This window comes from Streptomyces sp. NPDC057249, assembly GCF_042669245.1.
Lineage (GTDB): Bacteria > Actinomycetota > Actinomycetes > Streptomycetales > Streptomycetaceae > Streptomyces.
In genome coordinates this window covers 57672-113921 of the sequence record NZ_JBHUXS010000018.1, presented here as the reverse complement: position 1 = coordinate 113921, position 56250 = coordinate 57672, and the positions used below count along the sequence as shown (strand labels likewise).

Sequence of the window (56250 nt, the reverse complement as noted above, 5' to 3'; positions counted from 1 at the left end):
CTCCCCGGCTCGTCCCGGAGCAGCGCCATCAGGGCCCGCGCCCCCGGGCTGAGCGCCCGCGCCTCGGGGAGCACCACGGCACTCTCGTAGTACGCCTCGCCGGCGCCCCCGGGCCGCACCGCGACGAGTCCGCGCGCCTCGGGCTTGCGGGAGAAGTGGTGCGGCACGAGCGCGATGCCCAGCTGCTCGTGCACCAGCTCCAGCAGGCTGTGTACGTCGGTCACCTCCAGGGCCACCGTGCGCCGCACCCCGGCCGCCGTGAACGCCGCGTCGGCCGCGCGGCGCGGACCGAAGTCCGGGTGGAAGTCGATGAACGGCTCACCCGCCAGCTCCGCCCAGTCCGCCCGGTCCGCCGCCGCCAGCCGGTGGCCCGGCGCGCAGAGCAGCACCATGGGCTCCCGGGCCAGCGGGACCAGCTCCCCGCGCCAGCCCGCCGGGTCCACCGTCGCGGCGAACGCGATGTCGAGCCGGCCGCCCGCCACCCCGTCCACCAGCCGCGCCGTGCCCTCCTGACGCAGCCGGATCTCCATGTGCGGGTGGGCGCGGTGGAAGGCGGCGAGCAGCCGGGGCAGCCGCAGCCCGGCCACGCACTGCTCCACGCCCACCGACAGGGTCCCGCGCAGCAGCCCCCGCACCGCGTCGACGGCCTCCTTCGCGGCCCGCACGCCGGCCAGGGTGCGCTCCGCCTCCACCAGCAGGGCGCGCCCCGCCTCGGTCAGCCGTACGCTGCGCGTGGTGCGGCTGAACAGCGGCGTCCGCAGCTCCTGCTCCAGCGCCCGGACGGAGGCGGAAAGACCGGACTGCGAGACGGCGACCCGCTCCGCCGCGCGGGTGAAATGCCGTTCCTCGGCAACGGCCACGAAATGTTCCAGCTGGCGCAACTCCATGATTGAGAACTCTAGGCCCTGAATCCAAGCGGAATCTCCTGTTGGACTACTGGATCGAAGTGAGCGAGCCTGGACGGGCGCCCGACCCCCGTCCGGGCGAAGCCGAACCGGAACGTCTCTCCCGTGGAGTCCCGCATGTACATCCCGTCCGCCGACCGCTACGCGAACATGCCCTACCGGCGCACCGGGCGCAGCGGCCTGAAGCTGCCCGCCCTCTCGCTCGGCCTGTGGCACAACTTCGGCGGGGACCGGACGCCGCAGACCCAGGGCGAGATCCTGCGCCGGGCCTTCGACCTCGGCATCACCCACTTCGACCTGGCCAACAACTACGGCCCGCCGCCCGGCTCCGCCGAGACCGCGATGGGCAAGGCGCTCGCCACGGACTTCGCCGCCCACCGGGACGAGATCATCGTCTCCACCAAGGCCGGCTACCTGATGTGGGACGGCCCGTACGGCGAGTGGGGCTCCCGCAAGAACCTGCTGGCCTCGCTGGACCAGAGCCTCACCCGGCTCGGCCTGGACTACGTCGACATCTTCTACTCGCACCGGCCGGACCCGGAGACCCCGCTCGAAGAGACCATGGGCGCGCTCGACGCGGCGGTGCGCCAGGGCAAGGCGCTCTACGTCGGCGTCTCCAACTACTCACCCGAGCAGACCCGCGAGGCCGCCCGCATCCTGAAGGAGCTCGGCACCCCGCTCCTCATCCACCAGCCCCGCTACTCGATGCTGGACCGCCGGCCCGAGGACGGGCTGCTCACCGCTCTGGACGAGCTGGGCGTCGGCTCCATCGCGTACTCACCGCTGGAACAGGGCATCCTCTCCGACCGCTACCTCGACGGCATCCCGGAGGGCTCCCGCGCCGCCGGCAGCAGCCCCTTCCTGTCGGCCGAGGCGGTCACCCCGGACCTGGTGTCCCGGCTGCGTGAACTCGACGAACTCGCCGCCGCGCGCGGCCAGTCGCTCGCCCAGCTGGCCCTGGCCTGGGTGCTGCGCGGCGGGCGCGTCACCTCCGCCGTGGTCGGCGCGAGCAGCGTCGCGCAGCTGGAGAGCAACGTCGAGACGGTCCGGAACCTGGACTTCACCGACAAGGAACTCGCCCGGATCGAGAAGCTGCTGAAGGGTGCCAAGCGCGGCTGACGGCCTGGGCCCTGTCGCCACATTCCCGTCTGCCGGGCGACGCCATGCACGCACTCTCGCCGCACCGGCCCCAGACCCCAGTACATCCAGTACAGGGGCCTGGGGCCGGCACGCCGAGAGCACCCGCCTGACGCCGCCCGGCCCGCCCTCCGGGCGGACGACGGGAATGTGACGACAGGGCCCGCCCCCGACGGCCCGCACCGGCCGCCGGGGGCGTCATTGGATTGGACCTGTGGCGTGCTCGGCACCCCTGGCCTGGGCGTTCATCGGCGCGTACCGTGTGGCCGCATGAAGATCCTCGTCAGCGCCGACATGGAAGGCGCCACCGGCGTGACCTGGCCGGCCGACGTGCTGCCCGGCACGCCGCAGTGGGAGCGGTGCCGCTCCCTGTTCACCTCCGACGTCAACGCCGCCGCCCTCGGCTTCTACGACGGGGGAGCGGACGAGGTGCTGATCAACGAGGCCCACTGGACCATGCGCAACCTGCTCCTGGAGAGACTGGACGACCGCGTCCAGATGCTCACCGGCAAGCACAAGTCGCTCAGCATGGTCGAGGGCATCCAGCACGGCGACGTCGACGCGGTCGCCTTCGTCGGCTACCACACCGGGGCCGGTACGGAGGGCGTCCTCGCCCACACCTACCTGGCCAACTCCATCACCGGGGTCTGGCTGAACGGCGTCCGGGCCAGCGAGGGCCTGCTCAACGCGCATGTCGCCGCCGAGTACGGCGTCCCCGTCGTCCTCGTCACCGGCGACGACCTGACCTGTGCGGACGCCGACGGGTACGCCCCCGACGCGGCGAAGGTGGCCGTCAAGGACTACGTGTCGCGGTACGCCGCCGTCTGCCGCACCCCCGCCCGTACCGCCGCCGACATCCGCGCCGCCGCCGCCCGGGCCGTCCCCCTGGCCGGGCGGTACACACCGGTCGAGGGCGGCCCGTTCACCGTGGAGCTGGAATTCGACGCCGAGCACCTGGCCGCGGCGGCCACCGTCGTACCCGGTGTGGCGCCGAGCGGCGAGAGGCGGGTCTCCTACACCAGCGCGACGATGTACGAAGGTATCCGCACGTTCAAGGCGGTGACGACGATCGTCTCGTCCGCCGTGGAGGAGCAGTATGGCTGAGGCGACCGCCCCCCAGGACTCCGTCGACGCCCTGGCGCTCGACGAATCGGTGACGTTCACCTCCGAACTGATCCGCATCGACACCACCAACCGGGGCGACGGCGACTGCCGCGAACGCCCCGCCGCCGAGTACGTCGCCGAGCGCCTGGCCGCCACCGGCCTGGAACCCGCGCTCCTGGAACGCACCCCCGGCCGCACCAACGTGGTCGCCCGCATTCCCGGCACCGACCCGTCCGCCCCCGCCCTCCTGGTCCACGGACACCTCGACGTGGTGCCGGCCGAGGCCGCCGACTGGACCGTGCACCCCTTCTCCGGCGAGGTCCGCGACGGAACCGTGTGGGGCCGCGGCGCCATCGACATGAAGAACATGGACGCGATGGTCCTGGCCGTCGTCCGGTTCTGGGCCCGGGCCGGCATCCGCCCGCGCCGCGACATCGTCATCGCGTACACCGCCGACGAGGAGGCCAGCGCCGCCGACGGGGCAGGTTTCCTCGCCGACCGGCACGCCGCCCTCTTCGACGGGTGCACGGAGGGCATCAGCGAGTCCGGCGCCTTCACCTTCCACGCCGGGCCGAACATGCCGCTGTACCCCATCGGCGCAGGCGAACGCGGCACCGGCTGGCTGAAGCTCACCGCCCACGGCAAGGCCGGCCACGGCTCCAAGGTCAACCGGGCCAACGCCGTCACCGCGCTCGCCGCCGCCGTCACCCGCATCGGCGAGCACGAGTGGCCGGTCCGGCTCACCCCGACGGTCCGCGCCGCGCTGACCGAACTCGCCGCACTCCACGGCATCCACCCGGACCTCGACGCCCCCGGCTTCGACGTGGACGAACTCCTCGGCAAGATCGGCCCGGCCGCGGCCCTCGTCGCCCCGACCGTCCGCAACAGCTCCAACCCGACGATGCTGGACGCCGGTTACAAGGTCAACGTCATCCCCGGCCACGCCACCGCCCACATCGACGGCCGGACCGTCCCCGGCGGCGACGAGGAGTTCCACGCCACCCTGGACCGGCTCACCGGGCCCTGTGTCGACTGGGAGTTCGCCCACCGCGAGGTCGCCCTCCAGGCCCCCGTCGACTCACCCACGTACGGCAGACTCCGGGCCGCCGTCGAGCGGTTCGACCCGGACGGGCACGTCGTGCCCTACTGCATGTCCGGTGGCACCGACGCCAAGCAGTTCTCCCGGCTCGGCATCACCGGCTACGGCTTCTCGCCGCTGAAGCTGCCCGTCGGCTTCGATTACCAGGCCCTCTTCCACGGCGTGGACGAACGCGTCCCCGTCGACGCGCTGCACTTCGGCGTCCGGGTCCTGGACCACTACCTGCGCACCGCCTGAACCACTCGGGGGAGACCGACCCATGCCCACCGCACAGCCCCACGGCAGCTGGCCCTCACCGATCGATGCCGCACTGGCCGCCTCCCACGACGGACGGCCCGAGTACACCGGCGCGGTCGGCGACGAGCTGTGGTGGACCGAACCGCGTCCCGCCGAAGCAGGCCGGCGCGCCCTGGTCCGCCGCACCGCCGACGGCACCACCACCGGACTGCCCGCCCCCTGGGACGTCCGCAGCCGAGTCATCGAGTACGGCGGACAGCCCTGGGCCGGCACCGAACGGGCGGAGGGCGGCCCGCTGGTCGTCTTCGTCCACTTCGCCGACCAGCGGCTGTACGCCTACGAGCCCGACGGCGACCGCGCACCGTGGCCGCTCACCCCGGTCTCCGCCGTCGGCGGCGGACTGCGCTGGGCCGACCCGCGCATCCACCCCGGCCGGGGCGCGGCCGGCGAGGTGTGGTGCGTCCTGGAGGAGTTCACCGGCGAGGCACCCACCGCGCTGCGCCGGGTCCTCGCCGCCGTGCCCCTCGACGGATCGGCGGCCGACGACCGGTCCGCCGTACGCGAGCTCAGCGACGGCCGGCACCGCTTCGTCACCGGCCCCGAGGTGTCGCCCGACGGGCGGCGCGCCGCCTGGATCGGCTGGGACCACCCGCGCATGCCCTGGGACGGCACCGAAGTGCTGGTCGCGGACATCGGCGACGACGGCACCTTCCGAGGCGCCCGGGCCGTCGCCGGCGGCCCCGAGGAATCCGTGCCCCAGGTCCAGTGGACCGCCGACGGGCGGCTGCTCCTGGCGAGCGACCGCAGCGGCTGGTGGAACCTGTGCCGGCTCGACCCGGACACCGGCGACACCACGGAACTCTGCCCGCGCGAGGAGGAGTTCGCCGGGCCGCTGTGGAAGATCGGGCTGGTCTGGTTCCGCCCCCTGGAGAACGGCCTGATCGCCGTCCTGCACGGCAAGGGCACCACCACCCTCGGCATACTCGACCCGGAGACCTGCGAACTGGTCGACATCGCCGGCCCGTGGACCGAGTGGGTACCGACGCTCACCGTGCGCGGCTCCCGTGTCACCGGCGTCGCCGCGAGCCCGCACAGCGGCTACGAGATCGTGGAGCTGGACACCGCCACCGGCCACACCCGGGTCATCGGCACCCCGCACGAGGACGCGGTCGACCCCGCGTACTACCCGGAACCCGTCCTGCGCACCTTCACCGGACCCGGCGGACGCGAGATCCACGCCCAGATCTACCCCCCGCGCAACCCGGAACACACGGGCGCCGAGGGCGAGTTGCCGCCCTACGTGGTGTGGGCCCACGGCGGCCCCACCGGGCACGCGGCGCTCGTCCTGGACTTGGAGATCGCCTACTTCACCTCACGTGGCATCGGTGTCGCCGAGGTCAACTACGGGGGCTCCGCCGGATACGGCCGCGCGTACCGCAACCGGCTGCGCGAGCAGTGGGGCGTCGTGGACGTCGAGGACTGCGCCGCCGTCGCCGGGACGCTGGCCGCCGAGGGCACCGCCGACCCGGACCGGCTCGCCGTCCGGGGCGGCAGCGCCGGGGGCTGGACCAGCGCCGCCTCGCTGACCGGCACCGACGTCTACGCCTGCGGCACCATCATCTACCCGATCCTGGACCTCGCCGGCTGGGGCACCGACGAGACCCACGACTTCGAGTCCCAGTACCTGGAGTCGCTGGTCGGCCCGCTGGCCGAGGTCCCCGAGCGCTACCGGGAACGCTCCCCGGTCGGCCGCACCGACCGGCTCACCGTGCCGTTCCTGCTGCTCCAGGGCGAGGACGACCCCATCTGCCCGCCCGTGCAGTGCGAGCGCTTCCTCGCCGCCGTCGAGGGGCGCGGCATCCCGCACGCCTACCGCACCTACCCGGGCGAGGGGCACGGCTTCCGCCGCGCCGGCACGATGATCGACGCGCTGGAGTCGGAACTCTCCTTGTACGCCCAGGTGTTCGGCTTCGACCGGGCCGATGTGGCCACCCTGGAGCTGAAGCGGTGACCCTCACTCCGCTGACCCGCCCCGCCCGGCTGCGCCCCGGGGCCCGGGTCGCCGTCGTCTCACCGAGCGGACCCGTCCCCGCCGACCGGCTGGAACCCGGCCTGGACATCCTGCGCGGCTGGGGCCTCGACGTCGTGCCGATGCCCCATGTGCTGGACGTCCACCGCGACGTGGACTACCTCGCCGGTACGGACGAGGACCGGGCCCGGGACCTCCAGGACGCCTGGTGCGACCCGGCCGTGGACGCGGTGATCTGCGCGCGCGGCGGGTACGGGGCGCACCGCATGGTGGACCTGGTGGACTGGGCGGCGGTGCGCGCGGCCGGGCCCAAGGTGTTCGCCGGCTACAGCGACGTCACCGTGCTCCACGAGGCGTTCGCGCTGCGGGCCGGGTTCGCCACCCTGCACGGGCCGATGGCGGGGACCGAGACCTTCCTCAAGGACCCCCGCACCCAGGAGTCCCTGCGGGCCACGCTCTTCGAGCCCGACACCCAGCTGACCCTGGGGCTGGAGGAGGCGCGGGCGCTGGTGCCGGGCCGGGCGCGCGGCATCACCTACGGCGGCTGCGTGAGCCTGCTCGCCGCGGACCTGGGCACCCCGCACGCGCGCCGTCCGGCCCGGGGCGGGCTGCTCGTCATCGAGGACACCACCGAGGACCCGTACAGCCTGGACCGCATCCTCACCCAGCTGCTGCGGTCCGGGGCGCTCGACGGGGTCGCCGGGGTGGCCTGCGGGTCCTGGGCGGGATGCGGTCCGTACGAGCGGGTGCGGGCCGTGCTCGCGGACCGGCTGGGTGGGCTCGGCGTCCCGGTCGTGGAGGAGTTGGGCTTCGGGCACGGGCCCACCGGGCTCACCGTCCCGCTCGGGGTGCCGGCCGTGCTGGACGCCCCGGCGGACGGCGGTCCGGCCACCCTCACGGTCGAGGTGCCCGCCCTGCTCTGACCTGCCGACGGCCCCGCCCCGTCACCCGAACGGCCGAACATCTCCGCCTTCGGGGACGGGCCGGAGCCATCCTGGAGCCCCGGGCGACGGCCGTACCAGGGCCGGGAAAGGGGCTGCTCATGAGCCCGAAGGACGTGTCGAGCAGCGGGAAGAGCGGCAGCGGGGCCTTCACCCCGGGCCGCGTCCTGGTCCTCGTGATCGCGGTCCTGTCGATCGTGTTCATCGCCGAGAACACCAAGGACGTCGAGGTCCGCCTCATCGTCCCGCTGGTGACGGCGCCGCTCTACGTATGGCTGGTCGTGATGTTCCTGGCGGGCATGGCGTGCGGCGCCTATGTCTTCCGCAGGCGGTCCAAGTAGAAGAGCGGCTACGGCCGTGCGGGCAGGGTGCACAGGCCCTGCCCGCACGGCCGTTCTACGCTGGGGCGATGTCCGACACCCGCCATCTCGCTGAGGGGCCGCGCACGGCGATCCGCCCCTTCACCCCGGGCGACGCCGACGAGTTCACCGCCCGGGCCCGCGAGAGCACCGCCCTGCACCGGCCGTGGCTGTTCCCGCCGACCACGCCCGAGACGTACGCCGCCTACGCGGGCGCGCTCATCGACGACCCGACGAGGGCCGGATTCCTCGTGTGCGAGCGGGCCCCGGCGGGCGGGGCCGGGGCGATCGCCGGGTTCATCAACATCAACAACATCGTCGCCGGAGCCTTCCGCTGCGGAGCCCTCGGCTACGGCGCCTTCGCCCACGCGGCCGGGCGCGGTCTCATGGGCGAAGGGCTGGACCTCGTCCTGGACCACGCCTTCGGGCCGCTCGCCCTGCACCGCCTGGAGGCCAACATCCAGCCGGACAACGAGGGGTCGATCGCGCTCGTACGCAGGGCGGGCTTCCGGCTCGAAGGCCATTCACCGGACTTCCTGTACATCGACGGCGCCTGGCGCGACCACGAACGCTGGGCGATCACCGCCGAGATGCGCTGACCCCTCGGCGCCCGCTACTTGACCAGCCGGCGGGCCGCGTCCGCGATGTGGTCGCGGGAGATCCCCGCCGCGTCGAGCAGCTCCGCCGTGGTGCCGGACCCCGGCAGGTCGCTGCCCGCGAGATGGGCGAACGCGGGGTGGCTGCCGGACGCCGCCAGCGCCGAGAGCACCGCCTCGCCGATACCGCCTTCCGGGTGGTGGTCCTCCACGACGACCATGGCCCCCGTCTCCCGGGCCGCGCGGTCCAGGGCCTCGGCGTCGAGCGGCTTGACGGAGTAGAGGTCGATGACCCGGGCCCGTACGCCGTCCTCCGCCAGCCGGTCGGCGGCGGCCAGGCACTCGTGCAGCGTGACCCCGGCGCTGACCAGGGTGACCTGGTCGTCGTCGCCGTGGCGCAGCGTCTTGGAGCCGCCCACGGGGAACGTCTCCTCGCTTCCGTACAGCACGGGATAGGCGCCGCGCGTGGTGCGCAGGTACGAGATCCCGTCGAGGTCCGCCATCGCCGCGGTCAGGGCCGCCGCCGAGGTCGCGTCACTCGGGTAGAGCACGGTCGAGCCGCGCACCGCACGCATCATCGCCAGGTCCTCGACCCCCATCTGGGAGGGCCCGTCCGCGCCGATCTCCACCCCGCTGTGCGTCCCGCAGAGTGCCATCGTGATGTCCGAGACGGCCGCCATGCGGATGAAGTCGTGCGCCCGGGTGAGGAACGCCGCGAACGTCGTCGCGTACGGGCGGAAGCCGCGCACGGCCATACCGACGGCCTCGGCGACCATCTGCTGCTCCGCGATGTACGTCTGGAAGAAGCGGTCCGGGTACGCCTTCTTGAAGTCCTCCGAGTGCGTGGAGTTGCCGACCTCGGCGTCCAGGGCGACGACCTCGGGCCGCGCCCCGAGCGCCACCAGTGCCTTGCCGAAGGCGACCCGGGTGGCGACCTCGTCGCCCTTCTCGAAGCGCGGCAGCTCCACGGCCCCGCCTTTGCCCTTCGCGGCGGGCGCGCCCTTCGGCGGCCGGGGGCCCGCCACCCGCAGGTCGCGGACGCCGCCCAGCTCCCCGACCGCGCGCTCGGCCAGGTCCTCGGGCAGCGGCTTGCCGTGCCAGCCCTCCTTGTCCGCGACCTCGCTCACCCCGCGCCCCTTGACGGTCTTCGCGACGATCACGGTGGGGGCGCTGCCGTCCGCCGCCGTCCTCAGCGCCTTGTCGACCTCGGCCAGGTCGTGGCCGTCGACCACGAGGGCCCGGCAGCCGAACGCCTCCACGCGGCGCGCGTAGGTGTCGGTGTCCCACTCCAGCTCGGTGGGGCCGGACTGGCCGAGGCGGTTGACGTCGATGATCGCGGTGAAGTTGCCCAGCTCGTGCTGGCCGGCCTTGTCCAGGGCCTCCCAGACGGACCCCTCGGCCATCTCGCTGTCCCCGCACAGCACCCACACCCGGTACGGCTGCTTCTCCAGGTCCCGCCCGGCGAGCGCGATGCCCACACCGTACGCGATGCCCTGGCCCAGCGAGCCGGTCGCCACGTCCACCCACGGCAGCTCGGGCGTGGGGTGGCCCTGGAGCCGGTGGCCGAAGCGGCGGTACGTCGTCATCAGCTCCTCGTCGGTGACGGCCCCGGCGGCCTTGAACATGGCGTAGAGGAGCGGCGAGGCGTGGCCCTTGGAGAAGACCAGGTGGTCGCCGGCCGGATTCTCGGGCGCGTCCCAGTCGTACCGCAGATGCCGGGTCATGAGGACCGCCATCAGATCGGCCGCCGACAGGCTGGACGTGGGGTGCCCGGACCCCGCCGAGGTGCTGGCGCGCACCGAGTCCACCCGCAGCTGCTGGGCGAGCTCGAACACCTCGGTGAGATCGCTGTCGGGGCCGAGCGTGCTGGTCTGTTCGCTGGTCATGGGCCGGACCTTTCGCGTGAGGGCGGGACGACGGAACGGGTTCCCGAATCCGCGCGGTCCATCACCTTCCGGGGGCAGGTTGCCCTCCATCGGCCGCCCGGCCCGGCGTCACCGCCGCTTGTAGTTGATCTTCATCGTGTCCATGTCCGTCGCCGTGGACCGCAGCTCCCCGTGCCCGTACCCCGCCTCGCGCAGCGTCGTCCGCGCCCGGTCCTCGGCGATCACGCCGGCCATCTCCTCGCCGTCCTCGGCGTCCGAGACGACCACGTAGCGGAAGCTGAAGTGCTTGAGGACCCGGTCGTAGGTGAGCGACCCCTCCTCGGTGAACTGCATCGCGGCGAGACCGTGCTCCTCGACCTCGGCCAGCAGCCGCTCGCGCGCCGCGTCCGTCAGATCCTGGAACGTGCCGCGCACGATCACCCGGTAGGTGTGCTGCGTACTCATCTGTCGCGCTGTCCCTCTCGCCTGCCGTGTCCGGTGTCCGCAGCGAGCGTACGGGGGCCGGGAGCGGGACGGAAACGGAATTGCGGGCGCCGACCGGGCCGGCTCCGGCCGGTAAGACACCCCTTGTCCGGGCGGCGACCGGCGTGTTGCATGGTCATCGGGGGCGCCCGGACCTGTGGCGGCCCGCGCGAGGGAGCGAGGTTGCCTTGGCCACCACCGTACGACGTGCCGTCCTGACCCTGCCCGCGGCGGCGACCGGGCCGGAGAACCCGCTGCCCGCACTGCGGCCACTGGACGAGACCCACGTCATCGACGACCGGGACCGGGCCGGGCTCCCGCGCGACATGGCCCGTCAGCTCGGCCACGCGCCCCTGGCCACCGTCCTGCCCGTCCGCCTCCTCGACGGGTACGGGCGCGAGCGCACCCCCACGGACCTCGACGCGATCGTCATCGAGAACGACCACCTGCGCGTCACCGTGCTGCCCGGCCTCGGCGGCCGCGTCCACTCCCTCGTCCACAAGCCGTCCGGCCGCGACCTCGTCTACGCCAACCCGGTCCTCCAGCCCGCCGACTTCGCGCTCAACGGCGCCTGGTTCTCCGGCGGCATCGAGTGGAACATCGGCGCCACCGGACACACGACGCTCTCCTGCGCCCCGGTGCACGCGGCGCTCGTCCCGGCGCCCGACGGCGGCGAGATGGTCCGGCTCTGGGAGTGGGAGCGGCTGCGCGACCTGCCGTTCCAGGTGGACCTGTGGCTCCCCGCCGACTCCGCGTTCCTGCACGTCGGCGTGCGGATACGGAACCCGCACGAGCAGCCCGCCCCCGTCTACTGGTGGTCCAACACCGCCGTTCCCGAGGACCCGGGCACCCGGGTCATCGCCCCGGCCGACGAGGCGTGGCACTTCGGGTACGAGCGCGCCCTGACCCGAATCCCGGTCCCGGAGAGCGGCGGCACCGACCGCACCTACCCGCTGCGCGGTGAGTACCCCGCCGACTACTTCTACGAGGTGCCCGACGGCACCCGCCGCTGGATCGCCGCCCTGGACGAGCGGGGCCGCGGACTCGTCCAGACCTCCACCGATCTGCTCCGGGGCCGCAAACTGTTCCTCTGGGGCAGCGGGCGCGGCGGGCGGCGCTGGCAGGAATGGCTCACCGAGCCCGGCACCGGCGGCTACGCGGAGATCCAGGCCGGACTGGCCCGCACCCAGCTCGAACACGTCCCGCTGGAACCGGGCGGCGAGTTCAGCTGGCTGGAGTCGTACGGGCCACTGGCCGCCGACCCGGCCGTCGTGCACGGCGACGACTGGGCGGCGGCCCGCGCCGAGACCGAGCGGCGGCTCGCGGACGCCCTGCCGCGCGCCGACGTGGACGCCGCGTACACCGCCTGGCGCGCCCACGCCGACACCGAACCGGGCGAACGCCTCGCCACCGGGTCCGGCTGGGGCGCCCTGGAGGTGCGGCGCGGCCGGTACGAGCTGCCCGGCACACCGTTCACCGCGGACACGCTGGGGGAGGAGCAGGCCCCCTGGCTCGAACTGCTGGACCAGGGCGCGTTCTCCGGCCCCGAGGGAACGGTCCCCGGGCCCACCCTGGTCTCCTGGCACTGGCGGGACATGCTGGAGACCGCCCCCGCCGAACCCCGCACCGAATACCACCTCGGCATCGCGCAGTGGCACGCCGACGACCGCGCCCAGGCCGTCCGGAGCTGGGAACGCGGTCTGGCCGCGGCCGCCTCCCGCTGGCCCCTGCTGCGCTGCCTGGCCGTCGCCGCCCTGGTGAGCGGTCAGCGCGAACTGGCCGCCGAGTACTACGCGGAGGCGTTCGACGGGCTCCGCGCGGAGCGCCGCGACGGCGACGAGGCGTGGACCGCGGCCACCGCCGCGCTGGGCCGGGAGGCCATCGAGGCGCTGCTCACGGCGGGGCGCGCCGAGGCCGCCCGCACGGTGTGGACGGGGCTGCCCCCGGAGGTCCGGGCGCGCGGCCGGTTCCGGCTGCTGGAAGCCCGGTTGCTCATCGACGAGGGCCGGCCCGACGCCGCGAAGGCCGTGTTCGACGCGGGCTTCGAGGTGGCCGACCTGCGCGAGGGCGCTGAGATCCTTGAGGAGGTGTGGCACCGGCTCACGGACGAACCGCTGCCCCACGCGTACGACTACCGGATGCGCCCGCGGGCCTGACAGGAACGAGTACCGCATGATCGTCTGGATCAACGGCGCCTTCGGCAGCGGGAAGACCACCCTGGTAGCCGAGTTGCACCGCCGGCTGCCGGACTCCCTGGTCTTCGACCCGGAGTACGTCGGCTTCCTGCTGCGCGAGATCGTGGAGGTGCCGGGCGGCGACTTCCAGAACATTCCGCTGTGGCGCAGGCAGGTGGCCTCGCTGGCCCAGGGGCTGGCCGAGGAGTACGGCCGGCCGGTCCTGGCCCCGATGACGGTGATCCGCAGGCCGTACGCCGACGAGATCTTCGGGGCCCTGGAGAAGGCGGGCGTCCCGGTCCACCACTTCTTCCTCCACGTCTCCCCGCCCGTACTCGAACAGCGGCTGCACGACCGCGTGTTGATGCCGGACGACCCGGAGCGCGACGAGGCGGCGCGGCGCTGGGCGAAGGACCGGATCGCCGAGTGCGTGGCGGCGGTGGGAAGTCTGCGGGAGGACACCGTGGTGCTGGACGGCGAACTGCCCACCGGCGAACTCGCCGCACTGGTGCTGGAGCGGACCGGTCTCCGCTAGACCGGCAGGTTGCGGTCGACGTACTCGAAGACCGAGCCGTCCGGGTGCACCGCGATCAGGTTGCGGCCGACCGGGGTCGGGACCGGGCCGGCGATGACGCGGGCGCCGACCCGGGTCAGGGTCGCGTGGGCCTCGTCCACGTCCTTCACGGCGATGGTCGCGGTGACCTTGCGCAGGATCTCCAGCTCCGACGCGGGGCCGCTCATCAGCAGGAAGCAGCTGATCGCGGCGACCGACACCCCGCCGCGCTCGAAGCGGAGGGCCCGAGCGCCGGTCAGCTGCTCGTAGAAGGCCACCGCGGCCTCCAGGTCGTCGACGCAGATACGCAGCGTGGTTCCCAGGATTTCCATGGCGGCCAGGTTAGTTGGCCGTCCGCCGCCATGTGATCCCTTCGGCCCCGGTCGCGCTCAGCCGCGGCACAGCACCTCGCCGTGCGGCACCATGAACCAGCCGTCGTCCTGCGCGCCCCACTCGCGCCACGCCTCGGCGATCTCCGCCAGCTCCTCCGCCGTGGCGTGCCCGCCGTCCACCGCGAGCCTCGCGTACGCCGATCCGACGGTACGGTCGGCCCACAGCCCGCTCCACCAGGCCCGGTTCTCCGGCGTCGCGTAGCACCACGAGCCCGCCGTGGGCGTGATGTCGGTGAATCCGGCCTGCCGCGCCCAGGACAGCAGCCGGCGTCCGGCGTCCGGCTCGCCGCCGTTGGCGCGGGCCACCCTGCCGTACAGGTTCGCCCAGCGGTCCATGCCCGGCGACCCGGGGAACCAGGTCATCGCCGCGTAGTCGCTGTCGCGCGCCGCGACGACGCCTCCCGGACGGCACACCCGGCGCATCTCGCGCAGTGCCTGGACCGGGTCGCCGACGTGCTGGAGGACCTGATGGGCGTGGACCACGTCGAAGGAGTCGTCGGGGTAGTCCAGGGCGTGGACGTCCGCCACGGCGAACTCCACGTTGTCCAGGCCGCGTTCGGCGGCGGCCTCGGCCGCTTGGGCCAGGATCTCGTCGGTGGTGTCGACGGCCGTCACCCGGCCCGGCGCCACCAGTGCGGCCAGGTCCGCGGTGATGGTGCCCGGGCCGCAGCCGACGTCCAGCACGTCCAGTCCCGGGCGCAGTTCCCCGAGGAGGTAGGCCGCGGAGTTGGCGGCGGTGCGCCACCGGTGCGAGCGCAGCACCGACTCGTGGTGGCCGTGGGTGTAGACGGCGGTCTCCTTCGGCATGGCCGTGTCCTCTCTCGAAACGCGAACCGCGGAAGCGCTGATCGACAGGACCACCGTAGAGCCTGTCGCCGAATAATGAGATGGGTATCTTGCGATGTGGACGGCGGCCGGATGCGCGAAAGGGCGGCCGACCTCGCGTCGACCGCCCCTCCCCGGGCCCCCGGCCCGGTCTCGCTACGCCGGTCGCGGGCAGTACACCGTGAGCGCCTCCGGCAGCTTGTCGATCATCAACTCCTTCTCGCTGTGCGCCACTTCACCGTCGTACGCGTACGGCGTCCCCGGCTTCAGGCCGGAGACCCGCACCCGCTGCCGGCGCACCGCCGCATGCATGGGGGAGCGGGTCAGCGGGCCCGCGACCGCCGCCGCGAGCAGCCTCAGGCCGGGCGTCCGGCCGCCGTGCACCACGCGGACGTCCAGCAGCCCGTCGGCCAGGTTGTGCCGCCGCCCGGGCGCCGGGCCCACCCGCTGGAACAGCCCGTTGCCGACGAACAGCAGCCACAACGGGCGGCACCGGCCCTGGAGTTCGGCCTCCAGCGGGCGCTCGCCGCGCAGTACGTGCAGGGCCGCGAGCACCCCCGCAGGCCAGCCGCCGATCCGGGGCGACCAGCGCTCCCGCATCCGCACCAGCTCCGGATACACACCCAGACTGAAGGCGTTCAGGAAGTAGCCGTCGCCGCCGTCCGGCCCCGGCCGGAACCGGCCCAGGTCCGCCCGCACCGCGCTGCCGGCGGCGAGCGCGGAGCAGGCGTCGGCGACGGTCTCGATACCCAGGTCGTACGCGAAGTGATTGAGGGTCCCACCGGGGAACACCGCGAGCGGCACCTCGTGCTCCACCGCCACGGAGGCCGCCAGGTTGACCGTGCCGTCCCCGCCGCACACCCCCAGCGCCGTGCACCGGTCCGCCGCCTGCGCCAGCTCCGAGGCGAGCCGGCCGGGCGGGCACTCCACGATCTCCGCCTCCGGCAGCGCGTTCCGGATCAGCGAGGCCGTCGCGGTCGCCGTCCCCGACTCCTGGTTGGCGACCACCACCAGGCCCCGGCCCTCGGGCAGGGCGGGCGCGTCGGCCGGCGGTCTGCCCGGCGCGGGCAGCTGTCCCCTGGTCGGTATCACCCCGCGCAGGGCGAACGCCGCCCCCACGCCCAGCGCCGCCCCCGCCAGCACATCGCTCGGGTAGTGCACCCCGGTGTACACGCGGGACGCCGCCACGGACAGCGCGACGGGCGCCACGACCGCGCCCCAGCCCCGCGACTCCAACGCCACCCCGGTGGCGAACGCCGCCGCCGAAGCGGCGTGCCCGGACGGGAACGACGTGGTCACCGGCTGCCGCTTCAGCTGCCGTATCACCGGCACGGCGTCCAGGAGCGGCCGCTGCCTGCGGACCGCGCCCTTGCCCACCGTGTTGATCGCCGCCGACGCCACCGCGAGCGAGGCGATCCCGCGCAGCGCGGCCCGCCGGGCCCGGGCACTGCCCCCGAAGGCGGCCATGCCGGCCGCGGCCCCGAACCACAGGAGCCCGTGATTGGCGCTGCGGCTCAGACGGGGCAGCACCGGACCCGCGGCCGGCCAGTGCCGTTGGGCCAGGTTCTGGAACACGGCGAGATCGCGCCGGTGGAACCGGTCGCGCAGCCCGGCGATCCGGGACGGGACGGAAGCATTGCTCGCTGACGACATGCGACAGCGGATACCCCGCATCGCCGCCCCGAACCAGCAGCCACGCCGACGGTAGCCTGTGATCGTCATACCGGTCACCGGCCTGGACGCCGGACAGGAGAGGGGGGTGCACGGCCATGGGGCGACTCGTCCCCGCGGTGACCAGGGCACTCGACGTGCTCGAACTCTTCCTCCAGGGCGACGGCACACTGTCCGCCCCCGAGGTGACCCGCAAGCTCCAGCTGCCCCGCACCACCGTCCACGAACTGCTCACCACGCTCGCCGCCCGGTCCTACCTGGTCACGGACCCCGACCGGCCCGGACGGTACCGGCTGGGCGTGCGCACCTACCAGCTCGGCAGCCGGTACGCCGAACAGCTCGACCTCGCCGCCGAGGGCCGCCAGGTCGCCCGGCGCGTCGCCGAGCGGTGCGGCGAGTCCGTGCACGTGGCGATCCTGGACGGCACCGATGCCGTCTGCGTGGCCCAGGCCGACTCCACCCACGCCGTCCGCACGGTGTCGGCGGCCGGCCACCGGCTGCCCGCCCACTGCACGTCCGCCGGCAAGATGCTCCTCGCCTCACTGCCCGCCCCGGAGCTCGACGCCAGGCTCGACGGCCTGGAACCGGCCGCCCTGACCCCGCACACCCTCACCGGCGAGCGCGAGCTGCGGGCCGCCCTCGACGCCGTCCGGCAACGGGGCGTGGCGACGGAGCACCAGGAGTCCGACCCGGGCGTCAGCTGTGTCGCCGCCCCGGTGCGCGACCGGTCGGGGCGGGTCGTCGCCGCGCTCTCCGTCTCGGTCCCGATGATCCGCTGGACCGAGGAACGCGAGCGGGAACTCGCCGCCCTCGCCCGCGAAGGCGCCGACGAGCTGTCCGGCCGCCTCGGGCACGACCGCGGCACGGCCCGGACCGCAGAGCCACCGGGCGCCCCGCCCGGTTCCCTCGTATAAAGGTCCGGAGGGCGGACGGCGAAGGAGGCCCGATGGGCCGGGAGCGGACCGGGCGGCACGAGCACGGCACGGACACGGTCCGGGAGGACCGGGGCCCCGTACGCTACGGGCCGCCCGCCCCCTGGCCGGGACTGCCCGTGCTGCCGGAACTCGCCGAGGTACTGGCCTCCGCCGCCGGCCGCGCCGCCCCCGAACCCGCCGGCGGATCGGCAGCCCTGCGCGAGGCCGCCTGCGCCTACTGGGACCGGCGCGGCCTGCGCGGCGGCCCCGAGCGCGTGGCGGCGGCACCCGGCACCGCGCCGCTCCTCCTCGCCCTGATCGCCGCGCACGGGGGCGACGTGCTGCTGCCGCGCCCCTGCCCCGCCTCCTGGATTCCGCAGGCCAGGCTGCTCGGCCGGCCCGCCTACCAGGTGCCCACGCCCGCCGAGTGCGGCGGGGTGCCCGACCCGTACGCCCTCCTCGAAACCGTGCGGCGGGTGCGCGCCGAGGGCGGCCGGCCCCGGCTGCTGCTGCTCTCGGTGGCCGACGACCCCACCGCCACGGTCGCCCCGCCGGAACTCGTGCGCGAGGCGTGCGAGGCCGCCGTGGCCGAGGGGCTCCACATCGTCAGCGACGAGACCTGGCGCGACACCGTGCACCGCCCGCACGACACGGTCCTGGTCAGCCCGGCCGAGATGTGCCCCGACGACGTGACGGTGGTCTCCGGTCTGTACGGCGCGCTCACCCCGGCCGCCTGGCCGGTCGCCGTCGCCCGGTTCCCCGGCACCGACCGCTCCGCCGCCCGCCACGCCCGTACGCTCGACGTCCTCACCGCGCTCGGCGCCTCCGTCGCCGGACCGGTCGCGGCGGCCGCCGCCCACGCACTGCGCGAACCGGAGGCCGTGACCGCACGCGCCCGGCGCTCCGCCGCCCTGCACGCCCGGCTCGCCACCGAGGCGCACCGCGCCGTCCTCGGCTGGGGCGCCCTCGCCCGGCCCCCGCAGGCCGGCCGCCACCTCTACGCGGACCTGGGCCCGCTCCGCTCCCGGCTCGCCGCCCGGGGCGTCACCGACTCGCTCGAACTGGAGGAGTTCCTGTCCGCCCGGCTCGGCACCCCCGCCCCCGGCGGCCACCGCTTCGGCGACGAACTCGGCGCGCTGCGGGTCCGCCTGGGCACCGGCGTGCTCCTCGGCACGGACCCGGAGCGGCAGGCCGAAGCGCTCACCGCCCCGGACCCGCTCGAATTGCCGCACATCGCGGCAGCGCTGAGCATTTTCCGAGCAGCCCTCGACGCACCGCGCTGACCCACCGCGCCGGCGCACTCCTGGACGGGAGCCCCGATGACGGACCAGACCGAGAGCCCGGTCGCACCCCCCGCGGTCTGCGGCGACGTCGTCACCCCGCGCCCGCTCGGCGAGGTGCGCACCTGGCCCCGCAGCTTCGCCGACCGGCTCACCGCCCCGCTCCCCGGAGTCCGGGGCATGACCCGGCTGGCCCGCGAGCACGCCATCCGGCCCAACGCGGAGGGCCTGCGCCACATCCACCGGCTGCCGTACGCCCCCGAACCCCTGCCGCCCGTCCCGGCGGGCGCCTCGTGCGTCACCTGGGCCGGGCACGCCAGCTGGATCATCCGCACCGGCGGCCTCACCGTCCTCGCCGACCCCGTCTGGTCCCGCCGCATCCTCGGCACCCCGGCCCGGATCACACCCGTCGGGGTCCGCTGGGCGGACCTGCCGCCCGTGGACGCGGTCGTCATCAGCCACAACCACTACGACCACCTGGACGCCCCCACCCTGCGCCGGCTGCCCCGGCACACCCCGCTGTTCGTCCCGGCCGGACTCGGCCAGTGGTGCCGCCGCCGGGGCTTCGCCAACGTCACCGAGCTCGACTGGTGGGAGTCCGCCGAGCTGGACGGCGTCCGCTTCGACTTCGTACCCGCGCACCACTGGTCCCGGCGCACCCTCACCGACACCTGCCGCTCGCTGTGGGGCGGCTGGGTCGTCCAGGACACCACCGGCGCGGGGGACGGCAGCCGGATCTACTTCGCCGGCGACACCGGATACGGCCACTGGTTCGCCGAGATCGGCCGCCGCCACCCCGGCATCGACCTCGCCCTGCTGCCGATCGGCGCGTACGAGCCCCGCTGGTGGCTCGGCGACGTCCACACGGACCCGGAGGAGGCCGTGCAGGCGTACGAAGACCTCGGCGCCCACGCCATGGCCCCGATGCACTGGGCGACCTTCCTGCTGTCCGCCGAACCGGTCCTCGAACCGCTCACCCGGCTGCGCACCGCCTGGCAGCGCGCCGGACACCCCCGCGACCGGCTCTGGGACCTGCCCATCGGCGGCTCCCGCCTGCTGGCGCCCGGGCCGCCCGGCATCACCGCGCCCACCACGTCCGCGTCCGGCGCCACACCGCGGGCGCCCCGCTGATCACCAGCGTCAGACCCACCGCCGCGACCACCCCCTGCCACGGCTCCGGGAAGAGCGAACCGCCCAGGATGCCGATCAGCTGGTACGTCGCCGCCCACGCCAGACACGCCGGCACATCGCCCCGGGCGAACCGCCGCAGCTCCATCCGGCCCAGCAGGCAGGCCAGCATCACCGGTATCCGCCCGGCCGGCACCAGCCGGGACAGCACCAGGACCGTCGCCCCGTGCTCGTCCAGCTTCCGCTGCGCCTGCTCCAGGCGTTCCGGCGCCGCCCGGTCCCGAATGGTCCGGAGCCACCGCGACCCGTTCTTCGACCGCACCCCCCGCTGCCCCAGCCAGTACAGGCACATGTCCCCCAGGAACGCCGCCGACGACGCCACCGCGAACACCACCAGCAGCGAGAACGGCGACGACTGGTGGAACGCCACCACGGCCGCCGAACTCACCAGCGCGCCCGTCGGCACCACCGGCACCAGCGCGCCGAGCGCCACCAGCAGGAACAGCGACGGATAGCCGACCGCCTGCTGCGTCGACTCGGCGGGCAGCTGCGCCGCCTGGCGCAGGAACTCGATCACGCGCAGCCCTCCGGCCGCACCCGCTCGCCGTGCGCCAGCCGGTGCACCGCCACCTCCGGCGCCACCAGGGCCGCCTTGCGCACGAACTCCTCGCCCGGCGCGTGGAACTCGTGCGGCCGGACCCCGTCCATCCCGATCGGCCAGTACGTGCCGTAGTGCACCGGCACCGCCGCGAGCGGCCGCAGCCGGGTCAGCGCCTGGGCCGCCCGTCCCGCGTCCAGGTGCCCGTGGCCCAGGTAGGGCCCCCAGCCGCCGACCGGCAGCAGCGCCACGTCCACCGGGCCGACCGCCTGCGCCATGTCCTCGAAGAGCCCGGTGTCCCCGGCGAAGTACGTGCGCGCCGCACCCTCCACCACGTAACCGAGCGCCGGCGAGCGGTGCGGGCCCAGCGGCAGGCGCCGGCCGTCGTGCAGCGCCGGGACGGCCCGGACCCGCACCCCGCCCGCCCGCACCTCGTCGCCCGCGACCACCTCGGTGATCCGCAGACCGCGCGCCCGGCGCAGCACCCGCAGCCCCGGCACCGACCGCACCGAACCGCGCGGCACGACCACCCGCGCGCCCGGGGCGACGCGCGCCAGCGACGGCAGGTGGAGGTGGTCGGAGTGCAGATGCGAGATGAGGACCACGTCGGCCACGGCCGCGTCCGGACCCGGCAGCTCGCCGCGGCGTCGCCGCAGATGCGCGAAGCGCCGTACGAACAGCGGATCGGTCAGGAAGCGGACCCCGGAGTCCTCGATCGTGCACGTGGCATGACCCCACCAGGTGATCTCCACCGGCACGTGACGCCTCCTCCTGCTCACCGGACCCTTCGGACCCCTCCACACCTGCCCGGACGAGCCTACGGCCAGTCGTGCCCGGGCGGCCCGCGCACCCCGGCGCACCCGTGGATCACCGGCCGGGCCCCGTGCCCCCGTGCGCCCCCTCACCGCCCCGGAACGCTCCCGCGGCCCTCGCGCACGGACCCATAGGGTCGGGGAACGACGAGCACGGGGAGAAGACGGGCCATGGGGGACGTACGCGTGGCGGCCATCGCCAGCCTGACGCCGCTGGAGGAGCTGGACAGCGATCCGTTCCTCGTGGACACCCGGGGCCAGCACGCCATGTGCGCCCGCTGGGCCGCCGACCAGGGCTACGTGGTCACCCGGCAGCTGCGCCTCTACGGTCTGCGCCCCGACCACCCGGCGCTCTGGTCCGACATCGAGAGCGGCGAGGTCGAACTGTTCGTCGCCCCCAGCGACCGGGTCCTCGCCCGCGCCCTGGCCTCGGTGCCGGAGTTCACCGCCGAGTGCGAGAGGCGCGGCGTACGCCTGGAGATCGCCGGGCTCGCCGAGCCGTCCTACACCGCCGACGGCAAGGCCGGTGTGCACCGCCGCCTCTCGATGCCGACCGCCGGATACGACGGCTGCTGACCGGCCGCCGGGCCGTCCGGCCCGCTGTGAAAGGCTGGGACAGGGCCCGGAACGGCAGGGCCCGGACGTGAGGTGACGACGGCGTGAGCGACAGACGATGGCGGCGGACCGGCGCCGCGCTGATGCGCGTGATCGCGGTCTGGGCCGTCTCGACGCTCACCATGCTCGCGCTCGCCGGCATCCTCCCCGACTTCCGGCTCCAGTCCCCCGACGGCGACAGCACCACCAAGACCGCCTTCACCGCGGCCTGGGGCGCGGGCGCCTTCGGACTGCTCTCCGCGCTGGTCTGGCCGGTTCTGGTACGGGCCCTGCTCATCGTCCCCGCCCTCGTCCTCGGCGCCCTCGTCTTCTTCCTCAACGGCTCACTGCTGCTCATCGCGCTGTGGCTCATCCCGGACGGCCGCGGCGCCGCGGCCCCGGAGACGGCGGTCGCCGTCGCGGCCGTGATGTCCGCCGTCGCCTCCGCGACCTCCACCGCTCTCGCCGTGCGCGACGACAACGCCTACCGCCGCCGCCTCTCCCGGCTGGCCGACCGCCGCCGCCGGCGCAGCGGCACGGACGGCGACGCGGGCGGGGGCCCGCCCGGCACCGTTTTCATCCAGCTCGACGGGGTCGGCCACGACGCCCTCGTCGCGGCGGCCGCGGGGGGTGTCATGCCGACCGTCGCCCACTGGCTCGCCGAACCCGGAGGCCACCGGCTCATGCCCTGGCGCACCGACTGGTCCAGCCAGACCGGTGCCAGCCAACTCGGCATCCTGCACGGCACCAACCACGACGTGCCCGCCTTCCGCTGGTACGAGAAGGAGACCGGCCTCGTCATGGTCTCCAGCAAGCCGGCCAGCGCACTGGAGCTCCAGCGCCGCGCCGTCGCCCGCACCCGGGACGGCGGGCTGCTCACCCTCGACGGCGCCAGCCGGGGCAACCTCTTCAGCGGCGGCGCCGCCCAGCTCGCGCTCGTCCTCTCGATGGCCGCCAGACTCGGCAAGGGCCGCCGGTCACGGGCCGGGTACTTCGCCTACTTCTCCGACCCGGCCAACGCCGTCCGCACCGCCGGCTCCTTCGCCGCCGAGGTCTGCCGGGAGATCGCCCAGTCGACCCGCTCCCGCCTCCGCAAGGAGACGCCCCGCATCAAGCGCGGCGGCCTGTACCCCTTCATCCGCGCCTTCGCGACGGTCGTGGAACGGGACGTGGTGGTCGCCGCCGTCATCGGCGACATGTTCGCCGGCCGGACCGCCGTCTACGCCGACCTGGTCGCCTACGACGAGGTGGCGCACCACTCCGGACCGCGCAGCCGGGACGCGGAGAAGGTGCTCGCCCGCCTCGACCGGGCGCTCGCCCTGATCGCCGAGGTCGCCCGGCAGGCGCCCCGCACGTACCGGATCGTGCTCCTGTCCGACCACGGCCAGAGCCCTGGGCACACCTTCGCCGGGGTGTACGGGCTGACCCTCAAGGACCTGGTGCGGGCGGGCAGCGGACTGCCCGTGCCCCGGCGCGCACAGCGCACCCGCAGCGCCTCCGAGGCGCGCGACGCGGTCCGCATCGCCCTGCGCCGACCGGTCGCCGAGGGCCAGGAGGAGCAGGTCGCGGTTCCCTTCGACCCGATAGTCCTGGCCTCCGGCAACCTCGGCCTGATCTCCTTCCCGGACATCGAGGGCCGGGCGTCCCAGGAGCAGCTGGAGCGCCGCCACCCCGCGCTGCTCTCCACCCTCGCCAACCACCCGGGCATCGGCTTCCTGCTGGTCCGCAGCGAGCGCCACGGCTCCGTGGTGCTGGCCCGCGACGGGGTGCGGGTGCCCGTCGCGGAGCTGGCCGACGGACAGGGGCCGCTGGCGGTGTACGGCCCCGGCGCCGCGGACGCGATCCGGCGGACGGACACCTTCCCGCACGTCGCGGACGTGATGGTCAACTCCATGTACGACCCCGCCACCGGCACCGTGCACGCCTTCGAGGAGCAGATCGGCTCGCACGGCGGCCTGGGCGGCGACCAGTCCCGGCCGTTCCTGCTGTGGCCCCGCACCATGACGGACCCGCTGGACGCCGTCACCGGCGAGGACGGGGAGCGCCCGGCCGAACTCGTCGGGGCCGAGGCCGTGCACCGGGTCCTCAGGCGCTGGCTCCAGGAGGCGTCGGGGCCCCAGGTGCCGGTGCGGCCGGACGGGCGCCCGGACGAACGGGCCGGCCGCGCCTGATCAGGCCGACTGCCGGCGCACCAGCGTCGGGTGGAAGATCACCGAGGGCGGCGGGTCCACCGGCTTGCCGATCTGCTTGAGCAGCAGCCGGGCCATCTCCGCCGACATCTCCTCCACCGGCTGCCGGACCGTCGTCAGCGGCGGATCACAGGCCAGCGCGGCACTGCTGTCGTCGAACCCGACGAGCGCGACGTCGTCCGGGACCTCCTTCCCGGCCCGCAGCAGCACCGGCACCGCCCCGAGCGCCATCAGGTCCGACGCGATGAACACCGCGTCCAGATCCGGACGCTCCGCCAGCAGCCGCCGCATCGCCGCCGCGCCCCCGGCGTGGGTGAAGTCGCCCTCGGCGGTCACCACGTCCCCGATGCCGTGCGCCGCGAGCGCGTCCAGGAACCCGGAGAGCCGCGCCTGACCGGCCGGCATGTCCTGCGGGCCGGACACCGTGCCGATGCGGCGGCGGCCCAGCGCGGCGAGATGGTCGGCGGCCAGCCGCGCCCCGGCCCGCTGGTCCGCCTCGACATAGGTGAGCGGCGTCGGCCTGCGCGGCTGCCCGGCCAGCACGGCGGGCAGCCGGGTCCCGTGCAGCAGCCCGGGCAGCGGGTCTTCCGCGTGCGACGAGATGAGCACCACCCCGTCGACGTGTCCGTGGCGCAGGTACGAGAGCAACTGGTCCCGCGACTCCTGGTCGTCGGCCAGCATCAGGACCAGCTGGATGCCGGCCGGGCGCAGCACCTCCAGGAGACCGGCGACCACGCGCCCGAAGTACGGGTCGGAGAACATCCGGCCGACGAACGGCTCGGGCACGGTGCGCCGCTCCCGCTCCGAGACGACCAGCGCGATCGAGTCGGTCCGCCGGGTCACCAGCGAGCGGGCCGCGCGGTTGGGGACGTAGCCGGTGGCGTCCACCGCCGCCTCCACGGTCCGCCGCAGCGCCGGGTCCACGGTGGTCGCCCCGTTGATCACCCGGGACACCGTCGCCCGTGACACACCGGCCACTCCGGCGACGTCCTCCAAGGTCACGGGGCGGGCGGGCGGCGGTACGTCGGCAGGCATGCAGTCTTTATACCGGGTGGTACGACCGGCGGGGCAACGGCCCTGGACGCCTTGGGACTACGTTGACCCGGCCGTCAGCCGGAAGCGCCGGGCAGGGTGGGCAGCCGGGCGATCTCGGCCCGGCGGGCGGAGACCAGGGCGGCGGCGAGCCGCTTGGCGTCCGGCCGGGTGCCGGCCCCGGTCTCCGAGCGCGACACCTGGGCGGTCTGGCGCAAATGGCCCCCGATCCGGTCCACCAGGAACCGGTCGAAGGCCGCGCCCTTCAGCGCGCGGGCGCGCCGGAGGTCGTCGGCCGTCACCATGCCCGGCATGTGGTGGCCCTCGTGCACATTGGTGCCCGGGAGCCCCATCTCGGTCAGCAGCGGCCGCAGCCGGGCCAGTTCCCGGTTCTGCGAGGTCCGCAGCCCGGCCGCCCAGCGCCGTACGTCGGCGTCGCCGGAGCGGTCGGCGGCGAGTGAGAGGAGCGCCACGGCCGACTCGTTCATCGGGGTCATGAGCTGAGCCCAGGCGGCGTCCGTCGGATCGGCGGGGGCGCCGGTGGCGGGCGGGGGAGTGCTTTCCGGCTCGGCCGCCGGGGAGCCGCAGCCGGTCGGGAGGAGGAGCAGCAGGGTGAGCGCCGCCGCACTGCGGGCCGCTTTCATCAGGGGCTCCCTCGGGGGAGAGCCGTCCGGGGCGCGGGGCCCCGGACGGCGGGTGGGGGCGGGGTGTGCGTCAGGGGGTGCCGTCGGCCCCGCACTTGATGATGGCGTTGATGCAGTCGCGCACGCGCTGAGCCAGTTCGGCCTCGGGCCACACGTTGAAGAAGTCGCCGTGCATCGTGTAGCCGGGACCGGACGCCAGGCGGAACCTGGACGGGTCACCGTTCACCGGATACCGCAGCACCTGGCGGAGCTTGGGCACCGGCACCGGGTGGGTGGCCGGGCACTCGCCGTTGACCGGGTACGACATGTGGCTCTTGTGGTCGGGCGAGTCGAGGTCCTTGCCGTTCCAGCACTGCGGGAAGTCGAGGTACGACTCCAGCATCGCGTCGGCCGGGCAGTTGACGAAGTCGTGCGACGGGTTGACCTCGCCGTGGTGCAGACAGGACCAGCGCGAGATGGTGTTGTCGTTCGGCCCGGTCGCCCTGGCGTTGCCCGCGACGATCCGCAGACCCCGGGGGAAGGGCCTGATCTGCCGGATGACGTCGTCCCGGACGCCCTCGCCCAGGTAGTAGAACGTGGTGCCGGTGGGCTCCACCGCCCTGTCCCCGTCGTACAGGGTTGGCACCCAGTACGACGACAGGTCGATGTCGGGTGAGCAGGTGCTCCTGGCCTTCTCCAGCGAGGCCAGGTCGGAGTGGCCGTTCGTGGAGTCGTTGCCGAAGAAGCTGTGCATGTGCGAGGCGCCGGGCAGGCCCGGGAAGACGATCGGGTCGTCGGGCGCCCGGTGGGTGTACGGGCACTCGGCGAGGAACTCGGCCACCCGGACCACGTCGGCGGCTGCCTTGGGTGCGGGCGCCGCCGGGCCGGCGGACGCGCTGCCGGTGGCGGTCTGAAGGAGGGTCAGGGCGAGCGCGGCGGCGGCGAGCGCCGCCGCGCGGTACCGCCGGGGCGACGGGGTTCTGCGGCGGCTGTCCTCGCCGTTGCTGCGTTGACGGAAGAAGAGCACGGCACTCCTGTTCGGGGAAGTGGTGGGGGGATGTGCCCTGATCATGGGCGGTCTGATCAGGCGAGAGAGCGCTCTCTGTCAGGGGAACGTAAAGGCGTGTTCGGGGCATGTCAATGCGGTCAACCGACCTTTGGTTTCGGCCCTCTCTGTGCCGACTCGGGTTGCCGGGAGTGGGAGAGCGCTCTCTTGACGAATAGGGCAGCGGAACACCGAGGGGGATGCGGTGGAGAGCGCTCTCCACTCTCCTCCGGCACGGGCGTTGTCAGTGGTGGGCGGCAGGATGGAGGGCATGACGAACTCAGCAGTCGTGCTCGCCGACCATGCCTCCTACGCCGCCGCCGTCGAGGAGGCCGCGCAGGCCGCCGCCGCGTACTACGCCACGGGCGAGAGCACGCTCGACGACGACGCCTACGACCGCCTGACGCGCGGCATCGCCGCGTACGAGCGGGAGCATCCGCAGGAGGTGCTGCCCGCCTCGCCGACCGGCAAGGTGGCGGGCGGTGCGGCCGTCGGGGACGTGCCGCACACCGTGCCGATGCTCTCCCTCGACAACGTCTTCTCGGCCGAGCAGTTCGCCACCTGGACCGCGTTGCTGGAGCGCCGGATCGGACGGCCCGTCACCGCGTGGAGCGTCGAGCCGAAGCTGGACGGGCTGGCGGTCGCCGCGCGGTACCGCGAGGGTCGTCTGGAACGGCTGATCACCCGCGGCGACGGGACCGCCGGTGAGGATGTCTCCCACGCCATCGGGACCGTCCTCGGACTCCCCGCGCGGCTCGCGGAGCCGGTCACGATCGAGATACGCGGCGAAATCCTGATGACCACCGAGCAGTTCGAGCAGGCCAACGCGGTCCGCACCGAGCACGGCGGCGCCCCCTTCGCCAACGCGCGCAACGGCGCCGCGGGCACCCTGCGCGCCAAGGACCGCGCGTACACGGTGGAGATGACGTTCTTCGCGTACGGCGCCCTGCCGCTGCCCGACTCCGGCGACCTGGCCGCCGAGCTCGCCGAACTGCCGCACAGCCGGGTGCTCGCCCGGGTCGCCGAGCTGGGCGTGCACACCGCCGCGGACACGGAGGCCGCTCCCCGCACCGCCGCCACCGTCGAGGAGGTCCAGGCCCGCATCGATGAGGTCGCCGCGCTGCGCGCCGCGCTGCCGTTCGGCATCGACGGCATCGTCATCAAGGCGGACCCGGCCGCCGATCAGCGCGACGCCGGTTCCGGCACCCGGGCCCCGCGCTGGGCCATCGCCTACAAACTGCCCGCCGTCGAGAAGGTCACCCGCCTCCTCGGCGTCGAGTGGAACGTGGGCCGCACCGGCATCATCGCGCCGCGCGCCGTGTTGGAGCCCGTCGAGATCGACGGCTCGACCGTCGGCTACGCCACCCTGCACAACCCGGCCGACATCACCCGCCGGGACCTGCGCATCGGCGACCACGTGATGGTCTACAAGGCGGGCGACATCATCCCCCGCATCGAGGCGCCCGTCGCCCATCTGCGGACCGGTGACGAACAGCCCGTCGTCTTCCCCGAGGCGTGCCCCCAGTGCGGCTCGGAGATCGACAGCAGCGAGCAGCGCTGGCGCTGTGTGCGGGGCCGCGACTGCCGCGTCGTCGCCTCCGTCTCCTACGCCGCCGGGCGGGACCAGCTCGACATCGAAGGGCTGGGCACGACCCGGGTCGTCCAGCTGGTCGACGCCGCTCTCGTCACCGACTTCGCCGATCTGTTCATGCTGGAGCGCGAACAGCTGCTCACGCTCGACCGGATGGGGGAGACCAGCACCGACAATCTGCTGGCCGCGATCGACGCGGCCCGCTCGCAGCCGCTCTCCCGGGTGTTCTGCGCCCTCGGCGTGCGCGGCACCGGGCGCTCCATGTCCCGCCGGATCGCCCGCTACTTCGCGGAGATGGACCGCATCCGGGCCGCCGACGAGGAGGAGTTGCAGCGGGTCGACGGCATAGGCAAGGAGAAGGCGGCCGGCGTCGTCGCGGAGCTGGCCGGGCTCGCCCCGCTCATCGACAAGCTGGTCGCCGCCGGTCTCACCATGACCGAACCGGGCGCGACCCCGCCGCCCGCACCGGGTGAGGAGGCCGACGAGCAGACGGCCGCGAGCACCGAGGGCGCTCCGCTGGCCGGCATGACCGTGGTGGTCACCGGGGCCATGACGGGCGCCCTGGAGAAGCTGTCGCGCAACCAGATGAACGAGCTGGTCGAGCGGGCCGGCGGAAAGTCCTCCTCCAGCGTCTCCAAGCGCACGACGCTGCTCGTGGCCGGCGAGAAGGCGGGCTCCAAGCGGGCCAAGGCGGAGGACCTCGGGGTGCGGATCGCGACGCCGGAGGAGTTCGCGGAGCTGCTGGCGGAGTTCCTGCCGGTTGACGCGTAGGCGTCACGCACGCTGGGTGCGGGGCCTGGCCCGGTCCTTCGATTTTGCGTGGGAGTGGCTTTCTTTGCCTCCCTATTGCATAGTGAGGGCTCGGCCATGCCTCGCGATCAGCGGGTCACTGGGTGTGTGTACGGCCGCGGCTGCGAGCCGGGGGTGAGGGGCGATGCGTTCTTTGCGCGACGGACGGCGGCACGACCGCTCCGTCCACCGGCACGACCGGGGCGCCACCCGGGGCCTCGCCCTCGATCTCGGCAGCTCCCGCACCCGGGCCTGGGTCCCCGGACAGGGCGTCCTCGCGGACACCGTCCACGGGACCGGCGAGTACGGCCCGGGCCGGCCCGTCCGGCGCGGCCGCATCGTGGACCCGGACTCCTGCGGCCGGATGCTGGCCCGCATCGCCGACCGGGCCCTGGGCGAACGCCGTGAGGACGCGGTCATCGTCCTCAGCCACCCCGTGCTCGCCGGCCCGGGGCACCGGGCCGCCGCCCGCGACCTGCTCCGCGCCCTCGGCCCCTCGGACGTCATCGTCCTGGACAGCGCCCGAGCCGCCGCGGCCTGCGCCGGGCCCGGGGACGGCGGCCCGCTCCTCGTCCTCGACATCGGCGCCGAGCTGACCGAGGCGACCCTGCTCGTGGACGGCCTGGTGCGCGACGCACGGCTCGCCGAGACCGGGCTCAGCGACCTGGCCCCGGGCGAACCGCCCACCGCCGCCGTCCGCGCCGTCCTGGACATGGTCATGGCCATGTGGCGGCAGGACCCGCACGGCGCGCTGCTCGGCGCCCTGCGCAGGGGCCCCTTGCTCACCGGCGGCGGTGCGCTGCGCCCCGACGTCACCAACCGGATAGCGGTCCGCCTCGGCGTCCCGGTCCGGCGCACGGACGACCCGGCGACCACGGTCGTGCGCGGGGCCGGGCTGGTTCTCAGCTCCGTCCTCCGCCACGCCACGGCGCCCGCCCTGCCCGGCCGCCCCCGGTGACCCCGCTCCCGGGGCCGCCCCCGGGGAACGCGCACCCGGGGCGCCCGTCCGCCGCGCGGCACTGCCTGGTCGCGCTGCTCCTCGCCGTGCTCGCCCTCGTCGGCGGCGCACCCGCCGCGGCCGGAGCGGGTCTCCCCGTACGCGCGACGGCGGCCCTGTCCACGACGCCCGCGACGGCCGCCCCCGCCCCGCCCGTACGGGAGGCGACCGCCGAGCGGTCCACCGGCCCGGCCGCGGCCGGGCCGACGCCCCCGACCGCCCCGGCCGCCTCGTCCGTCCCGCCGCCGGCCACCGTGGACCGGGGCCGGGACACCACCCCGTGGGCCGCCGCCGAGCACCCCCGTACCGCACACCAGCTGCCCCCGCCGGGCCCCGGCGGGCTCGTCCCGTGCCCCGTGCGGGCCCCGCTTCCGCGTACCGCCCCCTGGTCCGTCCGTACCGCCCCCGCCTCCGCCGTCCAGCGCCCGCGCGTGGCGCTGCCCGGCGTGCGCGGGCCTCCGAGTGCCGGTGTCCACCGGCCCGGGGACCGCTTTCCGGTCCCGCGACCCATCAACGCCGTGACGTTCCCGCCGTCCTGACCGGGCTGGGGGCGTGCCCGGCGCCCCCTCGGAGGAAACCCGCAATGACGCGCGCCACCACGGTGCGGGCGGTACTGGCTGCGGCCGTGCTGCTCGTCTCCGTGTTCATCACGCTGACCATGTCCCCCAGACTCGGCCTCGATCTCCAGGGCGGCACCCGCATGGTGCTCCAGGCCGAGGACTCGGAAACCGCGAAGGCCGACCGCGAGAGCACCGACCGCACCCTGGAGGTGCTGCGCCGGCGCATCGACTCGCTCGGGGTGACGGAGCCGACCCTCACCCGGTCCGGTGAGGACCGGATCATCGTGGAGCTCCCGGACGTCCAGGACCCGCGCAAGGCCGCCGACGTCATCGGCAAGACCGCCCAGCTCACCTTCCACGCCGTCCAGGGCCCGGGCACGACCGCCGAGGACGGCAAGGGGCGGACCCTGCCCGACGAGCAGGGCCGCGAACTGGCCCTCGGCCCCGTCGCCCTGTCCGGCGCCGGGGTCAAGGAGGCGTCCGCGTCCTTCGACGCCCAGCAGGGCGCCGGCTGGACCGTGTCGCTCGACTTCCACAAGGACGCCGGCCGGGAGTGGACCCGGCTGACCGGGGAGGCGGCCTGCCACCCGGTGCAGGACGAGCGGCGCCGGGTCGCCATCGTGCTCGACAAGCGGGTGATCTCCTCCCCGCAGGTGTCGCCGACGGTCTCCTGCGGCACGGGCCTGCCGTCCGGCTCCACCCAGATCACCGGCTCGTTCAGCGCGGACGAGGCCCGCGAACTCGCGCTGCTGATCGAGGGCGGCGCGCTGCCCGTGCCGGTCGAGATCGTGGAGCAGCGGACGGTCGGCCCGACGCTCGGCGCCGCCGCCATCGACGCCAGCGCGCGGGCCGCCCTGATCGGCGCGGCGGCCACCGCCCTGTTCGTCATCGTGGTCTACCGCCTCTTCGGAGCCCTCGCCGCCGTGGCGCTCGCGGCGTACGGAGTGATCTCGTACGCCGCCCTCGTCGCCCTCGGCGTCACGCTGACCCTGCCGGGACTCGCCGGGTTCGTGCTGGCCATCGGCATGGCCGTCGACGCCAACGTGCTGGTCTTCGAACGGGCCAGGGAGGAGTACGCCGGACGGCCCGGGAAGAGCCTGCGCGCCTCGCTCGCCGCCGGGTTCAAGGGTGCCTGGACCGCCGTCGCCGACTCCAACGTGACGACGCTCATCGCGGCCGGGCTGCTGTTCTTCCTCGGCTCCGGACCGGTCAAGGGATTCGGCGTCACGCTCGCCATCGGCGTCCTGGCGTCGATGTTCTCCGCGCTGGTCATCGCCCGCGCCCTCACCGAGATCGCCGCCCGCTCGCGGTTCGTCGCGGACTACCGGGGCGTCAACGGCATCGCCATCCCGGGCCGGGTGCGGACCTGGCTCACCCGGCGCGACCCGCAGCTCATGCGCTTCCCGCGCCGCTGGCTGACGGTCTCCGCCGTCCTGATCGCGGTGGCCGTGGCGGGCATCGTGGTGCGCGGGGTGAACTTCGGCGTCGAGTTCACCGGCGGCCGCCTCGTCGAGTACTCCACCAGCCGCCCCGTGGACGTCGAGACCGCGCGCACCGCCCTCGCGGGCGCCGGGTTCGGGGACGCGGAGGTCACCACGGCCGGCGCGGGCGACATCTCGGTACGCGCCGGGGAGCTCGACAACGACGGCGAACACGCGGTACGGGCGGCCCTGGCCGCCGAGGGCGGCGAGGCCACCAAAGTCCGCGACGAGCTGATCGGCCCCAGCCTCGGCGACGAACTGCGGCGCAACGCCCTGATCGCCCTGGCCATCGCCGTGCTCGTGCAGCTGGCCTATCTGGCGGTCCGGTTCCGCTGGACGTTCGCCGTCGCCTCGGTCGGGGCGCTCGTGCATGACGTGATCATCCTGGTCGGGGTGTTCGCCTGGCTGGGGCGCACCGTCGACGGCATCTTCCTGGCGGCGCTCCTCACCGTCATCGGGTACTCCGTCAACGACTCCGTCGTGGTCTTCGACCGGGTGCGGGAACTGTGGGCGAAGGCCCGCCGCAAACCCCTCGCCGACGTGGCCAACCAGGCGGTCCTGCAGACCGTGCCCCGGACGGTGAACACCGGGATGGGCGCCCTGTTCATCCTCACCGCCCTCGCCGTCCTCGGCGGAGACTCGCTGGAGGACTTCGCCCTCGCCCTGCTGATCGGCGTCGTCGTCGGTACGTACTCCTCGGTGATGACCGCCGTACCGGCCGCGCTGCTGCTGGAACGCACCAGCAAGGTGCCGCCGCCCGCCCGCACCAGGGCCCCGCGCGCCCGGCAGGGCGCCGGACGCCGCGACCCGCACGACAACGGGGCGCGGGTGTAGCCGCCGCCGGGCCCGTGCCGCCCCGTCCGGCGGACACGGGCCCGGCCCGCCCTCAGGGGGCGAGCGAGCGCAGATACGCGGCGGTGTCCGCGTCGGCCGGCAACAGCGTCTCGACGGCCAGCTCCGCCACCGTCACGTCCATCGGCGTGTTGAACGTGGCGATCGAGGCGATGAAGGACAGCACGTGCCCGTCGTGCTCGATGACCAGCGGCAGGGCGAACGGCACCGACGAAGAGGGCGGCTGCCAGTCCTCGTGCCCGTCCGGGCCCGCCGGCAGCGGGTACCCCGCGACCTCCTCGTACAGCTCGCGCAGCTCCGGCGAACGGACCAGCGCGATCTGGCGCTCCATCTGCGCGAGCAGGTCCGCCCGCCACTCGCGCAGGTTCCGGATGCGCGGGGCCAGGCCCTCCGGGTGCAGGGTGAGCCGCATCGCGTTCAGCGGCGGCGCCAGGAGGTGTTCCGGCACGCCGTCGAGCAGCCGGGTCATCCCCTGATTGGCCGCCACCACGGTGTACGTCCCGTCCACGACGAACGCCGGATACGGCTCGTAGCCCCGCAGCAGCCGGTCGAGGCCGTCCCGCAGCGCCCCCATCGCCGGGTCGTCGAGCGCGGTCTCCGCGTAGTGCGGGGCGTAACCCGCCATCACCAGCAGGGCGTTGCGTTCCCGGACCGGTACGTCCAGGTGTTCCGCGAGCCGCAGCACCATCTCCTCGCTGGGCCGCGAGCGCCCCGTTTCGATGAACGAGATGTGCCGGGCCGAGGAGCCGGCCCGCAGCGCGAGCTCCAGCTGACTGACCCGGCGCCGCTCCCGCCAGCTGCGCAGCAGCGGCCCTACCCCCGTGTCGAGCGCGACAGTTGTCATACGGAGACCGTAACGTTCCCGGCACCGCCGACCGGAATCGACCACCCGTGAGGGAGCCGCCCCATGCCCGCCGCACCCCTGCCGCAGAACGAGATCGAGGACCGGCTGCGCGAGCTGCCCGGCTGGACGCTGGAGGGGGACCGGATCGCCCGCACCTACCGGCTGCCCTCGCACTTCGCCGCCGCCGCCCTCGCGATGCACGTCGCCGCGATCCAGGACGAGCTGAACCACCACAGCGACCTGAAGCTCGGCTACCACACCGTCGCCCTCGCCGTGAACTCGCACGACGCGGGCGGCAAGGTCACCGAGAAGGACCTCGGCCTCGCCGCCAGGGTCGCGGCGGTGGCGCCGGGCCACGGGGCGGAGTAGGGCGGCCGGTCCCACGGCCGGGCGGCGCCCTCAGGCAGCGGCGCCGAACCCGGGGTGCGTGGCGAGCCAGCGCGCGTAGCTCTCGCTGCGTTCCACCGCCTGGGCGTACGCCGCCCGGGTGTGCCCGCTCACCGCTCCGGCCGCCGCCGAGGCGGCGGCCGAGCGCGGGTGCCGGCCCAGCAGGTGGCGCCAGCTGAGCGGAGCCCCGGCGACCGGACGCGTCACCACCCCCGGCGTCGGCGGGAACGTCGCCCGGCACAGCCCCACCGCGCGCCCGACCTGGACGAGGTGGACGACGGACGAGGTGTCCGTCTCGTACACCGACACCGGGCGGAACCCCGCCCGCGCGCACGCCGCCACGAAGCAGTCGGCGAAGCAGCCGTCGCCCGGCACGTCCGCCCAGCACTCGCCCGCCAGCTCGGACAGCTCCAACTCGCCCCGGGACGCCAGCGGATGGCTCTCGGGCAGCATCACGAAGACCGGGTCGATCCCGACGACCTGCCACTCCAGGCGGTCCTGCTCCGGCGGGGCGCTCTCGCCGCAGGTCCCGATCAGCGCGAAGTCGAGCCGGCCGTCCACCAGTTGCGCGGCGATCTCGGCCACCGACCAGGAGGTGTACGTGGACACCGGCGTCTTGGGATGCGCGGCGGCCAGCCGGTCCACCAGACCCCCGAGGAGCGGGCCGTGCGTGCCGCCCAGCCGGAACCGCTCCATGGACCCCGTCGCGTTGGCGAACCGGACCGCTTCCTCCTGGAGTTCACTGACGGCGGGCAGGACGACCCGGGCACGCTCCAGGACCAGTTCGCCCAGCGGCGTCGCCCGCGCGCCCGTGTGGTCGCGGTCGAACAGCGGGCCGCCGAGCGCCTTCTCGATCCGCCGCAGCTGTGCGCTGAGGGCGGGCTGTGCCAGGCCCAGCGCGGTGGCGGCCTTGGTCAGGCTGCCGGTGTCGGCGATGGCACGTACGGTTCGCAGATGGCGCAACTCCAGCTCCATCACCGCACGTTATGGCTCCCGTGGCCGCACGGCAATACGTCGGTGGTTCAGACCTCTGGTTCGGGCCCGCAGACCGCGAGCATGGCCTAGAGTCGCCCCCGATGCTGGATTACAACCACGAGGCCGCGGTCTACGACGAGACGCGCGGCGGGCTGCCGCGCGCCGAGGCGGCGGCCACCGCCGTGCTCGGCCTGCTGCCGGACACGGCACGCTCCCTGCTGGACGTCGGCTGCGGCACGGGCCTGGTCACCGGACGGATCGCGGCCGGCCGGCCCGGGCTGCGGGTGACCGGCTCCGACGCCGCGCACGGCATGGCCGCCGTGGCCCGGCAGCGCGTCGGCGCCGTCGTGCTCGCGGACGCCCGCCGGCTGCCCGTGCCCGACGCGGCGGTGGACGCGGTCACGGCCGTCTGGCTGCTGCACCTGCTGCGCGAAGCGGGCGCGGTCCGGGCGGTGGTGGCGGAGGCCGCGCGGGTGCTGCGGCCGGGCGGGGTGTTCGTCACCACCGTCGACAAGGACGCCGCGCACGACGTGGGCAGCGACATCGACGAGGTGTTCGCCCCCTATCTGGCGCCGACCCCGGCCGACGGTACGGACCTGGTCGTCGCCCATGCGGCGGAGGGCGGCCTCGAAGTGCTGGGGGAGGCGTTCTTCACCGGACACGGGCAGGGCCGCTCACCGGTGGGCGCGGCACGCGGGGTCCGGCGGCGCTACTACACCTCCCGCCTCGCCCTGCCGGGGGACGCCGCCGAACGGCTCGTCCGGGAGCTGGCGGCCCTGCCCGACCAGGACCGCGAGCGAGCCGACCCGCAGTACCGGCTGCTGGCGTTCCGGCGTCGGTAGCCCACCCGGGCGACTTGCCGGAACAGCAAGGATGTTTGCCTCGGCGGCAGGCCATGGTGAACCTGGTGGCATGAGCAACCACTCCAGCCACGGCCACCACCACGACGGCCACCAGGGCCTGCACCACGAGCCCTCCGCGCACGGGCACCACCACGGCGGCGCCGAACCCGACTGGGACGTCATGGCCCCGCTCCTGGAGCGCAACGCCGAGCTCAGCAGCGCGCAGTACACCGAGGCGGCCCGCTGGATCGCCGCCCTGCCCACCGCCCCGGAGGTCCGCCGGGTCCTCGACGTCGGTGCCGGCCCCGGGGTGGTCGCCTGCCTGCTCGCCGAGGTCTTCCCGGACGCCGAGGTCGTCGCCGTCGACGGCACCCCCGCCCTCCTCGACCGCACCCGGGACCGGGCCCGGCGGCTCGGGCTGGACGGCCGCGTCACCACGCTGCACGCCACCCTCCCCGAAGAGCTCTCCGCCCTCGGCGAGGCCGACCTGATCTGGGCCGGCAACACCCTGCACCACATGGGCGACCAGCGCGCCGTGCTCGCCGGCTTCGGCGGGCTGCTGCGCCCCGGCGGCACCGTCGCCCTGGTCGAGGGCGGCCTCCAGCCCCGGCAGCTCCCGCGCGACCTGGGCTTCGGCAGGCCCGGCATCGAGGCCCGGATGGAGGCCGCCGAGGCGGAGCTCTTCCAGGAGATGCGCGCGGAGCTGCCCGACGCCCGGCGCGAGGTCGAGGACTGGGCGGCCCTGTTCGACGCCGCGGGACTCACCCCGCAGGGCACCCGCAGCTTCCTGCTCGACCTGCCCGCGCCCCTCGGCGACGCCGCCCGGGAACAGGTCGTCGCCGACTTCACCCGCCGCCGCGACGGGCTGCGCGACCACCTCGACGCCGACGACAACGCCGTGCTCGACCGGCTTCTCGACCCCGACGACCCGGCGTCCCTGCACCGCCGCCCGGACGTCTTCCTGCTCCTGGCCCGCACCCTCCACCTGGGCCGACGCGACGCCTGAGCCCGCCCCCCCCGCAACGACGGGACCGCCGCCCCCGGCTCGCGTACGAGCGGGGACGGCGGTCCCGACGGGCTTCGGCGATCAGGCGCCGGCGTTGAACTCGCCCGGGTTCGGGCCGAGCCGCTTGCCCTCGTCCAGCGCCGCGAACGCGGCCAGGTCGTCGGCGTCCAGCTCGAAGTCGAACACGTCGATGTTCTCCGCGATCCGCGACGGCGTCACGGACTTCGGGATCACCACGTTGCCCGTCTGGAGGTGCCAGCGGAGCACCGCCTGGGCGGGCGTGCGGTTGTGCTTGCGGGCGACCGCGAGGACCGTCGGGACCTCCAGGAGGCCCTTGCCGGAACCGAGCGGCGACCATGCCTCGGTGAGGATGCCGTGCTTGGCGTGCACGGCGCGCGACTCGGCCTGCTGGAGCTGCGGGTGCAGCTCGATCTGGTTGAGCACCGGCACCACGGAGGTCTCACCGAGCAGCCGCTCCAGGTGCTCCGGGAGGAAGTTCGACACGCCGATGGCCTTCGCGCGGCCTTCGGCGTAGATCTTCTCGAAGGCGCGGTAGGTGTCGACGTACGCGTCCTTGGCCGGCACCGGCCAGTGGATCAGATACAGGTCGACGTAGTCGAGACCCAGCTTCTCCAGGGAGGCGTCGAACGCGCGCAGCGTCGAGTCGTAGCCCTGCTCGCTGTTCCACAGCTTGGTCGTCACGAACAGCTCGTCGCGGGCGACACCGGAGGCGGCGATGGCCTTGCCCGTACCCGTCTCGTTCTGGTAGATCGCGGCGGTGTCGATGCTGCGGTACCCGGACTCGATGGCGGTGGCGACCGCCTTCGCCGCCTCGTCGTCCGGCACCTGCCAGACTCCGAACCCGAGCTGGGGCATCTCGACGCCGTTGTTGAGGGTGAGGGAGGGGACCTGGCTCACGAGCTGAGAATCCTAACGTTGAGGGGTGGGACTCCCAGGGTCAACGATCAAGGACGCCCGCGCATTCCCGGAAGCGGCGATCCGTTCCCCGCTCAGCGGTACAGCGCGTCCACCTCGGCCTCGTACGCCGCCTCGATCGCCTTGCGCTTCAGCTTCAGCGACGGGGTGAGCAGTCCGTGCTGCTCGCTGAACTGGTGCGCCAGGATGCGGAACGTACGGATGGACTCCGCCTGCGAGACCGCGGTGTTCGCCGCCACCACCGCCCGGCGGACCTCCATCTCCAGATCCGGGTCGCGCACCAGCTCGCCCGGCGACAGCGTCTGCCGCCCCTGCATCGTCAGCCAGTGCGCCACGGCCTCCTGGTCGACGGTGACCAGCGCCGCCACATACGGCCGGTCGTTGCCGACGACGATGCACTGCGCCACCAGCGGATGCGCCCGCACCCGCTCCTCCAGGGCGGCCGGCGACACGCTCTTGCCGCCGGACGTCACCAGGATCTCCTTCTTCCGCCCGGTGATCGTCAGATAGCCGTCCTCGTCCAGCGCCCCCAGGTCACCGGTGGCCAGCCAGCCGTCGTTGAGCACCGCGTCGGTCGCCTTCGGGTCGCCGAGGTACCCGCCGAAGACATGGTCCCCGTGCACCCACACCTCCCCGTCCTCCGCGATGTGCACCGTGCTGCCGGGGATCGGCTGTCCGACCGTGCCGTACCGGGTGCGCTCCGGCGGATTGGCGGTGGCCGCCGCCGTCGTCTCGGTCAGCCCGTACCCCTCGTACACCGTCACCCCGGCGCCCGCGAAGAACAGACCGAGGCCGCGCTCCATGCCCGAGCCGCCCGACATGGCGTGCCGGATGCGGCCGCCCATCGCCTCGCGGACCTTCTTGTACACGACCTTGTCGAAGAACTGGTGCTGCATCCGCAGCCCGGCCGAGGGCCCCGGGCCGGTGCCGAAGGCCCGGGCCTCCATCGCCTCCGCGTACTTCACCGCGATGTCGACGGCCTTCTCGAACGGCCCCGCCCTGCCCTCCGCCTCCGCCTTGCGCCGGGCCGCGTCGAAGACCTTCTCGAAGATGTACGGCACCGCCAGGATGAACGTCGGCCGGAACGAGACCAGGTCCGGCATCAGAGCCTTCGCCGACAGCTCCGGCTGGTGCCCCAGCTTGACCCGGCCCCGGATCGCGGTGACCTCCACCATCCGCCCGAAGACGTGCGCCAGCGGAAGGAAGAGGAGCGTCACCGCCTCGTCACCCGGTCTGGAGTGGAAGACCGACTCCCAGCGCGAGGCCATGGTGTCCGCCTCGAACATGAAGTTGGCGTGCGTGAGGACGCAGCCCTTGGGGCGGCCCGTGGTGCCCGAGGTGTAGATGACGGTCGCCACCGACTCCGGGGTCACCGCCCGCCGGTGCCGGTGCACCACCTCGTCCTCCACCTGCGCACCCGCCTCGACCAGCTCCGTCACCGCGCCGGAGTCCAGCTGCCACAGCCGCTTCAGCCGGGGCAGCCGGTCGATGACGGAGGCCACCGTCATCGCGTGGTCCTCGTGCTCCACCATCACCGCCGACACCTCGGCGTCGTGCAGCATCCACAGCACCTGCTCGGCGGAGGACGTCGGGTAGACCGGCACCGACTGGGCGCCCACCGCCCACAGTGCGAAGTCGAACAGGGTCCACTCGTAGCGCGTCCGCGACATCAGGGCGACCCGGTCGCCGAACCGCACCCCGTGCGCGATCAGCCCCTTGGCCAGCGCCAGCACCTCGTCGCGGAACGCGGCCGACGTCACGTCGCGCCAGTTGCCGTCCGCGTCTTTCCGGCCGAGCGCGACCCGGTGCGGGTCCTCGTCGGCATGGTCGAACACCACATCGGCGAGGCCGCCCACGAGGGGCGCGGCCGCCATGGGTGGGACAGTGAACTCGCGCAATGACCTGCTCCTTGTGGTGCTCCGCACAGCGCCGCGACGCTACCCCAAGGGGCGTCCGGGCGGGAGAGTCCGGAACGGTCCGTACCGCGTGGCATCCGCACTGGTCAGGGGCCGAAATCCGGCCAGATGGGCAAGGCTCGGGCGCGCTTGGGACCGCGGGGTAAGCGGCTCGCGCGGGAATCTCCACCGAATCTGTACGCCGCGATCACTGCCGGTGTGGGGGGCTGTGTCCCGGTATGACCGGTCCGGTGTGGCCGGCCCGCCCGGCACCGGGCCGTCGCGTCCCGTGCATTCTCCCCGGGCCCGCACCCCGTCATGCCTGCTCACGCCGATCGTGACGGCGGTAACAGCCCGACGCGCGCATTTCCCGATCACGGCCCCCCGCGCGCAGGATGGGTCCGGGCACGACACGACCCGAACGGAAGCACACGTGAAGCACCTGAGCCGCCTCCTGCCGAAGCCGCCGTCCTGGCTGCCGGCCGACCCGTACATAGCGGCGCTGATCGGCACGGTCGTCCTCGCGGCACTGCTGCCGGCCTCGGGCACGGCCGCCGAGGTGGCCGGCGGGGCCTCCACGGGCGCGGTCGCGCTCCTCTTCTTCCTGTACGGGGCGCGCCTGTCCACGGCCGAGGCGCTGGACGGGCTGCGCCACTGGCGGCTCCACCTCACCGTGCTGGGCTGCACCTTCGTCGTCTTCCCGCTGCTGGGCCTGGCGAGCGCGGGTCTGGTGCCGTACGTCCTGTCGCCGCAGCTGCAGAGCGGCTTCCTCTTCCTGTGCCTCGTCCCCTCGACCATCCAGTCCTCGATCGCCTTCACCTCGATCGCCCGGGGCAACGTGCCCGCCGCGATCTGTGCGGGCTCCTTCTCCTCGATCGCCGGGATCTTCCTCACCCCGCTCCTCGCCGCCGCGCTGCTCGGCGGCAGCGGCGGCGGGTTCTCCGGCGACGCCCTGCTGAAGATCGGCGTCCAGCTGCTGCTGCCGTTCGCCGCCGGTCAGCTGCTGCGCCGCCGCATCGGGGGGTTCGTCGCCCGGCACCGCAGGGTCCTCGGCCTGGTCGACCGGGGCTCCATCCTGCTCGTCGTCTACACCGCGTTCAGCGAGGGCATGGTCGCCGGCATCTGGCACCAGGTGACCCCGGCCCGGCTCGGCGCGCTCCTGGCCGCCGAGGCGGTCCTGCTCGCGCTGATGCTCACGGTGAGCTGGTACGGCGCGAAGCGCCTCGGCTTCGGCCGGGCCGACCGCATCGCGATCCAGTTCGCCGGGTCCAAGAAGAGCCTCGCCTCCGGGCTGCCCATGGCCAGCGTCCTCTTCGGCGCACAGGCGAGCCTGGCGGTGCTGCCGCTGATGCTCTTCCACCAGATGCAGTTGATGGTCTGCGCGGTGATCGCCAGGCGGCGCGCCCGCGACGGCCGGGAGACGGTGGCGCCGGAAGCCGTGCCGGCGAGTTAGCCGGCGTCCAGCGCGATGCGGTGCTCGCCCGCGTACACGTTCATCGAGGGACCCCGCAGGAAGCCGACCAGGGTCAGGCCGGTCTCGGCCGCCAGGTCCACGGCGAGGGACGAGGGCGCCGACACGGCCGCCAGCACCGGTATGCCGGCCATCACCGCCTTCTGCGCCAGCTCGAACGAGGCCCGCCCCGACACCAGCAGGACCGACCGGGACAGCGGCAGCCGCCCGTCCGTCAGCGCCCGGCCCACCAGCTTGTCGACCGCGTTGTGCCGCCCGACGTCCTCCCGTACGTCCATCAGCTCGCCGGTCTCCGAGAACAGCGCCGCCGCGTGCAGCCCGCCGGTCCGGTCGAAGACCCGCTGCGAGGCCCGCAGCCGGTCGGGCAGTCCGGACAGCAGCGCGGGCGCCAGCGACAGCGGGGGAGCGTCGGCGACCGGGTGCCGGGTGGTGGTGCGGACGGCGTCCAGGCTGGCCTTGCCGCACAGGCCGCAGGACGACGTGGTGTAGACGTTGCGCTCCAGAGTGATGTCGGGGACCTCGACGCCGGGGGCGAGCCCGACGTCCACCACGTTGTACGTGTTGACCCCGTCGGCGGTCGCGCCCGCGCAGTACACGATCGACCGCACATCGGCCCGGTCGCCGATCACACCCTCGCTGACCAGGAAGCCCGCCGCCAGCGCGAAGTCGTCGCCCGGGGTGCGCATGGTGATCGCGAGCGGCTTCCCGTTCAGCCGGATCTCCAGGGGTTCCTCGGCGACCAGGGTGTCGGGGCGGGCGGAGACGGCCCCGTCCCGGATGCGGATGGTGCGGCGGCGCTCGGTGACCCGTCCCATGACCGTTGGACCCGATTTTCTGTGCGTGAGGGACTGCGGGCGCACCGGCGGCGCGCCCCGACGCTGCCATTGTCCTGCACCGCCCGCGCGGCGCCGCAACCGGAGGCATGGGTCCAGGGAGACCGCGGGCGGTGTCGAGCCCTCCAAGCCGGGGCCGGTATTCCTGTGGGATCACCTGCCCCCGTACCGGGCGGTAGCGACCAAGACTGGATGGTTCCTGACAGATGGAGCGAGGGGACCCTGTTTTATGACCGGCTCACGTGTCGTGGCGCTCGGCCACTACCAGCCCGCCAAGGTGCTCACCAACCACGATCTGGCGGCCATGGTCGACACCAGTGACGAGTGGATCACCAGCCGCGTCGGCATCAGGACCCGGCACCTCGGCGGCCCCGACGAGCCGGTGGACGAGCTGGCCGCGCACGCGGCCGCCAAGGCCCTCGCCTCGGCCGGTCTCCAGCCGTCCGACATCGACCTGGTGCTGGTCGCCACCTCCACCGCCATCGACCGCTCGCCGAGCATGTCCGCCCGGGTCGCCGCCCGCCTGGGCATGGAGGCGCCCGCGGTCATGGACATCAACGTGGTGTGCTCCGGGTTCACCCACGCCCTCGCCACCGCCGACCACGCGCTGCGGGCCGGTGCCGCCACCCGTGCCCTGGTCATCGGCGCCGACAAGATGGGCGACATCGTCGACTGGACGGATCGTTCCAGCTGCGTGCTGATGGGGGACGGCGCCGGTGCGGCCGTCGTCGTCGCCGATACGGCGGAGACCGGGCGCCCCGGCATCGGACCGGTGCTGTGGGGGTCGGTCCCGGGCATGGGGGACGCGGTCCGCATCGAGGGGACGCCGCCGCGCTTCGCGCAGGAGGGCCAGTCCGTCTACCGCTGGGCCACCACCCAGCTGCCCCCCATCGCCCGCAAGGTGTGCGAGAAGGCCGGCCTGACCCCGGAGGACCTGGCGGCGGTCGTCCTGCACCAGGCCAACCTGCGGATCATCGAGCCCGTCGCCCGGAAGATCGGCGCGGTCAACGCCGTCGTCGCGCGCGATGTGATCGACTCCGGCAACACCTCCGCCGCCTCCATCCCGATGGCCCTCTCCAAGCTGGTCGAACGGGGCGAGATCCCCAGCGGTGCGCCGGTCCTCCTCTTCGGCTTCGGCGGCAACCTCAGCTACGCGGGACAGGTGATCAGCTGCCCGTGAGCCGCAGGCGGCTTTGTCCTCGGAGTGGAGAAAGTTCGCCGGATTCCTGCGCGACTTCTTCCCAGCCCCGGCAACCGCTGCTACGTTCCCCACCCAAGCCCGACGGACAGGCCGACGAGGCGGGAGGGGCGCGTGAGACGTATGACGGCACGACCCGCGAACGCCCACCAGGCGCGACTGCTCCGGCTGTTGCGCGATGGTGGGCCCAACTCCCGGGCGAAGCTGGGCGATCAGGTCGACCTCTCCCGGTCCAAGCTGGCCGTCGAGGTCGACCGGCTGCTGGAGACCGGACTCGTCGTCGCCGACGGGCTCGCCGCGTCCCGGGGCGGGCGCCGCTCGCACAACATCCGGCTCGCCCCGCACCTGCGCTTCCTCGGCGTCGACATCGGCGCCACCTCCGTCGACGTGGCGGTCACCAACGCGGAGCTGGAGGTCCTGGGCCACCTCACCCACCCCATGGACGTACGCGAAGGACCCGTCGCGGTCTTCGAGCAGGTGCTGGCCATGGCGGCGAAGCTCCGGGACTCCGGGCTCGCCGACAGCTTCGACGGCGCCGGGATCGGCGTCCCCGGACCGGTCCGCTTCCCCGAGGGCGTCCCCGTCGCACCCCCGATCATGCCCGGCTGGGACGGCTTCCCGGTCCGCGAGGCACTCAGCCAGGAGCTGGGCTGCCCGGTCATGGTCGACAACGACGTGAACCTGATGGCCCTGGGGGAGCAGCAGGCGGGCGTGGCCCGTTCCGTGGGCGACTTCCTCTGCGTCAAGATCGGTACCGGCATCGGCTGCGGCATCGTCGTCGGCGGCACCGTCCACCGGGGCGCGACGGGCAGCGCCGGCGACATCGGCCACATCCAGGTCGAACCCGGCGGCCGGCTCTGCGCCTGCGGCAACCGGGGCTGCCTGGAAGCCCACTTCAGCGGCGCCGCCCTGGCCCGCGACGCCGAGGACGCGGCCCGCGCCGGACGGTCCGAGGAGCTCGCGGCCCGGCTCGACGCGTCCGGCCGGCTCACCGCCGCGGACGTGGCCGCCGCCGCGGCCGCCGGGGACGCCACCTCGCTCGTCCTGATCCGTGAGGGCGGCAACCGCGTCGGCCAGGTCATCGCGGGCCTCGTCAGCTTCTTCAACCCCGCCCTGGTGGTGATCGGCGGCGGGGTGACCGGACTCGGCCACACCCTGCTGGCCGCCGTCCGGGCCCAGGTCTACCGGCGCTCCCTGCCGCTGGCCACCGGCAACCTACCGATCGTCCTGGGCGAGCTGGGACCCGCCGCCGGAGTCACCGGAGCGGCCAGGCTCATCAGCGACCACCTCTTCTCACCCGCCTGACCCGCCCGGCCCGCCCGGGAGGCCGGCCCCACACACCCACACCTCGTCCGCCGAGGGGATTCGTCATGGCTCCGCAACCACCGCTGCTCACCATGTCCGGCATCACCAAGTCCTTCCCCGGTGTCCGCGCCCTCGACGGCGTCGACCTGGAGGTCCAGGCCGGCGAGGTGCACTGCCTCCTCGGCCAGAACGGGGCCGGCAAGTCCACCCTCATCAAGGTCCTGGCCGGCGCCCACCAGCCCGACGACGGCGAGATCACCTGGTGCGGCGCACCCGCCGAACTCAAGTCGCCGCTCGCCGCGATGCGCCTCGGCATCGCCACCATCTACCAGGAACTGGACCTGGTCCGGGGCCTGTCGGTCGCCGAGAACGTCTTCCTGGGCCACGAGTTCACCAGCGCCGGGTTCGTCGTCCGGTCCCGCCGCGCCCGGGCCGAGGCCGCCGCCCTGCTGGCCCGGCTCGGCCACCCGGAGATCGACCCGGCCCGCCCGGTCGGTGAACTCTCCGCCGCCCAGCAGCAGATCGTGTCCATGGCCCGGGCGCTCTCGCACGACGTACGGCTCATCGTGATGGACGAGCCGTCCGCCGCACTCGACCCCGACGAGGTCGGCAACCTCTTCCGGGTCATCGCCTCACTCACCGCCGAGGGCGTCGCCGTCGTCTACATCTCGCACCGCCTGGAGGAGATCCGCCGCATCGGCGACCGGGTGACGGTGCTCAAGGACGGCCGGGCCGTCGCCTCCGGGCTGCCCGCCGAGACCACCCCGACCCACGACATCGTCGCCCTGATGACGGGCCGCAAGGTGGAGTACGTCTTCCCGCCCCGCACCCCGCCACCGGCCGGGCGCGCCGAGGCCGCCCCCGTACTCACCGTCGAAGGACTCGCCAGACAAGGGGAGTTCGCCCCGGTCGACCTGACGGTGCGGCCGGGCGAGATCGTCGGCCTCGCCGGTCTCGTCGGGTCCGGGCGCTCCGAGATCCTGGAGACGGTCTACGGCGCCCGCCGGGCCACGGCCGGACGGGTCACCGTCGACGGGAAGGCGCTGCGGCCCGGGAGCGTGCGCTCCGCCGTCGCCGCCGGCATCGGCCTCGCCCCCGAGGAACGCAAGGCCCAGGCCCTGCTGATGCTCGAATCCGTCACCCGCAACGTCTCGCTGTCCACCATGTCCCGCTACTCCAGGGCAGGGTGGCTGGACCGCAGCACGGAGCGCGGGGCCGCCGGCGAGGCCACCCGGGCCCTGTCACTGCACCCCGACAACCCCGACACCCCCGTCCGCACCCTCTCCGGCGGCAATCAGCAGAAGGCGGTCCTGGCCCGCTGGCTGCTGCGCGGCTGCCGGGTGCTGCTGCTGGACGAACCGACCCGCGGCGTCGACGTCGGCGCCCGTGCCGAGCTCTACGCCGTGATCCGCCGGCTGGCCGACGAAGGGCTGGCCGTGCTGCTCGTCTCCAGCGAAGTGCCCGAAGTCCTGGGCCTCGCCGACCGGGTGCTCGTCCTGCGCGAAGGACGCGTCGTGCACACCGCCGACGCCACGGACCTGGACGAACACCGCGTACTCGACCTCGTGATGGAAGGGAGCCCGACGCCATGACCCACCCCGTTCCCACGGCGCGGCAGAGCGGGCCGGACCAGGGCCCCGCCCCCGTGGCCCCGAAGAAGTACGGACCCCCGCGCGCCCCGGGGCTGCGCCCGGACCTGCACACCCTGTCCCTGCTCGGCATCCTCGCCGTGCTGGTGGCCGTCGGCGGATTCACCGAGCCCGACGCCTTCCTGGACACCGGCAACCTGCAACTCGTCCTGACCCAGGCGTCGGTGATCGGTGTCGTCACCGTCGGCGTGACCTTCGTCATCACCTCCGGCGGCATCGACCTCTCGGTCGGCGCCATGGTCGCCCTGGCCTCCGTCTGGGCGAGCACCCTCGCCACCCAGGAGTACGGGCTGGCGGGCATCCTGTTCACCGCCGTGCTCGTCGGCCTCGGCGCCGGCCTGGTCAACGGGGTGCTCATCGCGTACGGGAGGGTGGTGCCGTTCATCGCGACGCTGGCGATGCTCGCCTCGGCGCGCGGGGTCGCCCTGATGATCACCGACGGCAAGACCCAGATCGTCACCGTCGACGCGGTCCTGGACCTGGGGCTCCCGGACGCCTACGTCCTGGGCATCCCGCCGCTCGTCCTGATCTTCGCCGCGGTCACCGCCGCCGGCTGGCTGCTGCTGAACCGTACGACCTTCGGCCGCCGCACCGTCGCCATCGGCGGCAACGCCGAAGCGGCCCGGCTCGCCGGCATCGACGTCCGCCGGCAGCGGCTCTACCTCTACCTGCTGTCCGGGCTGTGCTGCGGCATCGCGGCCTTCATGCTGATCATCCTGTCCGGCTCCGGCCAGAACACCGCCGGCAACCTCTACGAACTCGACGCCATCGCCGCCGCGATCATCGGCGGCACCCTCCTCAGCGGCGGACGCGGCACCATCACCGGCTCCGTCCTCGGCGTCCTGATCTTCACCACGATCACCAACATCTTCGCGCTCAACAACCTGCAGAGCGACGTGCAGCAGATCGCCAAGGGCGCGATCATCGTCGCCGCCGTCCTCGTCCAGAGCCGCACCTCCCGTACCGAGACCTGACGCCCCCCGCCCCTACGCCCCCCGCACCCACCCACCGGATGAAGGGTTCCACAGCCATGCCGCAAACCAGTCGCAGAGGGCTCCTGTTCGGCACCGCAGCCGTCTCCGCCGGCGCCTTCCTCACCGCCTGCACCAGCAACGAGCCCAAGGAGAAGGACGCGCCCGCGCAGAGCGGGGCGCCCGCCGCCGACGACAAGCCGGGCAAGCCCGTCACCATCGGCTTCGCCGGACCCCAGGCCGACCACGGCTGGCTCAACGCCATCAACGAGAACGCCAGGTCCCGGGCAGAGAAGTACTCCGAGGTGACCCTGGAGACCACCGAGGGGTCCAACGACACCGCCGCCCAGATCGGCCAGGTCAAGACCCTCATCAACAAGAAGGTCGACGTCCTGGTCGTCCTGCCCGCCGACGGCAAGGCGCTCACCCAGGTCGGCCTGGAAGCCATGCGCGCGGGCATCCCCGTCATCAACCTGGACCGCATCTTCGCCTCGCCGCAGGCGTACCGCTGCTGGATCGGCGGCGACAACTACGGCATGGGCCTCAACGCCGGCACCTACATCGGCGAACAGCTCAAGGACAAGAAGAACGCCAAGGTCGTCGAGCTCGCCGGGATCGACAACCTGGAACTCACCAAGCAGCGCAGCAAGGGCTTCTCCGACGCGCTGAAGAACTACCCCAACATCGAACTGGTGGCCCGTCAGGCAGCCGACTTCACCGTGGAGTCGGGCCAGGCCAAGATGGCGCAGCTCCTCCAGGCGCAGAAGAAGTTCGACGCCCTGTGGAACCACGACGACGACCAGGGCGTGGGCGCCCTCCGCGCGATCCAGCAGGCCGGGCGCGACGAGTTCCTGATGGTCGGCGGCGCGGGCGCCAAGTCCGCGATGGACGCCATCAAGGCCGACGACAGCGTCCTGAAGGCCACCGTCCTCTACCCGCCGACCATGGCCGCGTCCGCCATCGACCTGGCCCGCGCCCTCGGTCAGTCCAACGGCGTCGCCGGCCTCTCCGAACTGGAGATCCCCACCAGCCTCACCCTGTACTCCGCCGTCGTCACCAAGGACAACGTCGACCAGTACCTGCCGACGGGCTTCAACTGACCCGCCCCGCGAGCGCACGTGCCGAACCACCGACGAGGAGGAAGCCCCGGATGGCCCAGACGGATCAGACGCAGCAGCAGACGGCAGCGCCGCCGACGCTCGGGATCGGCATGGTCGGATACGCGTTCATGGGAGCCGCCCACTCACAGGGCTGGCGCACCGCCGGACACGTCTTCGACCTGCCGGCGCGGCCGGTGCTCGCCGCGGTCTGCGGACGCGACCGCACCGCGGTCGAGGCCGCGGCGGACCGGCACGGCTGGGCCGCCGCCGAGACCGACTGGCGCGCCCTGATCGCCCGCGACGACGTGCAGCTGATCGACATCTGCACCCCCGGCGACAGCCACGCGGAGATCGCCGTCGCCGCCCTGGAGGCCGGCAAGCACGTCCTCTGCGAGAAGCCGCTCGCCAACACGGTGGCCGAGGCGGAGGCCATGGCGGCGGCGGCCGAGCGCGCCGCCGCCCGGGGCCGGTCGGCCTTCGTGGGCTTCAACTACCGCCGGGTGCCCGCCCTCGCCCACGCCCGCCGGATCATCGCCGACGGCCGCCTCGGCGCCCTGCGCCACGTGCGCGCCGTCTACCTCCAGGACTGGCTGACCGACCCCGCGTCCCCGCTCACCTGGCGCCTGGACAAGGACCGCGCGGGCTCCGGCGCGCTCGGCGACCTCGGGGCCCACGTGGTGGACCTCGCGCAGTACCTGGCGGGCGAGCCGCTGGCGGCGGTGTCGGCGCTGGCCGAGACCTTCGTACGCGAACGGCCCCGGCCCGCCGGACCGCCCGGCGGGCTCGGCGGCGGGGCGGCGGCCGGGGACACCGGTCCGGTCACCGTGGACGACGCCGCCGTCTTCACCGGCCGGCTCGCCTCCGGCGCCCTGGCGTCCTTCGAGGTGACCCGGATGGCGGCCGGCCGCAAGAACGCCCTGCGGCTGGAGATCAACGGGGAGCGCGGCTCGCTCGCCTTCGACCTGGAACGCCTCAACGAACTGTCCTTCCACGACCACACCGAACCCGCCGCCACGGCCGGTTTCCGCCGCGTCCTCGTCACCGAGCCCGAGCACCCCTACCTGGAGGCGTGGTGGCCGCCGGGCCACACCCTCGGCTACGAGCACACCTTCGTCCACCAGGCCCGGGACGTGGTGTGCGCCATCGCCGGAGGAGGCGGCGCGCCCGTGCCGTCCTTCGCGGACGGCCTCCAGGTGCAGCGGGTGCTGGCCGCGGTGGAGGAGAGCGCCGCGAAGAACTCCGCCCTCACCCCCGTCACGCTCTAGGAGGTCCCGTCCCATGCCCCGTCCCTTCACCCTCTTCACCGGCCAATGGGCCGACCTCCCGCTGGAGGAGGTCTGCCGGTACGCCCGCGACTTCGGGTACGACGGCCTCGAACTCGCCTGCTGGGGCGACCATTTCGAGGTGGACAAGGCCCTCGCCGACCCGGCGTACCTGGACGGCCGCCGGGCCCTGCTCGACACGTACGGCCTGAAGTGCTGGGCGGTCTCCAACCACCTGGTGGGCCAGGCCGTCTGCGACCACCCCATCGACGAACGCCACCAGGGCATCCTGCCCGCCCGCATCTGGGGCGACGGCGAGCCGGAGGGGGTGCGCCGGCGGGCCGCCGAGGAGATCAAGAACACCGCGCGGGCGGCCGCCGCCTTCGGCGTGGACACCGTCATCGGCTTCACCGGGTCCTCGATCTGGCACCTGGTCGCGATGTTCCCGCCGGTCCCGCCGCACATGATCGAGCGCGGCTACGAGGACTTCGCCGAGCGCTGGAACCCGATCCTGGACGTCTTCGACGCGGAGGGCGTGCGCTTCGCCCACGAGGTCCACCCCAGCGAGATCGCGTACGACTACTGGACCACCCACCGCGCGCTGGAGGCGGTGGACCACCGGCCGGCCTTCGGCCTGAACTTCGACCCGAGCCACTTCGTCTGGCAGGACCTGGACCCGGTCGGCTTCCTGTACGACTTCCGGGACCGCATCTACCACGTGGACTGCAAGGAGGCCCGCACACGCCTCGACGGCCGCAACGGCCGCCTCGGCTCCCATCTGCCCTGGGGCGACCCCCGCCGGGGCTGGGACTTCGTCTCGGCCGGCCACGGGGACGTGCCCTGGGAGGACGTGTTCCGGATGCTCCGGTCCATCGGCTACGAGGGGCCCGTGTCGGTGGAGTGGGAGGACGCCGGCATGGACCGGCTGGCGGGGGCCCCGGAGGCGCTGGCGTCCCTGAAGCGCTACGACTTCGACCCGCCGAGCGCGTCCTTCGACGCGGCGTTCGGCGGCAAGGACTAGGGGCTGTCCGCTCAGCCGATGCCCTGCCGGTCGGGCAGCAGCGAGAACGCCCGCTCGTCGGCGTCCGGCACCGCGTGCTCCACCGCCTGCACGAGGAGCCCGCGGTGCCGGACGAGCGGCCCCCGCCGGTCCGGCCCGGCCAGCGGCAGCAGGTCGTCGATCCCGGCGAGCAGCCGCCGGGTCACCTGCGGGACGCCCGCCGCACACCGGCGCACCTCCTCGAACCCCAGGTCCACCAGGTCCTCCCACCCCGGCACGTCCTGCACCAGCCGCACCACCCCCCGGCGGTCGCGGTGGTGCACCGTGCCCAGCGGCAGCCGCACCGCCGCGGCCAGGAACTGCACGATCCGGTCCAGGCACTGCACGGCCGTCGTCGGGTCGTTCACCGCGGTGGACAGCGCCCGCAGCGCGATGTCCGACAGCTGGCGCAGCCCGAACGCCAGGTCCTGGTGCAGGGTGCGCTCGACACCCACCGACACCGTGTACCGCAGGGCGTGCCGGGCCGGCGCCGCCCCGCCGTGCACGGCGAGCACCGGCGTCCCCGGCACCACGAAGTCCCCGAGCCGGGGAATCAGCCTGAGCACCACGCCCTGGCGCCGGGCGGCCCGGACCAGCCGGGCCACGTTGACGTCGCGGAGCACCCCGGCCCGTCCCTCGTACAGGATCTGCCCGGTCTCGTCGGGCAGCGGGTCCGCGTCCGGGCGGCCGGCGGGCATCCGCCCCAGCACCCGGAAGGTGTCCCGGGTGATGCGGTCGAGGACCGGCCCGTTCTGCATCAGGCGCAGCGTGGAGCTCACGTACGCGATGAAGAGGAGCAGGCTCAGCCCGACCAGCAGGGCGGTCAGCACGCTCTGCACGAACGGCAGCGAGGTGACCCGGCGCGGGTCGGTCTCGCTCTCGTACGAGCTGAGGACCAGCAGCGAGAAGACGAACGTCGCCAGGAACACCGACAGGGTCAGCTTGCTGATCCGGCTCCGTACGAAGATCCGCACCACCCGGGGCGTGAGCTGGCCGCTCGCCATCTGCACCGCGACCAGCGAGATGCTGAAGACCACACCGATGAAGGTCATCATCGCCGAGCTGACCGTGACCACGATCTGCTTGGTGTCCTCGGCGACCTTCACCAGGTCCTGGATCTCGTCGTACGCCTGCTCCTCGCGCAGGTACGAGACGATCCGCTCGTCCAGCGCCGCCGCGGCGAACCAGAGCACGCACGCGCAGACCAGCGTCAGGGCCGGGGCGAACCAGAACGTCTCGCGCAGGTGCTCGCGCAGCGGCGACAGCGCGCGGGGAGGACGGGAGCCGCGATCACTCATGCAGGCGAAAGTAACCCGCCCCGCCCGGCCACCCGTGGAACCAGCCACCGACCCTCCGGCGGCACGGTCCGTACGTGCGCGGCGACGGTCCGTACGGGGGTGGCGCGGCTCCGGGCCGAATTGCGCCCCGGAGCCCCCCGCACCGCACTGACCAGCGCAATGTCCACTGCCCGGCCACCCGATATGCAGGTGAGGGGCACCCCAAACCCCTGGTATTGTTTTCTTTGTCGCCGCGGGAAACCGGGGCGGATCACCTGGTCCGGGTGGCGGAATGGCAGACGCGCTAGCTTGAGGTGCTAGTGCCCTTTATCGGGCGTGGGGGTTCAAGTCCCCCCTCGGACACTCATCCAGTTCCCACGGTTCATCGCGAACCGTGGGAATTTCTGGTTTCCGGGGCGGCCCCGTACCGCCTCCGGAGCGGCCGATCACCCCTTGGAGGACCCCCGGTGGCTGTGCAGCGGATCACGACCCGCAACGCCCGCTTTCAGCAGTTCCAGACGCTGCTCACCAACCGGACCAAGCGCGGACGCGCCGGTGAGTTCATCGTCCAGGGCGTCCGGCCGATCACCATGGCCGTCGAGCACGGCTGGACCATCCGCTCCCTCCTGTACGACGCGAGCCGCCCGCTCTCCCGCTGGGCGGAGGAGCTGGTGCGCGGGATCACCGCGGAACGCATCGCCATGGCCCCCGACCTGCTCGCGGAGCTGAGCGAGAAGGCCGAGGGCGCCCCGGAGGTCCTGGCCGTGGTCGAGATGGAGCCGGACGACCTGACCCGCCTCCGCGTCGACGAGGACTTCCTCGGCCTCGTCTTCGACCGCCCGACGCAGCCCGGCAACATCGGCAGCATCGTCCGCTCCGCCGACGCGTTCGGCGCCCGCGGACTCATCGTGACGGGGCACGCGGCCGACCCGTACGACCCGAAGGCCGTCCGCGCGACGACCGGCTCCTTCTTCGCCCTCCCCGTCGTCCGCACCCCCTCCCACCGCGAGGTCGGCGACTGGCTGGACGCCGAGCGCGACCGGGGCCGCCCGGTCCTCGTCGTCGGCACCGACGAGGACGGCGAGTGCGACGCCTCGGAGTTCGACCTGACCCAGCCCGTCCTGCTGCTCATCGGCAACGAGACGGCGGGCCTGAGCAACGCCTGGCGCGAGCGCTGCGACCACGTCGTCAGCATCCCGATGACGGGCTCGGCGAGCTCGCTGAACGCCTCGAATGCGGCGTCGATCGTCCTGTACGAGGCGCGGCGGCAGCGGTTGGCGAAGGCGCGGGGCTGAAGGGTCTCGCTACCGGCTCTGCCCCAGCCCCGCCTCCACCAGGAACGCACTGGGCGCACCCGACCACGACACGTACAGCCCGTCCCGCGCCCGCGTGCAGGCGACGAACAGCAGACAGCGCTCCGCCATCAGGTCCGAGGCGTGCTGCACACGGTCCACCTCGGCCGGTGTCACCGCCCGGGGATACGGCAGCGCACCGTCCCGCACCCCGATGACCGCGACGCAGCGGAATTCCAGGCCCTTGAAGGCGTGCATCGTGCCCACCTGCACGGCGTCCGGCTGCGCGGCCGCGTCGCCCCGCAGCCGCGCCGCGAGGATGCCCGCCGCCCGGAGGCGGTCCACGGCCTTGTCGCAGTTCTTGTTGAACCGTGCGGTCACACCGATCTCTCCGGGGGCGATCCCGCTCTCGATCCAGCGCCGGACACGTGTGAGCACCGCGTCGAGCTCCGCCTCCTCGGAGGCCGCCGCGCAGACCTCGGGGCCGTTGCCGTGCAGGGCCGAGCGGTAGCCGAGCAGCGTCTCGTTGCGGGCGTCGTCGGCCAGCTGCTCGAAGGGCCGGCCGACGAGGAGGGCCGTGGACCAGCTCAGGATCTCGTGCGTGGAGCGGTAGTTCTTACGCATCTTCGCCGACCGGCCGGCGACCTTGATCCCGACCGCCTTCAGCGACACCTTCGAGTCGTAGATGCGCTGATGCGGGTCCCCGGCGATGAACAGGTCGTCGGGGCGTGGCGGCGCCGCCGCCCGCAGCAGCCGCCACTGGGCGGGGTGCAGGTCCTGCGCCTCGTCCACCACCACGTGCCGGTACCGGGGCCCCTCGGCCACGAGCAGGTCGGCGGCCTCCGCACACGTGCCGAGGTAGGTGCGCACCCCGTCGGCGACGAGTTGCTCCGTGAACTCCTCCACCGTGCGCCACACGAGCGGACGCGCGGCGGCGGGCAGCCTGCTGCCGCGCCCGGGGCGGTCGCAGTCCACGTACTCCTGTTCCGTCCGCAGGTCCTGTGCCAGGACCACATGCCGGTACTCCTGTCCCAGGAACTGCGCGCCGCCCGTGAACCCGGTGGCGTGGGCGGCCTGCTCCCACCGGGTTTCCTCCTCGCCCCGCGCAGTGGCCGGCGCGAGGTGGACAGGACCCGGCCCGCGAACGCGTCGACGGTCATGATGTCCACCCGGTCGCGCAGCGCCTCGTCCTCCACGAGCGCGGCCAGCCCCACCCGCAGGGCTCCCACCAGCGCGTTGGTGTAGGTGGTGAGCAGGATGCGTTCGCCGTCCCTCAGATACCCCAGCAGATGGCGCACACGGTGCAGAGCGACGACGGTCTTTCCGGTGCCGGGCCCTCCGGTGACCTGGGCGGGCCCGGAGTACGAGGCACGGTAGGCGACCTTGTGCTGCGAGGGGTGCAGGAAGACCCGCCAGGCGGCGAACGGCTTGTCGAGGATGTCCCGCAGCTCCTCGGACCCGGTGACGTGCGCGATACGGGTACGGGTGCGATGGATGGCGGTCGCGAAGTCCTCCGTGTCCACCGGCGCGTCGTCCCCGGGCGAGGCCGCGAGCGCGACGGACACCACCTCCCGCCACACGTCCTCCACGCTGAACCCCGCGGCGAGGTATTCGAGGACTTCGCGCTGGTCCTGCGGGAAGTACGGCGCGAACACCTCCAGCTGCTCCGGGTCGGTGAGCGCGCGGGCCTGGCGCAGTGTGGTCCCGTCGATGCCGAGGGCGGCGAGGTCTCCGTCCGACACCTTGGCGAACAGCCGCCGCTCGGGCTCGGGCGCGATGCGCTCGTACGCGGGCGTGAGCTCGTCGAGCATCGCGATGTCCCGGACCTCGACGGCGCGGGTGACCGTGTTGATGCTGGCCTTCTGCTTGACCGCCCACTCGATGGCCTTGTCGTGCGGCATCACGCGCAGCAGCACGTAGGTGTCGCCGCTGTCGGGCGCGAGGACGACGCCCCGTGTGCCCTGGTCGATGCGGATGGTCCGGATGTGCGGATCGCGGGCGCGCTTCAGCGCTTCGAGCTTCAGCCCGGGGTCCTTGTACAGCTGGTCGAGCGTGAGCCGCTCGAACTTCTCCCACGCGTCGAACACCCCCTGCTTGACGGTGCCCTGCAGCTTGCCGAGCTGGGCGCAGAAACCGATGTCGAACGCGAGATGAGGCATGTGCGGACTCTCCGGGCGTGGAGCGGGTGTGTGTCACGGACGCGGGTGCGGGGCGGGTGCGGGGCGCGGGTCAGGTTCCGGGGCCGTCGAATCCCAGACGGATCAGGGCCAGCGCCTCGGCGACCTCCTCGGACATCTCGTCCGCGGGCCCGAAGACCACGCACAGGTCGTCGTACAGCGGTCGCAGAATCCGGTCGGCCTCGGCCGCCTGCCCCTGGGCGAGCAGCAGCATCCCGATGTCACGCCGCAGCTCGACGGCTTCCTCGCTCAGATCGCTGTCGACGGACCGTACGACGGCCAGGAGGGTGCGAAGTTCGGCCAGCGCGTCGGTGGCCTGTCCGAGTTCCGCCCGGCAACGGGCGGCCTGGGCGCGGCAGGCGCGCGCCGACGGGCCGGTGGGCCCGTCGGTACGGGCGTAGGCGTCGGCCAGCGCGTCGAATTCGGGAAGCGCCGCCCGGTAGTCACCGCCGAGCAGCTGGATCGCCGCGCGCTTCTTCCGCAGCGCCAGCACCCCCTTGCTCTCCGCCCCCATCGCACGCGCGGCCGGCTCGATGACCTCGGCGAGCACCTCCGCCGCCTGCGCGAACCGCTCCTCCTCCAGGAGCGCGTCGGCGTGCTCGTGGGCCTCGATGATGTCCTCGCGCAACCGCGCGGGCACGGGCACGGGGGCGGGCTCGCCCGCCCGCGGGTCGGCCGGGGTCGCCGGGGGGCGGCGGGCCGCCGCCCGCGCGCGCGGCGCGTAGGGGTCGCGGAAGACTCCCGTCGGATCGGGCACACCCTCCGGCCCGGCGTCCCGCTGCTCGGGACTCCCGCCCGGCGGCGGCAGGTACGGCCTCAGCCGTTCGTACACCTCCTGCACATCGGCCGGCCTGGCCTCGGGAGACTTGAGCAGCAGCTGAAGGACGAGGTCCTCCAGCCCCTCCGGCACCTCGGGACGCAGCACGCGGAGTGGGG

48 protein-coding genes, 1 tRNA gene and 1 pseudogene (2 of these 50 running past the window's edge) are annotated in these 56250 nt (G+C 73.8%); 31 read left to right on the top strand and 19 right to left on the bottom strand.

The annotated features are described in order from the left end of the window. Window positions 1-887 carry the 5' portion of a LysR family transcriptional regulator gene (locus tag ACFUJY_RS28270; protein WP_383304860.1) on the bottom strand. It extends 4 nt beyond the left edge of the window, so only the first 887 of its 891 coding nucleotides appear in the window; the start codon lies at window positions 885-887; its stop codon lies off the left edge, out of view. Window positions 888-1022: 135 nt separating this feature from the next. Here ACFUJY_RS28270 and ACFUJY_RS28265 point away from each other — a divergent pair, with 135 nt between their 5' ends. The 7 genes from ACFUJY_RS28265 to ACFUJY_RS28235 all read left to right on the top strand — a co-directional run bounded on the left by ACFUJY_RS28265 (window position 1023) and on the right by ACFUJY_RS28235 (window position 8410). Further along, complete coding sequence (locus tag ACFUJY_RS28265; protein ID WP_383304859.1) at window positions 1023-2024, top strand: aldo/keto reductase; 1002 nt, start codon at window positions 1023-1025, stop codon at window positions 2022-2024. Window positions 2025-2312: 288 nt separating this feature from the next. After that, window positions 2313-3146, top strand: coding sequence for a M55 family metallopeptidase (locus ACFUJY_RS28260; protein WP_383304857.1), 834 nt, complete (start codon window positions 2313-2315; stop codon window positions 3144-3146). Beyond that, a complete protein-coding gene (locus ACFUJY_RS28255) occupies window positions 3139-4482 on the top strand; it encodes a M20/M25/M40 family metallo-hydrolase (protein WP_383304855.1) in 1344 nt (447 codons plus the stop codon). The genes ACFUJY_RS28260 and ACFUJY_RS28255 overlap by 8 nt, the downstream gene beginning before the upstream one ends. 22 nt (window positions 4483-4504) lie before the next feature. Beyond that, window positions 4505-6493, top strand: coding sequence for a prolyl oligopeptidase family serine peptidase (locus tag ACFUJY_RS28250; RefSeq protein ID WP_383304854.1), 1989 nt, complete (start codon window positions 4505-4507; stop codon window positions 6491-6493). Continuing rightward, window positions 6490-7434: an LD-carboxypeptidase gene (locus ACFUJY_RS28245; RefSeq protein WP_383304852.1), complete on the top strand. Its 945-nt coding sequence runs from the start codon at window positions 6490-6492 to the stop codon at window positions 7432-7434. Before ACFUJY_RS28250 ends, ACFUJY_RS28245 begins: the two co-directional genes overlap by 4 nt. A gap of 119 nt (window positions 7435-7553) precedes the next feature. After that, window positions 7554-7793, top strand: a complete 240-nt coding sequence (locus ACFUJY_RS28240) for a DUF1049 domain-containing protein (RefSeq protein WP_383304850.1) — start codon at window positions 7554-7556, stop codon at window positions 7791-7793. Window positions 7794-7861: 68 nt separating this feature from the next. Further along, entirely contained in the window at window positions 7862-8410 is a 549-nt protein-coding gene (locus ACFUJY_RS28235) for a GNAT family N-acetyltransferase (RefSeq protein WP_383304848.1), read from the top strand. 14 nt (window positions 8411-8424) lie between these two features. Here the strand turns inward: ACFUJY_RS28235 and ACFUJY_RS28230 are convergent, their stop codons facing one another. Then, entirely contained in the window at window positions 8425-10293 is a 1869-nt protein-coding gene (locus tag ACFUJY_RS28230) for a transketolase (RefSeq protein ID WP_383304846.1), read from the bottom strand. Between the two features lie 108 nt (window positions 10294-10401). Next, window positions 10402-10737 carry a DUF6204 family protein gene (locus ACFUJY_RS28225; protein ID WP_383304844.1) on the bottom strand — a complete coding sequence of 112 codons (336 nt, stop codon included), beginning with the start codon at window positions 10735-10737 and terminating at the stop codon, window positions 10402-10404. Window positions 10738-10943: 206 nt separating this feature from the next. On the opposite strand from ACFUJY_RS28225, the gene ACFUJY_RS28220 reads away from it, so the two are divergent. Further along, on the top strand, window positions 10944-12911 hold the full coding sequence (locus ACFUJY_RS28220; RefSeq protein ID WP_383304842.1) for a DUF5107 domain-containing protein: 1968 nt from the start codon (window positions 10944-10946) through the stop codon (window positions 12909-12911). Between the two features lie 16 nt (window positions 12912-12927). Continuing rightward, window positions 12928-13464, top strand: a complete 537-nt coding sequence (locus ACFUJY_RS28215) for an AAA family ATPase (protein WP_383304840.1) — start codon at window positions 12928-12930, stop codon at window positions 13462-13464. Here ACFUJY_RS28215 and ACFUJY_RS28210 read toward each other — a convergent pair. The 3 genes from ACFUJY_RS28210 to ACFUJY_RS28200 all read right to left on the bottom strand — a co-directional run bounded on the left by ACFUJY_RS28210 (window position 13461) and on the right by ACFUJY_RS28200 (window position 16352). Next, entirely contained in the window at window positions 13461-13814 is a 354-nt protein-coding gene (locus ACFUJY_RS28210) for a VOC family protein (RefSeq protein ID WP_383304838.1), read from the bottom strand. The two genes, ACFUJY_RS28215 and ACFUJY_RS28210, sit on opposite strands and share 4 nt — an antisense overlap. Before the next feature lie 57 nt (window positions 13815-13871). Continuing rightward, window positions 13872-14681 (bottom strand): class I SAM-dependent methyltransferase, encoded by an 810-nt coding sequence (locus ACFUJY_RS28205; protein ID WP_383304836.1) that lies wholly within the window; start codon window positions 14679-14681, stop codon window positions 13872-13874. 174 nt (window positions 14682-14855) lie between these two features. Beyond that, window positions 14856-16352, bottom strand: coding sequence for a bifunctional phosphatase PAP2/diacylglycerol kinase family protein (locus tag ACFUJY_RS28200; RefSeq protein WP_383304835.1), 1497 nt, complete (start codon window positions 16350-16352; stop codon window positions 14856-14858). A gap of 116 nt (window positions 16353-16468) precedes the next feature. On the opposite strand from ACFUJY_RS28200, the gene ACFUJY_RS28195 reads away from it, so the two are divergent. Genes ACFUJY_RS28195 through ACFUJY_RS28185 form a run of 3 tightly spaced genes read left to right on the top strand, consistent with a single transcriptional unit; the run spans window position 16469 to window position 19695 of the window. Next, window positions 16469-17284 (top strand): IclR family transcriptional regulator, encoded by an 816-nt coding sequence (locus tag ACFUJY_RS28195; RefSeq protein ID WP_383304833.1) that lies wholly within the window; start codon window positions 16469-16471, stop codon window positions 17282-17284. Between the two features lie 32 nt (window positions 17285-17316). Beyond that, window positions 17317-18567 (top strand): aminotransferase class I/II-fold pyridoxal phosphate-dependent enzyme, encoded by a 1251-nt coding sequence (locus ACFUJY_RS28190; RefSeq protein ID WP_383304831.1) that lies wholly within the window; start codon window positions 17317-17319, stop codon window positions 18565-18567. 36 nt (window positions 18568-18603) lie between these two features. Continuing rightward, window positions 18604-19695: an MBL fold metallo-hydrolase gene (locus ACFUJY_RS28185; protein ID WP_383304829.1), complete on the top strand. Its 1092-nt coding sequence runs from the start codon at window positions 18604-18606 to the stop codon at window positions 19693-19695. Here the strand turns inward: ACFUJY_RS28185 and ACFUJY_RS28180 are convergent. Further along, the gene (locus ACFUJY_RS28180) at window positions 19643-20269 is read right to left on the bottom strand and encodes a DedA family protein (protein WP_383304827.1); all 627 of its coding nucleotides are present in this window, start codon (window positions 20267-20269) and stop codon (window positions 19643-19645) included. The two genes, ACFUJY_RS28185 and ACFUJY_RS28180, sit on opposite strands and share 53 nt — an antisense overlap. Then, a complete protein-coding gene (locus tag ACFUJY_RS28175; protein WP_383304826.1) occupies window positions 20266-21048 on the bottom strand; it encodes an MBL fold metallo-hydrolase in 783 nt (260 codons plus the stop codon). Before ACFUJY_RS28175 ends, ACFUJY_RS28180 begins: the two co-directional genes overlap by 4 nt. Before the next feature lie 225 nt (window positions 21049-21273). Between ACFUJY_RS28175 and ACFUJY_RS28170 the strand changes: the two genes are divergently transcribed. Both ACFUJY_RS28170 and ACFUJY_RS28165 read left to right on the top strand, forming a co-directional pair. Continuing rightward, a complete protein-coding gene (locus ACFUJY_RS28170) occupies window positions 21274-21678 on the top strand; it encodes a hypothetical protein (RefSeq protein ID WP_383304824.1) in 405 nt (134 codons plus the stop codon). A gap of 83 nt (window positions 21679-21761) precedes the next feature. Continuing rightward, complete coding sequence (locus ACFUJY_RS28165) at window positions 21762-23867, top strand: phage holin family protein (protein WP_383304822.1); 2106 nt, start codon at window positions 21762-21764, stop codon at window positions 23865-23867. On the opposite strand, the gene ACFUJY_RS28160 is transcribed toward ACFUJY_RS28165, so the two are convergent. The 3 genes from ACFUJY_RS28160 to ACFUJY_RS28150 form a co-directional block, all read right to left on the bottom strand. After that, window positions 23868-24920 carry a LacI family DNA-binding transcriptional regulator gene (locus tag ACFUJY_RS28160; RefSeq protein WP_383304820.1) on the bottom strand — a complete coding sequence of 351 codons (1053 nt, stop codon included), beginning with the start codon at window positions 24918-24920 and terminating at the stop codon, window positions 23868-23870. A 74-nt stretch (window positions 24921-24994) separates the two neighbouring features. Continuing rightward, a complete protein-coding gene (locus ACFUJY_RS28155) occupies window positions 24995-25561 on the bottom strand; it encodes a DUF305 domain-containing protein (protein ID WP_383304818.1) in 567 nt (188 codons plus the stop codon). A 70-nt stretch (window positions 25562-25631) separates the two neighbouring features. Beyond that, window positions 25632-26612, bottom strand: coding sequence for a DUF1996 domain-containing protein (locus tag ACFUJY_RS28150; RefSeq protein WP_383304816.1), 981 nt, complete (start codon window positions 26610-26612; stop codon window positions 25632-25634). A gap of 235 nt (window positions 26613-26847) precedes the next feature. Here ACFUJY_RS28150 and ligA point away from each other — a divergent pair, with 235 nt between their 5' ends. The 4 genes from ligA to secD all read left to right on the top strand — a co-directional run bounded on the left by ligA (window position 26848) and on the right by secD (window position 32837). Next, window positions 26848-28947, top strand: a complete 2100-nt coding sequence (ligA, locus tag ACFUJY_RS28145; protein WP_383304814.1) for an NAD-dependent DNA ligase LigA — start codon at window positions 26848-26850, stop codon at window positions 28945-28947. 163 nt (window positions 28948-29110) lie between these two features. Beyond that, window positions 29111-29923 carry a rod shape-determining protein gene (locus ACFUJY_RS28140; RefSeq protein ID WP_383304812.1) on the top strand — a complete coding sequence of 271 codons (813 nt, stop codon included), beginning with the start codon at window positions 29111-29113 and terminating at the stop codon, window positions 29921-29923. Continuing rightward, complete coding sequence (locus ACFUJY_RS28135) at window positions 29920-30501, top strand: hypothetical protein (protein WP_383304810.1); 582 nt, start codon at window positions 29920-29922, stop codon at window positions 30499-30501. The genes ACFUJY_RS28140 and ACFUJY_RS28135 overlap by 4 nt, the downstream gene beginning before the upstream one ends. Window positions 30502-30545: 44 nt before the next feature. Further along, complete coding sequence (secD, locus tag ACFUJY_RS28130) at window positions 30546-32837, top strand: protein translocase subunit SecD (protein ID WP_383304808.1); 2292 nt, start codon at window positions 30546-30548, stop codon at window positions 32835-32837. Between the two features lie 52 nt (window positions 32838-32889). Here the strand turns inward: secD and ACFUJY_RS28125 are convergent, their stop codons facing one another. Beyond that, window positions 32890-33699 (bottom strand): helix-turn-helix domain-containing protein, encoded by an 810-nt coding sequence (locus ACFUJY_RS28125; RefSeq protein WP_383304806.1) that lies wholly within the window; start codon window positions 33697-33699, stop codon window positions 32890-32892. 63 nt (window positions 33700-33762) lie between these two features. On the opposite strand from ACFUJY_RS28125, the gene ACFUJY_RS28120 reads away from it, so the two are divergent. Continuing rightward, the gene (locus ACFUJY_RS28120; protein ID WP_383304804.1) at window positions 33763-34068 is read left to right on the top strand and encodes a 4a-hydroxytetrahydrobiopterin dehydratase; all 306 of its coding nucleotides are present in this window, start codon (window positions 33763-33765) and stop codon (window positions 34066-34068) included. A gap of 30 nt (window positions 34069-34098) precedes the next feature. Here ACFUJY_RS28120 and ACFUJY_RS28115 read toward each other — a convergent pair whose 3' ends face one another. Further along, window positions 34099-35061 carry a LysR substrate-binding domain-containing protein gene (locus ACFUJY_RS28115; protein WP_383304802.1) on the bottom strand — a complete coding sequence of 321 codons (963 nt, stop codon included), beginning with the start codon at window positions 35059-35061 and terminating at the stop codon, window positions 34099-34101. A gap of 101 nt (window positions 35062-35162) precedes the next feature. Here ACFUJY_RS28115 and ACFUJY_RS28110 point away from each other — a divergent pair, with 101 nt between their 5' ends. Together ACFUJY_RS28110 and ACFUJY_RS28105 are read left to right on the top strand one after the other, a co-directional pair. Next, window positions 35163-35903 (top strand): class I SAM-dependent methyltransferase, encoded by a 741-nt coding sequence (locus ACFUJY_RS28110; RefSeq protein WP_383304801.1) that lies wholly within the window; start codon window positions 35163-35165, stop codon window positions 35901-35903. A gap of 70 nt (window positions 35904-35973) precedes the next feature. Beyond that, a complete protein-coding gene (locus ACFUJY_RS28105) occupies window positions 35974-36909 on the top strand; it encodes a class I SAM-dependent methyltransferase (protein WP_383304799.1) in 936 nt (311 codons plus the stop codon). 81 nt (window positions 36910-36990) lie between these two features. Here the strand turns inward: ACFUJY_RS28105 and ACFUJY_RS28100 are convergent, their stop codons facing one another. Both ACFUJY_RS28100 and ACFUJY_RS28095 read right to left on the bottom strand, forming a co-directional pair. Further along, a complete protein-coding gene (locus ACFUJY_RS28100) occupies window positions 36991-37827 on the bottom strand; it encodes an aldo/keto reductase (protein ID WP_383304797.1) in 837 nt (278 codons plus the stop codon). Window positions 37828-37919: 92 nt separating this feature from the next. Next, entirely contained in the window at window positions 37920-39719 is a 1800-nt protein-coding gene (locus ACFUJY_RS28095; RefSeq protein WP_383304795.1) for an AMP-dependent synthetase/ligase, read from the bottom strand. Window positions 39720-40182: 463 nt separating this feature from the next. Here ACFUJY_RS28095 and ACFUJY_RS28090 point away from each other — a divergent pair, with 463 nt between their 5' ends. Further along, window positions 40183-41193, top strand: coding sequence for a bile acid:sodium symporter family protein (locus tag ACFUJY_RS28090; RefSeq protein ID WP_383304926.1), 1011 nt, complete (start codon window positions 40183-40185; stop codon window positions 41191-41193). Here the strand turns inward: ACFUJY_RS28090 and fdhD are convergent. Further along, window positions 41190-42026: a formate dehydrogenase accessory sulfurtransferase FdhD gene (gene fdhD / locus ACFUJY_RS28085; protein WP_383304793.1), complete on the bottom strand. Its 837-nt coding sequence runs from the start codon at window positions 42024-42026 to the stop codon at window positions 41190-41192. The two genes, ACFUJY_RS28090 and fdhD, sit on opposite strands and share 4 nt — an antisense overlap. A gap of 247 nt (window positions 42027-42273) precedes the next feature. Between fdhD and ACFUJY_RS28080 the strand changes: the two genes are divergently transcribed. From ACFUJY_RS28080 to ACFUJY_RS28050, 7 genes are all read left to right on the top strand, one after another. Then, a complete protein-coding gene (locus ACFUJY_RS28080) occupies window positions 42274-43224 on the top strand; it encodes a beta-ketoacyl-ACP synthase III (protein WP_383304791.1) in 951 nt (316 codons plus the stop codon). Window positions 43225-43365: 141 nt separating this feature from the next. Continuing rightward, window positions 43366-44547: an ROK family protein gene (locus ACFUJY_RS28075; RefSeq protein ID WP_383304789.1), complete on the top strand. Its 1182-nt coding sequence runs from the start codon at window positions 43366-43368 to the stop codon at window positions 44545-44547. A gap of 65 nt (window positions 44548-44612) precedes the next feature. Then, on the top strand, window positions 44613-46139 hold the full coding sequence (locus ACFUJY_RS28070; protein ID WP_383304787.1) for a sugar ABC transporter ATP-binding protein: 1527 nt from the start codon (window positions 44613-44615) through the stop codon (window positions 46137-46139). Further along, window positions 46136-47170 carry an ABC transporter permease gene (locus ACFUJY_RS28065; protein WP_383304785.1) on the top strand — a complete coding sequence of 345 codons (1035 nt, stop codon included), beginning with the start codon at window positions 46136-46138 and terminating at the stop codon, window positions 47168-47170. The genes ACFUJY_RS28070 and ACFUJY_RS28065 overlap by 4 nt, the downstream gene beginning before the upstream one ends. 56 nt (window positions 47171-47226) lie before the next feature. Beyond that, entirely contained in the window at window positions 47227-48267 is a 1041-nt protein-coding gene (locus tag ACFUJY_RS28060) for a substrate-binding domain-containing protein (RefSeq protein WP_383304783.1), read from the top strand. A gap of 50 nt (window positions 48268-48317) precedes the next feature. Next, window positions 48318-49532, top strand: coding sequence for a Gfo/Idh/MocA family protein (locus tag ACFUJY_RS28055; RefSeq protein ID WP_383304782.1), 1215 nt, complete (start codon window positions 48318-48320; stop codon window positions 49530-49532). Between the two features lie 13 nt (window positions 49533-49545). Continuing rightward, window positions 49546-50550 (top strand): sugar phosphate isomerase/epimerase family protein, encoded by a 1005-nt coding sequence (locus ACFUJY_RS28050; RefSeq protein ID WP_383304780.1) that lies wholly within the window; start codon window positions 49546-49548, stop codon window positions 50548-50550. Between the two features lie 11 nt (window positions 50551-50561). Here ACFUJY_RS28050 and ACFUJY_RS28045 read toward each other — a convergent pair whose 3' ends face one another. After that, window positions 50562-51866, bottom strand: a complete 1305-nt coding sequence (locus ACFUJY_RS28045; protein ID WP_383304776.1) for a DUF2254 domain-containing protein — start codon at window positions 51864-51866, stop codon at window positions 50562-50564. A 257-nt stretch (window positions 51867-52123) separates the two neighbouring features. Between ACFUJY_RS28045 and ACFUJY_RS28040 the strand changes: the two genes are divergently transcribed. Beyond that, a tRNA-Leu gene (locus ACFUJY_RS28040) sits at window positions 52124-52208 on the top strand. Window positions 52209-52318: 110 nt separating this feature from the next. Further along, window positions 52319-53140: an RNA methyltransferase gene (locus ACFUJY_RS28035; RefSeq protein ID WP_383304924.1), complete on the top strand. Its 822-nt coding sequence runs from the start codon at window positions 52319-52321 to the stop codon at window positions 53138-53140. A gap of 9 nt (window positions 53141-53149) precedes the next feature. On the opposite strand, the pseudogene ACFUJY_RS28030 reads toward ACFUJY_RS28035, so the two are convergent. Further along, window positions 53150-55296, bottom strand: a pseudogene (locus ACFUJY_RS28030) (UvrD-helicase domain-containing protein). Between the two features lie 70 nt (window positions 55297-55366). Beyond that, window positions 55367-56250: the 3' portion of a serine/threonine-protein kinase gene (locus ACFUJY_RS28025; protein ID WP_383304775.1), read on the bottom strand. It continues 709 nt past the right edge of the window; the window shows 884 of its 1593 coding nt (coding positions 710-1593); its start codon lies off the right edge, out of view — the gene reads right to left on this strand; its stop codon occupies window positions 55367-55369.

What these genes read in the sequence shown, in the direction of transcription:
- ACFUJY_RS28110 (WP_383304801.1), top strand. Translation starts at nt 35,163, where the DNA reads ATGCTGGATTACAACCACGAGGCCGCGGTCTACGACGAGACGCGCGGC.
- ACFUJY_RS28215 (WP_383304840.1), top strand. Translation starts at nt 12,928, where the DNA reads ATGATCGTCTGGATCAACGGCGCCTTCGGCAGCGGGAAGACCACCCTG.
- ACFUJY_RS28170 (WP_383304824.1), top strand. Translation starts at nt 21,274, where the DNA reads ATGGGGGACGTACGCGTGGCGGCCATCGCCAGCCTGACGCCGCTGGAG.
- ACFUJY_RS28260 (WP_383304857.1), top strand. Translation starts at nt 2,313, where the DNA reads ATGAAGATCCTCGTCAGCGCCGACATGGAAGGCGCCACCGGCGTGACC.
- ACFUJY_RS28210 (WP_383304838.1), bottom strand. Translation starts at nt 13,814, where the DNA reads ATGGAAATCCTGGGAACCACGCTGCGTATCTGCGTCGACGACCTGGAG.
- ACFUJY_RS28230 (WP_383304846.1), bottom strand. Translation starts at nt 10,293, where the DNA reads ATGACCAGCGAACAGACCAGCACGCTCGGCCCCGACAGCGATCTCACC.
- ACFUJY_RS28235 (WP_383304848.1), top strand. Translation starts at nt 7,862, where the DNA reads ATGTCCGACACCCGCCATCTCGCTGAGGGGCCGCGCACGGCGATCCGC.
- ACFUJY_RS28105 (WP_383304799.1), top strand. Translation starts at nt 35,974, where the DNA reads ATGAGCAACCACTCCAGCCACGGCCACCACCACGACGGCCACCAGGGC.
- ACFUJY_RS28205 (WP_383304836.1), bottom strand. Translation starts at nt 14,681, where the DNA reads ATGCCGAAGGAGACCGCCGTCTACACCCACGGCCACCACGAGTCGGTG.
- ACFUJY_RS28125 (WP_383304806.1), bottom strand. Translation starts at nt 33,699, where the DNA reads ATGACAACTGTCGCGCTCGACACGGGGGTAGGGCCGCTGCTGCGCAGC.
- ACFUJY_RS28265 (WP_383304859.1), top strand. Translation starts at nt 1,023, where the DNA reads ATGTACATCCCGTCCGCCGACCGCTACGCGAACATGCCCTACCGGCGC.
- ACFUJY_RS28200 (WP_383304835.1), bottom strand. Translation starts at nt 16,352, where the DNA reads ATGTCGTCAGCGAGCAATGCTTCCGTCCCGTCCCGGATCGCCGGGCTG.
- ACFUJY_RS28250 (WP_383304854.1), top strand. Translation starts at nt 4,505, where the DNA reads ATGCCCACCGCACAGCCCCACGGCAGCTGGCCCTCACCGATCGATGCC.
- ACFUJY_RS28140 (WP_383304812.1), top strand. Translation starts at nt 29,111, where the DNA reads ATGCGTTCTTTGCGCGACGGACGGCGGCACGACCGCTCCGTCCACCGG.
- ACFUJY_RS28050 (WP_383304780.1), top strand. Translation starts at nt 49,546, where the DNA reads ATGCCCCGTCCCTTCACCCTCTTCACCGGCCAATGGGCCGACCTCCCG.
- ACFUJY_RS28185 (WP_383304829.1), top strand. Translation starts at nt 18,604, where the DNA reads ATGACGGACCAGACCGAGAGCCCGGTCGCACCCCCCGCGGTCTGCGGC.
- ACFUJY_RS28065 (WP_383304785.1), top strand. Translation starts at nt 46,136, where the DNA reads ATGACCCACCCCGTTCCCACGGCGCGGCAGAGCGGGCCGGACCAGGGC.
- ACFUJY_RS28070 (WP_383304787.1), top strand. Translation starts at nt 44,613, where the DNA reads ATGGCTCCGCAACCACCGCTGCTCACCATGTCCGGCATCACCAAGTCC.
- ACFUJY_RS28075 (WP_383304789.1), top strand. Translation starts at nt 43,366, where the DNA reads ATGACGGCACGACCCGCGAACGCCCACCAGGCGCGACTGCTCCGGCTG.
- ACFUJY_RS28155 (WP_383304818.1), bottom strand. Translation starts at nt 25,561, where the DNA reads ATGAAAGCGGCCCGCAGTGCGGCGGCGCTCACCCTGCTGCTCCTCCTC.
- ACFUJY_RS28225 (WP_383304844.1), bottom strand. Translation starts at nt 10,737, where the DNA reads ATGAGTACGCAGCACACCTACCGGGTGATCGTGCGCGGCACGTTCCAG.
- ACFUJY_RS28195 (WP_383304833.1), top strand. Translation starts at nt 16,469, where the DNA reads ATGGGGCGACTCGTCCCCGCGGTGACCAGGGCACTCGACGTGCTCGAA.
- secD (WP_383304808.1), top strand. Translation starts at nt 30,546, where the DNA reads ATGACGCGCGCCACCACGGTGCGGGCGGTACTGGCTGCGGCCGTGCTG.
- ACFUJY_RS28240 (WP_383304850.1), top strand. Translation starts at nt 7,554, where the DNA reads ATGAGCCCGAAGGACGTGTCGAGCAGCGGGAAGAGCGGCAGCGGGGCC.
- ACFUJY_RS28060 (WP_383304783.1), top strand. Translation starts at nt 47,227, where the DNA reads ATGCCGCAAACCAGTCGCAGAGGGCTCCTGTTCGGCACCGCAGCCGTC.
- ACFUJY_RS28120 (WP_383304804.1), top strand. Translation starts at nt 33,763, where the DNA reads ATGCCCGCCGCACCCCTGCCGCAGAACGAGATCGAGGACCGGCTGCGC.
- ACFUJY_RS28255 (WP_383304855.1), top strand. Translation starts at nt 3,139, where the DNA reads ATGGCTGAGGCGACCGCCCCCCAGGACTCCGTCGACGCCCTGGCGCTC.
- ACFUJY_RS28150 (WP_383304816.1), bottom strand. Translation starts at nt 26,612, where the DNA reads ATGATCAGGGCACATCCCCCCACCACTTCCCCGAACAGGAGTGCCGTG.
- fdhD (WP_383304793.1), bottom strand. Translation starts at nt 42,026, where the DNA reads ATGGGACGGGTCACCGAGCGCCGCCGCACCATCCGCATCCGGGACGGG.
- ACFUJY_RS28115 (WP_383304802.1), bottom strand. Translation starts at nt 35,061, where the DNA reads ATGGAGCTGGAGTTGCGCCATCTGCGAACCGTACGTGCCATCGCCGAC.
- ACFUJY_RS28045 (WP_383304776.1), bottom strand. Translation starts at nt 51,866, where the DNA reads ATGAGTGATCGCGGCTCCCGTCCTCCCCGCGCGCTGTCGCCGCTGCGC.
- ACFUJY_RS28080 (WP_383304791.1), top strand. Translation starts at nt 42,274, where the DNA reads ATGACCGGCTCACGTGTCGTGGCGCTCGGCCACTACCAGCCCGCCAAG.
- ACFUJY_RS28095 (WP_383304795.1), bottom strand. Translation starts at nt 39,719, where the DNA reads ATGGCGGCCGCGCCCCTCGTGGGCGGCCTCGCCGATGTGGTGTTCGAC.
- ACFUJY_RS28055 (WP_383304782.1), top strand. Translation starts at nt 48,318, where the DNA reads ATGGCCCAGACGGATCAGACGCAGCAGCAGACGGCAGCGCCGCCGACG.
- ligA (WP_383304814.1), top strand. Translation starts at nt 26,848, where the DNA reads ATGGAGGGCATGACGAACTCAGCAGTCGTGCTCGCCGACCATGCCTCC.
- ACFUJY_RS28190 (WP_383304831.1), top strand. Translation starts at nt 17,317, where the DNA reads ATGGGCCGGGAGCGGACCGGGCGGCACGAGCACGGCACGGACACGGTC.
- ACFUJY_RS28160 (WP_383304820.1), bottom strand. Translation starts at nt 24,920, where the DNA reads ATGCCTGCCGACGTACCGCCGCCCGCCCGCCCCGTGACCTTGGAGGAC.